Source organism: Paraburkholderia sp. GAS199 (genome assembly GCF_050436585.1).
Classification (GTDB): domain Bacteria; phylum Pseudomonadota; class Gammaproteobacteria; order Burkholderiales; family Burkholderiaceae; genus Paraburkholderia.
This window is the reverse complement of record NZ_JBNDMM010000008.1, coordinates 115344-171944: the sequence shown is the minus strand read 5'-3', so window position 1 is coordinate 171944 and position 56601 is coordinate 115344. Positions and strand designations below refer to the sequence as shown.

Sequence of the window (56601 nt, the reverse complement as noted above, 5' to 3'; positions counted from 1 at the left end):
TACCGACGCACCGCGCGGCGGTCAACCGACGCGCAGCGGCCAGCGCGGCCGCTAGCCACCACGCCGGCTAACCGCCGATCCCGGAGGTTAGCTTTAGCGATCGGCCGCAGCCGCGGCCCGCTTCAGGTGCTCGATCTGCCGTTCCCATCGATCGAGCACCGCCTTCCCCCCGTTTTCCCCGTCGCCCGCTCCCAGCTCGAATGTGATCCCGCTCGTCAAACGCGCGTAACGCACGCTTTGCAACTCCCCGGTATCGATCGAACAGATCAGATAGACGAGCCCACTGTCGTCGCCTGCGGAAGGCGGCAGCGGCTTCGCCTGCAACTGCACCTGATAGAACGTTTCATCGCAGACAAACGTCAGCGCGGCCCGTCCGCTGCGTTCGATCGCGCGCGCCGCCCTCGCCTGCGGCCACAGCGCAATACACAACGCGCGCGAATCGGGCGCATACAGCTCGCCGACGCCGAGCAAGGAAGTCCGCACATGCGCGTTCGCATCGACGCTCAGCAGCGATGCCGTAAAGCCCATCTTGTCCGCCAGCGATGAACCGTCGAACAACGCGCGCACGGCATCGGGCCATTCGTCGAACACGTTCTGATCGAGCAGACGCGTGGAAGTGTTGGAATCGTTCATGAGATCGGGTCGTTAGAGGCTGACGGGAAGCAGATAGTCGTAGACGTCCATCATGCCTTGAAATGCAAATGGCCCGCACGAGCGGGCCATTTACTTTGCACTTGCCGTGCTACCGCTTCAACGGAAAAACACGTGCTGCGTGATCTTCGCGAGCGGATAGTGAACGCCCGGCTGGATTCGGGCGGGCAGATCGAGCGGCTTGAGCAGCATCTTCACGCACATATCCGCAGACAGATTGCGCCGCACCAACGCATTGATGCGTGCCGCGCGCTCACGGTTATACGCCGAATCGTGCACACGTTCCGGATAGCGGATCGCAAACACATGGCGCAGTGCGATCTCCGAATCTTCGTTCTTGATCTCCATCACGCGACGCATCAACGCGCCGAGCACGGCAAGACGTCCGTTGCCTTCGATCTTGTTGTACTTCTTGAAGAACTTGAAAAAGTGCTTGTAGTGACGGACTTCGTCGGTGCGGATGTTGTCGGTGATCTCTTTGAGCACGGGTTCGTCCGAGCATTCGCCGATCGCGCGATACAGCGTGGCCGTGCCCGTTTCCACCACGCAGCGTGCCACCATTTCCAGCGCGCGCGTTTTCTCGAAGTCTTCGACCGAACAGGTCAGCGAGTACTCTTCCATGAAATTGCGGAACGCCGTGTCCCAGTCGAATTCAGGCCAGACGTACGCAATGTAGGTTTTCAGGGCGCGGCCGTGCTGCATCTCTTCCGGCTCCCACTCCTGGTTGAGCCAGGCCGAGACTTCCGGGTCGCCGTCGAAGAAGGTGCTCAGATTGCTCGTATAAAGATCGGTGCCGCTCTCGATGAACGAAGCCGCGCACAGCAGCAGCAGCAGGTCTTCGTTACAGACGGCCTTCTGCCGGTCTATGCGCGTGAGGTCGATATCCTCGATCCGCCAGGGCATCACATGGTTCAGCTCAGTGTGCATCGTGTCTATGCTCCGAAAGCTGTATCGACTCGTGGAGCGCACTCGAAACCGCCCGCTTCGCCGGGACGATTCACCGCGTCAGATACAGCGCCTTGAATTAGAGTTAACCCCGTGTACTTGCATCTTAGCGGGTGTTTTATAACTTTGCAGACAGCCTCAGCACAGACCATGCCGACAGGCCGCAGTTCCGGCCCCTCGCTAGTCGGATCATTCAGTCGGAAGAATTGGAAAGTTTGCGGACGAAAAAAAGCCAGCTCGTCGAGCTGGCTTTCGGTGTCCGGCATGGACCGGTTTCAGGTATGCCGAGGTTGGCGGCGTGGCGCTGCGGGGCCGCGCACGCGGTACGTCATGCGGGTTGCGCTCCGCCGATCTGCTGCACGCCGCGCCTGCGCCACGCCACGACGGCAAGCGAGAGCCCCGACAACACGGCAGCGATCAGCACGTAGTAGCTCGGCGCGAGTTTGTCGCCGGTTAGATGAATGAACGTCTCGACGATGGTCGGCGCAAAACCGCCGAAAATCGTCACGCCGATGCTGTAACCGATCGAAAGACCCGTCGAGCGCATCTGCGTCGGAAAGATCTCGGACATCAGCGCGGGCATCGGACCGGAGTACGCGGCCTTGAAAATTCCGGCCGTGCCTTGCAATAACAACAGCCAGCCGATGGTCGGATGCGTCTGCAACAAGGCGAACATCGGATAGATCAGCACGCCCATCAGGATCGACGTGGTTAGCATGATGCGAATCCGCCCGATGCGGTCCGACAGCGCACCCATCACCGGCGACAACAGAAACTGCAAGCCGCCGTTGAGCACCACCACACCGAACGAAGCCGCCGCCGGCATGTGCAACTGCTTGACGGCGTACATCGGCATGTAGAGCTGCAAGACGTAGACGCCCACCGTCGATTGCGCCACGATGCCCACCGCCAGCAGCAGATTGACCCACTGGTTGCCGAACGACGCAGCCGTGTCCTTCTCCACGCTCGGCGCCGCGGCCGCGCGCGCTTCGCGCAGCGCGAGAAACTCGGGCGTCTCGTCGAGGTGCGAGCGGATGTAATAGCCGACCGGTCCCACCAGCAAGCCGAACACGAACGGAATACGCCAGCCCCAGCTGTTGAGCTGCTCGGCCGGCACCCAGGCGGTCAGCAGCGAACCGAATGCCGCTGCCGTGATCGCCGCGAGGCCCTGACTGGCGAACTGCCAGCTCGCGTAATAGCCGCGGCGCGATGCACTGTGCTCGACCATGAAGGCCGTCGCACTGCCGAACTCGCCGCCCACGGCAAAGCCCTGCACCAGACGCGCAAGCAGAATCAGCACGGGCGCCGCCAGACCGATCGACGCATACGGCGGCATCACGGCCATCGTGAACGTGCCCACCATCATCAGCGCGATGGCGAGCGTGAGCGCCGCCTTGCGGCCTTTGCGGTCGCCGTAGATGCCGAGCACGACAGCGCCGAGCGGACGCATGAGGAACGAGATGCCGAAGGTGGCGATGGCGAGCAGCGTGGAAAGCCACTCGTCCTGCATCGGGAAAAACTGTTTCGCGATGATCGTCGCGAAGTAACCGTAGACGAGAAAGTCGAACCACTCGAGCGCGTTACCGACCGACGACGAAAACACGATCCGCCGCACCATCGCTTTGGAAAGCGGCGCGGTGGTGGAATGAGGGGATGCTGTCGCGGATTGCGACGTCCGGGTGTTCATGAAGTCTCCTGCCCTGCCTGAATGCCGCCGCTGTTTGCCATGCCTCGTGCATGGCAAACAGCGGCGGTGAGGCGCGTACGCCGCCCGAGCGGCGTCGCGCGTTTCGTTTGAATAGAATCGTGACGCCTAGAAGCCGGCGGCCAGGCCGTCGCGGCGGCTGTCGCTGGCGGCCACGTAGCCGCGCTCCGGATCGTTGCGGTCGAGCTTCCAGATGTACTGGCCGGAGCCGAAGTCCATGTACGGATCGTCGACGGACTTGATCGTGTGACCGAGCTTCTGCAACGCTTCGGCGGTCTTCGGATCGAGCGTCGATTCGATGTCGATGGTGAAGTCGCGATTGACCTTCCAGCGCGGCGCGTCGCAGGCGGCCTGCGGCTGCTGACCGTAATCGAGCATGCGCACGATGGACTGCAGATGGCCTTGCGGCTGCATGTCGCCGCCCATCACGCCAAAGCTCATCACCGCTTCCTGCTGGCCGTTCACCTGCTGCGTGAGGAACGACGGGATGATCGTATGGAACGGCCGTTTGCCGCCTTCCACCACGTTCGGCGACTTCGGGTCCATCGAGAAACCGCAGCCACGGTTCTGCATGGCGATACCGCTGTCCGGCACCACGATGCCCGAGCCGAAGCCCATGTAGTTCGACTGGATGAAGCTCACCATCATGCCGCGCTCGTCCGCTACCGACATATAGATCGTGCCGCCGGCCTTCGGCATGCCGAAGTCGAACTGCGTAGCGCGCTTGTGATCGATGAGTTTGGCGCGCGACGTGAGGTACGCGTCGTCGAGCATCTGCTCGGGCGTGACGTCCATCGAGCGCGGGTCGGCCACGTAGCGATAGACGTCGGCGAAGGCCAGCTTCATCGCCTCGATCTGCAAATGCTGCGACTCCACGTTGTCGACCGTCAGTTCCTTCACGTCGAACTTTTCGAGGATGCCGAGCGCGATCAGCGCCGCGATGCCTTGTCCGTTCGGCGGAATTTCGTGCACCGTATGACCGCGATATTCCTTGCCGATCGGCTCGACCCAGTCCGCGCGGTAGTTGCGCAGGTCGTCGAGAGTCAGCGCGCCGCCGCCTTCACGCGAGAACGCCGCAATCTGCTCGGCGATTTCGCCTTCGTAGTACGCACGCGGACCTTGTTCGGCGAGCTTGCGCAAAGTCTTGGCGTGACCGGGGAAACGCACCAGTTCGCTGACTTCCGGCGCGCGGCCGCGCGGCATGAAGGTTTGCGCGAAGCCCGGCAGGTCCTTGAGTTCGGGCACGGCCGCCGCCCATTTATAGGCGACGATGCTCGCCACCGCATGACCGCGCTCGGCGATTTCGATGGCGGGTTCCATCAGATCGGCGAACGGCAACGAACCGAACTTCTGGTGCAAGGCTTCCCAGCCCGCGATCACGCCGGGCACGGTGACGGCGTCCCAGCCGCGCTTGGGCTGTTTGGCCAGACCATTTTCCTCGCCGTACTTGCGCTTGAAGTAGTCGACGTTCCACGCAGCCGGCGAGACGCCCGACGCGTTCAGGCCGTGCAACTTCTTGCCGTCCCACACCAGCGCGAAGGCGTCGCCGCCCAGTCCGCACGAAACCGGTTCGACCACGGTGATGGCGGCGGCAGCGGCGATCGCCGCGTCGACGGCATTGCCGCCCTTCCACAGCATGCGCAGGCCGGCTTGCGCGGCGAGCGGGTGCGAAGTCGAAACGATGTTGCGCGCGAACACAGGCAGCCGCGGCGTGGGATAGGGGTTTTGCCAGTTGAAACCAGTCATGTCGAACACTCTCGAAAGCGCGGCCCGGCGCCGATGCAACGCCGTGAGCCATGAGGTAACGGTGAAACGGAGAACCCAGGATTGCAGCGCGATCCGGCACAAAAAACAAATTCATTTATCAAATGAATAAATGCGCCGGTCATCTGAATGAGTCGGCACTCATCCAATGCAAGTCGCATGTGCTGGCGGATTAGCCGGGCGATGGTCTTACAATAGCTCACTCCCGCTCATTGGCGCCCAAGCCGGCGCCGACAAAAACACACGACCCCGAGACTCATGACCCGAGACCCCCGCCTGACTCTCAACGCCCGGCAACAGGAATTGCTGGAATGGGTGCAACGCGACGGCTTCGTGACCGTGGACGATCTGGCCGCTCACTTCGACGTGACGCCGCAGACGATCCGCCGCGACGTCAACTGGCTCGCCGACATGAACCTGCTGCGCCGCTACCATGGCGGCGCGAGTCTGCCCACCAGCTCCGAAAACGTCTCGTACACCGCGCGTCAGCGTATGTTCCATGACGAGAAGCGGCGCATCGCGGCGCTAGTGGCCACTCACATTCCCGATCAGGCGTCGCTCTTCATCAATCTCGGCACCACTACGGAAGAAGTGGCGCGCGCGCTCAACCGGCATCGCGGTCTACGCGTGATCACCAACAATCTGAATGTCGCAAGCATGATGAGCGGCTATCCGGATTGCGAGGTGCTGGTGACGGGCGGCATCGTGCGTCCGTGGGACAAGGGGATCGTCGGCGAACTGGCGATCGATTTCATTCGCCAGTTCAAGGTGGACTTCGCGATCATCGGCACCTCGGCCATCGAAACCGACGGCACGCTGCGCGATTTCGACACGCGCGAGGTACGCGTGGCCGAGGCGATCATCGAGCACGCTCGCACGGTGTTTCTCGCCGCCGACAACTCCAAGTTCGGCCGCCCGGCGCTGGTTCGCCAGGGTCATCTCGACCAGATCGACGCACTGTTCACCGACGCCGCGCCACCCGCCGACATGATCGACACGCTCGCCGCCGCCAACTGCCAGGTGTACGTCGCGGAATAACGAAAAGCGGACGGCGACACGGCTCGCCGTCGCTCCCGCTTCATGCTGCAGCGCACGCAAATCTTCAAGTGAATTCGCGGATTTGTCCGCCGCTTCCAACCGCTTCTCCGCCACCGGCTTGTCAAAGGGAAAATTTGCGGGGGCGGCTTTGGTGTTTTGCGTGCGGTTGACTACACTCCAGTTCCCCGGCGTCCGTTCCGCGTTACGCGTAGCGCCGGTGTTGTGAATCTGTCGTGATAGCCGCACCTCCCGCCTGATCCTCTAGCGGACTCACTGGCCTCTGCCAGTCGCCGTCAAGGCCGTCCGCGTTTGCTTGACATGGAGAGAACGATGCTGAGTCCGCATGAATTCGCCACGTTGTTGCTCGTGAAGGACGCTCCCAATCAAGTCGACATGGAGCGAGAAGAACTCGACGCCTTGCTGGAACGCCAGCTCGTGCAACTCGAACGGCTCGCGTCGGGCAACGAACAATGGAGCGTGACGGAATCAGGCGACAGCGCACTTCGGGCCATCAAACGCTTTTCCTGATCAGCCGTTTCGAATTCACTTCAGCCGGGACTACGCCGGGCCTTGCGCCCGCAGTCCGGCCGCATCCATCCAGTCGATCGTGAGCGCGCCGCGCCGCCGCAGCGGACGCGCGCTCATCGCTTCCCAAGCCGTCAACCGTTGCGCAAGGTCGGATCGACCGCTGCGCGCCAGCTGATGGCGCGCGCGCGTTGTTCGGTGAGGAACTGCACCCACTGATTGCGGCTCTGCACGTCGCCGCTCGTGCCGGCGCTCGTGTAGCGCTGCGCGAGACCGGTCTGGAACGCACAGAAATCGTCCTTCGACAAACGACCCCGGCGGTTCGCCACGTACGCGTCGAACAACGCGGCGTAGACGCCCTGCGCGTCGTTGCCGTAATCCACCGTTTGCGCACTGCACATCTGCTGCAGCGAGACGAACGACGGCGCACCCGCCGTGCCGCTCAGGCTCGGCGAGCTGACGCATCCTGAAAGCACCGCTGCGAGAGACGCCGCGGCGCCGATCACCCTAAGTCCACGCATGAATCACCTCGTTATGGCTGGTGCCGAGAGTATCGTCCGTGGCCGCGCGTTGCGCTACCACCCTGGCCAACTGTTAGAGGTCCGTCCCGAGGATGCGAACTTTACTTTTTCGAATATGTTCATTAAAGTTCGAAAACGAACACTATCGGTTCGATAGGTTTTCAATCGGTATAAAGAACAGCACGTAAGGGACACAGCAGGTGACGCAAGGCTCCAGATACGATTTGCTCGTCGTGGGCGGCGGGATCAACGGTGCAGGCATTGCGCGCGACGCCGCGGGCCGCGGCCTGTCCGTGCTGCTGTGCGAACAGGACGACCTGGCCGCGCACACCTCGTCGGCCAGCACCAAGCTGATTCACGGCGGGCTGCGCTACCTCGAGTACCGCGAATTCGGCCTCGTGCGCAAAGCCCTGCAGGAACGCGAAACGCTGCTGCGCGCCGCGCCGCACATCATGTGGCCGCTGCGCTTCGTGATGCCGCATATGCCCGATCTGCGGCCCGCGTGGCTGATCCGCGCCGGCCTGTTCCTTTACGACCATCTGGCGAAACGCGAATTGCTGCCCGGTTCGCGCGGCATCGTCATGCGCGACCATCCGGCCGGCGCGCCGCTGGTCGATTCGATCAAGCGCGGCTTCGTCTATTCCGACGGCTGGGTGAACGACGCCCGTCTGGTCGTGCTGAACGCGCTCGACGCGCAGGAACGCGGCGCGAAGATTCTCACGCGCACGAAGCTGGTGAGCGCGGTGCGCGCCGGCGGCGAATGGCGCGCGCAACTCAGGCGCGACGACGGCACGATTCTCGACGTGCGCGCCGCTTCGATTGCGAACGCGGCCGGTCCGTGGGTCGGCGAACTGCTGCGCGGTGCGCTCGGTCGCGCGTCGACGCACAGCGTGCGGCTCGTGAAAGGCAGCCATATCGTGACGCGCCGGCTGTTCGAACACGACCACGCCTACATCTTCCAGAACCCGGACAAGCGGATCATCTTCGCGATTCCGTACGAGCACGATTACACGCTGATCGGCACGACCGACATCGAATATCGCGGCGACCCGTCGCAAGTCGCGATCACCGCGGACGAAACGCAGTATCTGTGCGACTCGATCAACCGCTACTTCAAACAGAAAATTTCGCCGCAGGACGTGCGCTGGACCTACTCGGGCGTGCGTCCGCTGCTCGAAGAAGAAGGCGCGGACAATCCGTCGGCGGTCACGCGCGATTACTCGCTCGAACTCGACGCGCCGTCCGGCGAAGCGCCGCTGCTGTCCGTGTTCGGCGGCAAGATCACCACCTTCCGCAAACTCGCGGAAGAAGCCGTCGACCGGCTCGTCGGCGCCCTGCATTCCGACGCACCGACATGGACGGCATCGGCCTCGGCCGCGTTGCCCGGCGGCGATATCCCGCAAGCGAACTTCGCGCGCTTTCTCACCGGCATCGAACAGACGTACCCATGGTTGCCGGCCGATCTCGCGCATCGCCTCGCTCGCGCCTACGGCACGCGCATCGGCAACGTGATCGGCCACGCGCGCTCGCTGGCCGAGCTCGGCCGCGCCTTCGCGCCCGGCCTTTACGAAGCAGAACTCGTCTATCTGCGCGACGTCGAATGGGCACGCAGCGCGCAGGACGTATTGTGGCGGCGCTCGAAACTCGGGCTGCATGTCGAGCCGGGCACGCTCGATCAGGTCACGCACGACATCGACGCGTGGTTCGCCCACGAGCCGGCGCGGCAGAGCGCGTAGCCGGTTTTCGCGGCCACGCGGCCGGGTCGTCCGATCTATCCGGCCGCGCAAAATAACAAGCCGCTTCCCTCGCCGGCCGCAGTCCGGCGATTCATAAAACGCATGGAGAAGAGACAATGCAGGATCAGTACATCCTCGCGCTTGACCAAGGCACCACCAGTTCCCGCGCGATGCTGTTCGACCGCCTCGGCAACATCGTGTCGACCGCGCAGAAGGAATTCCAGCAGATCTACCCGCGTCCGGGCTGGGTCGAGCACGACCCGCAGGAAATCTGGTCGACGCAGGCCGGCGTCGCCGCCGAGGCCGTGACGCGCGCCGGCATGAACGGCACGTCGATCGCCGCCATCGGCATTACCAACCAGCGCGAAACCACCGTGGTGTGGGACCGTGAAACCGGGCATCCCATCTACAACGCGATCGTCTGGCAGGATCGTCGTACCGCGGACTTCTGCGACCAGCTCAAGGAGCAGGGTCTCGAAGAAAAAGTGCGTGGGAAAACCGGCCTGCCGATCGACTCGTATTTCTCGGCCACGAAAATCCGCTGGATTCTCGACAACGTCGACGGCGCACGCGAAAAAGCGAAGCAGGGACGTCTGGCGTTCGGCACCGTGGATAGCTGGCTGGTGTGGAATTTCACCAAGGGCGGCCTGCACGTCACGGACGTGACGAACGCGTCGCGCACCATGCTGTTCAACATCCACACGCTCAAGTGGGACGACGAACTGCTGGAAGCGCTCGACATTCCGCGCAACATGCTGCCGGAAGTGCGCGCTTCGTCGGAAGTGTATGGCCCGACCAAGACCACGGTGTTCGCCTCGAAAATTCCGCTCGCGGGCATCGCCGGCGATCAGCACGCCGCGCTCTTCGGGCAGATGTGCACCGAGTCGGGCATGGTGAAAAACACCTACGGCACGGGCTGCTTCCTCGTGATGAATACCGGCAGCAAGCCGATCGAATCGAAGAACAACCTCGTCACCACGATCGCCTGGCAGATCGGCGACCAGATCAACTATGCGCTCGAAGGCAGCATTTTCATCGGCGGCGCTGTGGTGCAATGGCTGCGCGACGGACTCGGCATCATCAAGAACGCGGCCGAGATCGAAACGCTCGCACGCAGCGTCTCGCATAGCGACGGCGTGTATCTGGTGCCGGCGTTCGCGGGACTCGGCGCGCCGCACTGGAATGCCCGCGCGCGTGGCACGCTGTTCGGCGTGACACGCGGCACGAGTTCGGCGCACATTGCGCGCGCCGCGCTCGATTCGATCGCCTACCAGTCGCTCGACGTGCTGAAGGCGATGGAAGCCGACTCCGGCATTCGCATCGGCGAATTGCGCGTGGACGGCGGCGCCTGTGCGAACAATCTGCTCATGCAATTTCAGGCCGACATTCTCGGCGTCGACGCGGTGCGCCCGAAGGTGTCGGAAACCACCGCACTCGGCGCAGCGTATCTGGCGGGTCTCGCAGTCGGCTACTGGAAAGACGTCGACGAACTGCAAAGCCAGTGGAAGCTCGACCGCCGCTTCACGCCTGCGCTGCCGCACGCCGACGTCAAGGAATGCCTCGACGGCTGGAAGCGCGCCATTCGCGCCGCCAAGGCCTGGGCCGATACGCCCTGACCGGTTCTGATTCGCTGATCCCCTTTTTGCCGCGCATGCATTGCGCGGCACGACTCGACAATCCGGAAGCCGCTCACGGCGGCTTCCCTCATCGCAATACTTCGGATACCAAAACGATGTCCCCTTATATCGCGGAATTCATCGGCACAGCACTCGTCGTTCTGCTAGGCGATGGCGCGGTCGCCAACGTACTGCTCGCGCGCACCAAAGGCAAAGGCGCCGACCTGATCGTCATCGTGATGGGCTGGGCCATGGCCGTTTTCATCGCTGTCTACGTCACCGCGTCGTTCAGCGGCGCGCATCTGAATCCGGTCGTGACCATCAGTCTCGCGCTGGCCGGCAAGTTCGCCTGGTCGAAAGTGCCCGGCTATATCGCGGCGCAGATGCTCGGCGGCATGGCCGGCGCGCTGCTCGTGTGGGTCGCGTATCGCCAGCACTTCGCCAAAGAAGGCGACGCGGACGTGAAGCTCGGCGTGTTCTGCACGGCGCCCGCTATCCGCAGCGTGCCGCACAACCTGCTCACCGAAATGATCGCGACGTTCGTGCTGATCCTCGGCGTGCTCTATCTGGCTTCGCCGCAGGTCGGACTGGGCGCGCTCGACGCCTTGCCGGTCGGTCTGCTGGTGCTCGGCATCGGCATCTCGCTCGGCGGCCCGACGGGTTACGCCATGAGCCCGGCGCGCGATCTGTCGCCGCGTCTGATGCACGCGCTGTTGCCGATTCCCGGCAAGCGCGACAGCGACTGGCGCTACGCATGGATTCCGGTTTTCGGTCCCCTGCTCGGCGGCGCGGTTGCATCCGGCCTGTTCCTCTCCCTGCATGCACATTGAGCCAGTGCCAGCGCGGTAAGAAAGCGCGAGGCAGGAAACCGGCGACGCCACGCACGCCAGGCCAAAGCACGTATCATGTTGCTTTCAATCTCCGTGCGCGAGCTTGCAGGTTTCCTGCTCGCGCGTTTTCCGCCTCCCGCATTCCGCTTCCTGCTGCTTAATTCCAGGCATGATCGACCACCTCATCTGTGACTGCGACGGCGTGCTCGTCGACAGCGAAATCATCGCCGACCGCGTGATGTTCCAGACGCTGAGCGCCACGTTTCCGGGCCTCGACTTCGAGCCCGTCGTCAAAACGGCGTTCGGCCAGCAGACCTCGCGCTTTCTCGAAGGCATCGAAAAATCCTTCGACATCACCCTGCCCGCCAATTTTCTCGACACCATCGAACACAACGTCGAGATCGAACTCGCGGCCTCGCTGAGTCCGATCAATGGCGTGCGTGAAGCGTTGCAGCGCGTGTCGTTGCCGGCCGCGGTGGTCTCGAACAGCCGCATGACGCGCGTGAACGCATCGGTGCGGCGCGCGGGTCTGCAGGACATTTTCGGCACGCGCGTTTTCAGCGCGGAACAGGTCGCGCGTCCCAAGCCCTACCCGGATGTTTATCTGTTCGCCGCGCAAACGCTGGGCGTGGAGCCGTCGCGTTGCGTGGTGGTGGAAGACAGCGTGGCCGGCTTGAACGCGGCGCGCGCGGCCGGCATGAAGACAATCGCCTTCGTGGGCGCGAGCCACATTCCGGACGGTTACGCCGACGCGCTGCGCAAGATGGGCATGACGCGCATCATGAAACACATGGACGAGTTGCCCGCGCTGGTCGAAGCCGGTGTGCGCGGCGAGTTCGGCGACGTGCAGTCGTAACGCACGCGCTTCACGGCAAATAAGGCGCAAATAAAAAACGGCTGACGTCGCGAGACGCAGCCGTTTTTTTTCGAGCCGCCGCGCGTCGGCGCGGCGTCAGAAACTCACGCCTCGTCGGCCACGCATTCGCGCGCCGTTGCCAGCGCCTGACGGAACTCCACCAGTTCGGCGATCGTCAGGATCGGCAGATCGTGTTGCTGCGCGAAGCGTTCGACGTCCGCGCCGCGCGTCATCGTGCCGTCGGCGTTCATCAGTTCGCACAACACGCCGGCCGGCTTCAGACCGGCCAGAATCGCGAGGTCGACCGTACCTTCGGTGTGGCCGCGACGCGCGAGCACGCCGCCCGGCTGCGCACGCAGCGGGAACACGTGACCGGGGCGCACGATGTCGGCCGGTTTGGCGGTATCGGAAATCGCGGCGCGAATCGTCGTCACGCGATCGAGCGCCGACACGCCGGTCGTCACGCCGTCGCGCGCTTCGATCGAAACCGTGAACGCGGTGCCGTGGCGGCTTTCGTTGTTCACCGACATCGGCGGCAATTCGAGCGCGCGAATCTTTTCGTCGGGCAGACACAGACACACGATGCCGCTACATTCGCGGATCAGCAAGGCCATAGTTTCGACGGAGAGACGTTCGGCGGAAACGATCAGATCGGCTTCGTTCTCGCGGTCATGATCGTCTTGCAGAACGACGGCGCGGCCATCGCGCATGGCTTGCAGGGCGGCGGCGATACGCGGCGGAACGGGCTCGGTGGCGAGCAGGGGAAGGTCGAGCGTGGCGGAATCCGCAATCACCGACGGAGCAGGAAAAGTAGCAAAGGACATAGTTGAAACGCTCATCGCAAAAGTTGGGCGAGAAACGTTTCAGGGCATTGCAAACAGACAAAGACGCGCCGCCGACCGCCATATAAAACGGCGCTCGCTCACTGCCCGATACGCAGGCAGTGCAACGGAAACGAACATGACTATCTGCACATCTTCTTCCATCCGGACTCTGACCGTCGGCTCTGGCTTCTCACCAGATCTGCTGACCCCGCTGCGGTTTTCGTGACGCTGAAAACCGAAAGACACGGGCGCTCGCGGGCTCACCGGCTCACGCTTTCGCGTTGCCGGCATACCGCCGGTGGGGAATTTCACCCCGCCCTGAAGACGCACTGATTGCCGGACTGACCGGCCGACAAAGGATACAACAGTCGCGCAATAACTGCAGCGCGACCCCTACGCTTTAGACGGACTCGCCCACTCGGGCGCTCGGGCGAGCCATCCACTAGAATACGGCGTCGGCTCAGACCGGCGCCGCCGTGCGCGTGGCGTCGTGCGGCGCGGGTACGTCCCAGCGCGGCGGCGTCTCGGCTTTCAAGGTGACGCGAAAAGCCCGCGCCTCGGTGTCGCCGGGATTGCGCAGCGTGTGCGGCTGATCGGCGTCGAACACGATCGCGTCGCCGGTTGCGAGCAGTTGACGCTGATCGTGCACGCTCACTTCCAGCGTGCCTTCGCTCACCACCAGATTGATCGTGGTGCCCGGCGCGCGACGCGTGCCGGTTTCGGTGTGCAAAGCCGCGATACGCAATTCATGGAATTCGGCGACGGTCGGCTCGGCATCGGGATAAAGCGGCCGCGCGGAATAGCGTCCATTGGCACTGACGAGGCGTGCCGAGCGCTCGGCCGGCAGATGCTCGAAGCCGTTGGTCGCGTGACGGCGCAGGAACGCGGCCACCGACACCTTCAACGCCGCCGCGACCTTGCACAACACCTTGATGGACGGCACGCTGCGCGCCGACTCGATCTGCGCCAGCATGGCGCGCGACACGCCCGACGCACGCGCCAGCGCATCGAGCGACAACTGCCGTTCGGCGCGCAAGCGGGCGAGATTCACGCCGACCAGATGTTCGAGCGCGTCGAAGGGTTCCGCGGCGCGCGACGCGCCGTCGTTGTCAGCCGCGGGATCGCGGACCAGCGCAAGCGGGGAATGCATGATTGCCTCCAGGAGCGCCGCCGGAAGGCGGGGCAAACGGTTAGTGGAAGCAAGATAGCATCGCGTCCCGCCGCGCCCAACGAAGTTATCTTCACACTGTTATCAGCATTGCGGAGGACGATTCTGGCAATGCTTGTGCGAAAACTTCATAAGGACGCGAGCGGTAATTTCGGCGTCGATTGCCGGCGCCGGACATCGGCGCCAGCAATTCGAACGGAATCAGGCGCGCTGCACCGCGGCCGACGCCGGCGCATCCATCCGCGCGGCGATCCACGTGAGCAGCAGCGCCGCCACGCTGACCGCCGCCGCGACCCACGGCAGCGTGTCGAGCGCGTGTCCGTGATTGATCACCAGACCGCCGAGCCACGCGCCGCCCGCATTGCCCACGTTGAACGCGCCGATGTTCAGCGTCGACGCCAGATTCGGCGCCTTGGCCGCCTTCTCGACCACGCGCATCTGCAACGGCGGCACCGTCGCGAAAGCCGCGATGCCCCACACGAAAATCGTGATGGCCGCCGCTACCTGCGAGTGGCTGGTCCGCGCGAAGATCGCCATCACCACGGCGAGCGCCACCAGAATGCCCATCAGCGAAGGCATCAACGCGCGGTCCGCGAGTTTGCCGCCGACCGTGTTGCCGATCGTCAGGCCGACGCCGAACAGCACCAGAATCAGCGTGACGCCGCGCGGCGAAAAACCACTCACCTGTTCGAGGATCGGCGCGATATAGGTGAACACGACGAACACGCCGCCGAAGCCGAGCACCGTCATGCCGAGCGCGGTCCAGACCTGCGGGTCTTTCAGCACGCGCACTTCGTGGCCGAGCCCGACCGGTCCGGAATCGTGACGATTCGGCACGAGCGCGGTCACGCCGAGCAAGGACACGACGCCGAACGCGCTGACGATCCAGAACGCCGCGCGCCAGCCGAATTCCTGACCGATGAACGTACCGAACGGCACGCCCAGCACGTTGGCGAGCGTCAGCCCGGTGAACATCAGCGCGATGGCGCTCGCGCGCTTTTCGGCCGGCACGAGCGACGCCGCCACCACGGCGCCGATGCCGAAGAACGAACCATGGGCGAACGACGTCACCACGCGCGCCACCATCAGCACGGAATAGCTGGACGCCACCGCGCACAACGTATTGCCGACGATGAAAACGCCCATCAGCAACTGCAGCGCGAGCTTGCGCGGCATCTTGCTGGTCAGCACCGCGAGCAGCGGCGCGCCGACGGCCACGCCGAGCGCGTAGCCGCTCACCAGCAGACCGGCCGACGGAATCGACACGGCCAGATCGTGCGCGACCTCGGGCAGCAAGCCCATGATCACGAACTCGGTCGTGCCGATCGCGAACGCGCTGATCGCCAGCGCAAGAAGGGGAAGAGGCATGGTGATTCTCCGGGGTGCCAAGGTTGAACGTATCGGTTGAATTGGATGGTTCAGACGCGCGCGGCGCGCTGCACAGCCGTCACGAATTCGACGACGACGCCGGGCGCGAGCGCCACGAACACCTGCATCTGCGCCTCCTGCGGCCCCATCTGCGGCACTTCGGCCTGCTGATAGGGCGTCTGCGTGGCGCGCAGGCGTTGCAGCAGCGCCTGCCACTCGGCGGCGCTTTCCAGCCGGAACGCGATGTGGTCGATGCGCGGCGCCGTGCGTCCCACGTGGGCCGGCACGGTCGCGTCGATCAGATGAATCACCGCGCGGCCGTTCGCATAGAGCCAGTAGCCGTCGACTGAAAACGGCGGCCGCGCGCCGTCTTCCAGACCCGCCACGTCGACGAAAAAACGTCGGGCGGTGTCGAGGTCGGCGGTAACGATGGTCGCGTGGTCGAGTTGCATGGTGCGCTCGCAGTAAAAAGGCCGAGTGACCGCACGGTCTCAGCCAGAACAAGGTGTCGAGGCACGCATTGTCCGGCTACAGCGTCAATTTGATAATTGGCGTAGCATTTGAAGCATTATCAAATCGCCTTTGAAAGTCAGACCAGACGCCATGGACAACCTCGGTGACATCCGCCTGTTCGTCGAAGCCGCGCAACAGGGCAGCCTGTCGGCGGCGGGACGCAAGATGGGCTTGACGCCGGCCGCCGCCAGCGCGCGCCTCGCCAAGCTCGAAGCCGGCCTGAAGGCGCGCCTGTTCGAGCGCACCACGCGGCAGCTTCGGCTCACGGACGAAGGCCGCCTCTACCTGAACTGCTGCCGCCAGGCCCTGCAATCGCTCGACGACGCCGAAGCCGCGCTGCAGGCGGGCCAAGGCGTGGTGCGCGGCAAGGTGCGCGTGTCCGCGACCTCGGATTTCGGCCGCAATCTGCTGATGCACTGGCTCGACGAGTTCAACGCGCTCTATCCGGAAGTGACTTTCGCGCTGACGCTCTCCGACTCGCTGTCGAATCTCGTGCAGGAAGACATCGACCTCGCGATCCGCTTCGGCGTGCCGCAGGACAGTTCGCTGGTGGCGCGCAAGCTGGCGCCGAACCGGCGCGTGCTGTGCGCGTCGCCGGAATACATCGCCCGCAAGGGCGAGCCCAAAGATCCGCACGATCTGGCCAATTTCGACTGCATCGTGCTCGGCACGGCGTCCGGCCTCGCCAACGAATGGCGCTTCACGCGCGGCGACGAAGTGCAGCACTACACGGTGCCGTTCGAAACCGCCCGCGAGACCAACGACGGCGCCGTCGCCCGCGAATGGGCGCTGCGCGGCTACGGCATCGTCATCAAGTCGATGTGGGACGTGGAAGCCGATTTGCGCAGCGACGGCCTGAAAATCCTGCTGCCGGAGTGGCGTTATCCGGACGCGCCGCTGCACGCCCTTTATCACCGCAACCGCTTCATGGCGCCCCGCGTGCGCGTGCTGCTGGACTTCCTCAGCGAGCGTTTCGCGCAGGTGGCGGGCGAACTGGAAGGCCTGCTGGGACTGCCGCCGCACGCACGGGAGCACGGCGGTGCGGCAGAAACCGCTTTTAATGAAGGGCTATAATATTGAGCTACGCTGAAAGCGTGCAGGCCGGTGCCGCCAACGCACGTCGGCAAGGCCGCGAGCCCGCGGCGCCTGAAAGCGCCGCCCGCGTTTTCACCCCACTTCACCTTTTATACGACGCCCCCAGGTTAACCACTGCGACCGGCGAAAAACGATGATCAAGAAAGTTTATGTAAAGACCTTTGGCTGCCAGATGAACGAGTACGACTCCGACAAGATGGTCGACGTACTCGGCGCGGCCGACGGACTCGTGAAAACCGACACGCCGGAAGACGCCGACGTCATTCTGTTCAACACGTGCTCGGTGCGCGAAAAAGCCCAGGAAAAAGTGTTCTCCGACCTCGGCCGCGTGCGCGAGCTGAAAGAAGCGAAACCCGATCTGATTATCGGCGTGGGCGGTTGCGTGGCCAGCCAGGAAGGCGCGTCGATCGTTGCGCGCGCACCGTACGTCGATCTGGTATTCGGTCCGCAAACGCTGCACCGTCTGCCGCAAATGATCGACAAGCGCCGCGAAAGCGGTCGCGCGCAGGTCGACATCACGTTCCCGGAAATCGAAAAGTTCGACCATCTGCCGCCGGCGCGCGTCGACGGTCCGAGCGCGTTCGTTTCCATCATGGAAGGCTGCAGCAAGTATTGCAGCTACTGCGTCGTGCCTTATACGCGCGGTGAAGAAGTGTCGCGTCCGCTCGACGACGTGCTGACCGAAATCGCCGGTCTCGCCGACCAGGGCGTGCGCGAAGTCACGCTGCTCGGCCAGAACGTGAACGCCTATCGCGCCGGTCTCACGCTCGGCTCGAACGAGATCGCCGACTTCGCCACCCTGATCGAATACGTTGCCGAGATTCCGGGCATCGAGCGGATTCGCTACACCACGTCGCATCCGAAGGAATTCACGCAACGCCTGATCGATACCTACGCGAAGGTGCCCAAGCTGGTCAGCCACCTGCACCTGCCCGTGCAGCACGGCTCCGACCGCATCCTGATGGCCATGAAGCGCGGTTATACCGTGCTCGAATACAAATCGTTGATTCGCAAGCTGCGCGCGATCCGCCCGGACCTGTCGCTGTCCACGGACATGATCGTCGGCTTCCCGGGCGAAACGGAAGAAGACTTCGACAAGATGATGGCGCTCGTGCACGAGATGAAGTACGACACCAGCTTCTCGTTCATCTACAGCCCGCGTCCCGGCACGCCGGCGGCTAATCTGCACGACGACACGCCGCGCGAGGTCAAGCTCAAGCGCCTGCAACATCTTCAGGCTACGATCGAAGAAAACGTGCAGCGCATCAGCGATTCGATGGTCGGCAAGATCGAGCGTATTCTGGTCGAACGTCCGGCACGTAAAGACCCGAACGAACTCGCGGGCCGCACCGAGAACAACCGCGTGGTGAATTTCCCGGTGCCGCTCGCCTCGCACGCGCGGCTGATCGGTCAAATGGTCGACGTGAAAATCGTCCATGCGTACCCACATTCGCTACGCGGCGAACTCGTGCTCGTGCACGACGACGCCAGCGCGACCGCGCATTAACCCATTCAGCAGCATCGAAACCGACAGGATCGATCCACCGCCTTGAAGACCACTCAGCAGCATCTGGAATTCACCGCTCCGCGCGAAGACAACGCGCGGCTCGCCAACCTCTGCGGCCCGCTCGACGAAAACCTGCGGCAGATCGAGCAGGCGCTCGACGTCACACTGCAACGCCGGGGCCACCGCATCACGATCCGCGGGCGCGGCGCGAAACTCGCGCTCACCGCGCTCGAAAACTTCTACAACAACGCGCTCAAGCCGCTGTCGGTCGACGACATTCAGCTCGCGCTGGTCGAAGTGCGGCATCCGGCGCGGCATCGCGCGAACGGCAGCAGCAACGGCACGGAAGCGGTCGATCCGCGCTTTCCCGGCAATCCCGACCATCCGTTCGACCAGCCTGCCGACAATGGCGAAGACGATCTCGAAGAACTCGGTCCGAAGCTGTACACGCGCCGCGCCGACCTGCGCGGCCGCACGCCGGCACAGCGCGACTACCTGAAGCAGATCATTTCGCACGACGTCACTTTCGGCATCGGACCGGCGGGTACGGGTAAGACGTATCTGGCCGTGGCCTGCGCCGTCGACGCGCTGGAACGCGATCAGGTGAAACGCATCGTGCTGACGCGGCCGGCTGTCGAAGCAGGCGAGCGTCTCGGCTTCCTGCCGGGCGATCTCGCGCAGAAGGTCGATCCATATCTGCGTCCGCTGTACGACGCGCTGTACGACCTGCTCGGCTTCGATAAAACCGCCAAGATGTTCGAGCGGCAAATGATCGAAATCGCGCCGCTCGCGTACATGCGCGGCCGCACGCTGAACCACGCGTTCATCATCCTCGACGAGGCGCAGAACACCACGCCCGAGCAGATGAAGATGTTCCTCACGCGTATCGGCTTCGGCTCGAAGGCCGTGGTGACGGGCGACACCACCCAGGTCGACCTGCCGCGCGGACACAAGAGCGGCCTGATCGAAGCGCAGCAGGTGCTCTCAGACGTGCGCGGCATCGCGATTACGCGCTTCACCAGCGCCGACGTGGTGCGGCATCCGCTGGTCGCGCGAATTGTGGAGGCGTACGATGCGCATTCGCAGAAAAACGCCGGTCCGACGGATTCGCGCTGATGGCCGGCAGGCCACAGCCGTTCCCACACCTTTGAAGCATTCGACCGAACTGAAGCACCCAATCGATCACGCATGAGCCGCACACCGAAACTGACGTTGAATCTGCAATTCCCCGCCGCCAAAGCCTGGCCGGAACACAAGGCGCTGCTGCCGCGCGCCACCGTGGCCGGCTGGATCAAGGCGGCGCTCTTCGCAGACGGCGAACTGACCGTGCGTTTCGTCGATGCCGAGGAAGGCCGAACGCTGAACCGCACCTACCGCGGCAAGGACTACTCCACCAACGTGCTGACCTTCGCCTACGCCGAGTCGGAAGACGACCCGGTCACGGGCGACCTGATCCTGTGCTGTCCGGTGGTGGAAAAAGAAGCCGCCGAACAGGGCAAACCGCTTCTCGCGCACTACGCGCATCTGCTGGTGCACGGCACGCTTCACGCGCAGGGTTACGATCACGAGGTCGAGGAAGAAGCCGAGGAAATGGAAGCGATCGAAACGGAAATTCTCGGCAAGCTCGGATTTCCCGATCCCTATCAATAGCCGCTCAATCTTCCGAAAACTGCCGTGAGCACCTCGCCTCCTGACGTCGATACCCGAACGCCCTGCCCGGACTACCCGCCGGCGCTCGGCGAATCGCGGCTGCTGACCGACGAGGAGTTGCGTGCGTCGCTCGAATGCACGTTGCGCGACTGGAATCGCGAAACCGATCTGTGGCTCTTCGGCTATGGCTCGCTGATCTGGAACCCCGGCCTGCCGACAGTCGAAGCCACGCGCTCCAAAGTGCACGGCTACCATCGCGGCCTGTATCTTTGGTCGCGGGTGAATCGCGGTACGCCCGACCAACCCGGCCTCGTGCTCGCGCTCGATCGCGGCGGCTCGTGCACGGGCATCGCGTTCCGGCTCGCCGCGGAAGGCGCGATGCCTCATCTGGAAGCGCTCTGGCGCCGCGAAATGGCGATGGGTTCGTACCGGCCGGCGTGGCTGCCCTGCGTGCTCGCCGACGGCCGGCGCGTCGACGCCCTCGCCTTCGTCATGCGTCGCGACGTGCCGAGCTATACCGGCAAGCTGCGCGATGACGTCGTCAAGACCGTGTTCGGCTGCGCGAGCGGCCGCTACGGCACCACGCTCGATTACGTCAGCCGCACCGTGCACGCTCTGCGTGAGAGCGGCATGCCCGACCGCGCACTGGAAGCCCTGCTCGAACGCTGCCGCGCGCAAAGCCGCGACGCCGGGCAGTCCTGACCCGCCTGCCGCGCGTCATACCGGCGCGACGCCCGCCGCAAACGTGCATTTTTGTGCTGCAACACTTTTCCCGGCGTAATCAGTTAGGATTGACCCACGTCCCGCCCATCCGGCGGAACGGTCCGCACCAGCTTCACCCATCGGCCAGCGCAGCGGGACACGGTCCTGCCATGTGCCTGGTGTATCCTTAACGCTCTGCAACAGCGCGCCCAGTCTCGCCGGGCGCACTAACATGAACGACACGTATCCCAGTCGACGCCAAACCGACAAACCGCAAGAAAAGCGCTCACTCCTCGAGCGTCTGACCGACTTCATCTCGCCCGAGCCCGACTCGCGCGCGGAACTTCTGGAAATCCTGCAGGACGCGCACGAGCGCAACCTGATCGACGCCGATTCGCTCTCCATGATCGAAGGCGTGTTCCAGGTGTCCGAACTCAGCGCCCGCGACATCATGGTGCCGCGCGCACAAATGGACGCGATCAACATCGCGGACAATCCCGCCGAATTCATTCCGTACGTGCTGGAAAAAGCGCACTCGCGCTATCCGGTGTTCGAAGGCAATCGCGACAACATCATCGGCGTGCTGCTGGCGAAAGACCTGCTGCGCTATTACGCCGAAGAAGAGTTCGACGTGCGCGGCATGCTGCGCCCCGCCGTGTTTATCCCCGAATCGAAGCGCCTGAACGTGCTGCTGCACGACTTCCGCGTCAATCGCAATCACCTCGCTGTGGTGGTCGACGAGTACGGCGGCGTAGCCGGCCTCATCACGATCGAAGACGTGCTGGAACAGATCGTCGGCGATATCGAAGACGAATACGATTTCGACGAGGAAAGCGGCAACATCATCGCCTCGCCGGACGGTCGCTTCCGCGTGCGTGCGCTCACCGAAATCGAACAGTTCAACGAAGCCTTCGGCACGCATTATTCCGACGACGAAGTCGACACGATCGGCGGTCTGGTCACGCATCATTTCGGACGCGTGCCGCATCGTGGCGAAAAAGTCCGCATCGACGACCTGATCTTCGAGATTCTGCGCGGCGACGCCCGCCAGATTCACATGCTGCTGGTGCGCCGCGATCCGCTTGCCGGTCAGCGCGAACGCGAAGCGCAGCACGTGCAGACCTGAGCGAGCGGTTTTACGCCGCGCTTTCACCGCTCTTTCGCTTCATCTCCGCTTCTCAACATCTCACGCCGACCGCGCAACAATGGCCGACCCGATTACTTCCCGTTCGCGCCGCGGCGTGAGTTCCCCTGACGCTCCGGCCACGCTCGACGCGCGCCGCCGCACCTTGCCGCGCTGGCATTACCTCGTCGCGCTGCTGGCCGGCGCTGCAAATACGCTTTCGTTCGCGCCCACGCCGCACGGCGGCTGGCTCGAACTCGTCATCTTCGCGTTCTTCTTCGCGTGGCTCACGCGCACTACCAGCTGGAAAAGCGCCGCGCTCACCGGCGGTGCGTTCGGCTTCGGCAACTACGTCACCGGCGTCTGGTGGCTGTACGTGAGCATGCACGACTACGGCGGCATGGCCGCGCCGCTCGCCGGCGCCGCGGTCGTGCTGTTCTCGCTCTATCTGGCGATCTACCCGGCCCTGGCGGCGGGCGTCTGGTCGTTCTGCGCCGGCCATGCACGTAACGGCGCGCGCGACGCCGACCCACCGTTCTCGCCCACCTGGCACGGGGCGCTGGCCTTCGCCAGCGCGTGGGCCATTGGCGAATGGCTGCGCGGTTACGTGTTCACCGGCTTTCCCTGGCTCGCGAGCGGCTACGCGCAAGTGGACGGTCCGCTGGCCGGCTTCGCGCCGGTAGCCGGCGTGTACGGCGTCGGCTGGATGCTGGCGCTGGTCGCGGCGCTGATCGTGCAGGCGCTGGTTCGCGCACGCGAGCCGCGCGGCGTCGACAGTGCCAGGCGCGGCACGCGCGTCGCCACGCCGGCGCTGACGGCGCTCGCACTGATCGCAGCGGGTCTGCTGCTGCCGCTCGCGCAATGGACCACGCCGGCCAACGCGCCGCTCACGGTGCGTCTGCTGCAAGGCAACGTCAAACAGGAAATGAAGTTCGAGGAAGCCGGCATGCGGGCGGCGATCGATCAGTTCCAGCAAATGATCACCTCGAAGCCGGCCGATCTGATCGTCACGCCGGAAACCGCCATTCCCGTGCTGGCGCAGCAGTTGCCGCCGCAGTTCGCTTCGGCCGTGCGCAACTTTTCGGACTCGACGGGCAGCGCGGTCGTGTTCGGCGCGATCGGCGGCACGATTACGCCGGACGGCCGCGTGGTCGACTACACCAACAGCCTGTTCGGCGTGACGCCCGGCACGCGCGACGTGTATCGCTACGACAAACACCATCTCGTGCCGTTCGGTGAATTCGTGCCTTGGGGTTTCCGCTGGTTCGTGAATCTGATGAGCATTCCGCTCGGCGATTTCGCGCGCGGCGCGCCAGTGCAAAAACCGTTCATCGTCCACAACCAGCCGGTCTCGCTGGACATCTGCTACGAGGACATCTTCGGCGAGGAGATCGCGCGCAACATCCGCGAGAGCGCGACGCCGGCCGGCGTGCTGGTCAACTCCACCAACCTCGCCTGGTTCGGCAATACCATCGCGCTGGATCAGCATTTGCAGATTGCCCGGATGCGCTCGCTCGAAACCGGCCGTCCCATGCTGCGCGCCACCAACACCGGCATGACCGCCGCGATCGACGCGAACGGCAAGGTGATCGGACGGCTGGCGCCGTTCACGGTCGGCTCGCTCGACGTCACGGTGCAAGGCACCACCGGCAACACGCCTTACGTGACGAGCGGCAACAACACCGTGCTCGCGGTATCGCTGCTGCTGTTGGCGTTCGGCTTCGCGTTCGGTCCGGGACTCGCGCGCCGCCGCAATGGCAACGGCAAACCCTAAGCAGTCGGCGAGTTTCGATCGCCTCGCGGTTGCATAAAAAAACGCACGCTCCGGAATCCGGAGCGTGCGTTTTTTACTTCCGAGCGCCGCGCGTTCAGTTCGCCGGCACGGTGTCGATGAACGACTGACGCAGCGAGAGTTTCTGGAAATGCTTGTCCAGATTCGGATACAACTCGCGCCAGTCGAGTTCGGGCATGCGGAAATCCAGATAGCCCAAGGCGCAGCCCACGGCGATGTCCGCCAGCGTGTAATGATTGCCGGCGCACCACGTCTTGCTGCCGATACCCTGCGACATGGCGATCAGCGCTTCGTCGATCTTGCGCTGCTGACGCGCCACCCACGCGTCGACGCGTTGCTCGGGCGCGCGCTGCGTGCTTTCCAGGCGAATCAGCACCGCCGCATCCAGAATGCCGTCGGCGAGCGCTTCCCAGCAGCGCACTTCCACACGTTCGCGGCCCGACTGCGGAATCAGTTTGCCGACCGGCGACAGCGTGTCCACGTATTCGCAGATCACGCGCGAATCGAACACCGCTTCGCCGTCTTCCATCACAAGGCACGGCACCTTGCCGAGCGGATTGAAGGCGTGAATGTTGGTATCCGATGCCCAGACGTTCTCGGGCACCAGTTCGTAGTCGATTTTCTTGTCGGCCAGCACGATCCGCGCCTTGCGGACGTACGGGCTGCCGAGTGAACCGATGAGTTTCATCATTCCATCTGCCTCTTCTTGAATTCGGCGAAAGTATAAGTGCTCGGCGCATTCCGGGGTGCGGCCGCGCCGCTTCGCGAGCCGCACGGAGGCTCGCTGTGGATGGATTGCAACATTGCCTCGGCGTCGCGCCGCAGTCTACCCGGCCGGATGGCCAACCGGGCCTGGCCGGTTCGTGCGGCTCGCCCGCGCGCGCCCGGTTTTCGCTCCCGGCGTCGCTCATGCCGTCAGTATCGGCGCAAAATAACTCTCTGCATTGGGCGCTACAATCGCACGATGAACCAGCCGACCGAACCCACCATCGCCATCGACGTTTACCGCAAGCGCCGCGAGCGCGTGCTCGCCGCGCTGCGTGCGGCAGGCGGCGGCGTCGCCATCGTCCCCACCGCGCCGGAAAAGTTGCGCAACCGCGACGCCGACTACCCCTACCGGCACGACAGCTACTTCTACTATCTGACCGGCTTCACCGAACCGGAAGCGCTGCTGGTGCTCGATGCCAGCGCCGCCACGGGCGATCCGGCCGCGCTGCTGTTCTGCCGCGAGAAAAACGTCGAGCGTGAGACGTGGGAAGGCTTCCGCTTCGGCCCCGACGCGGCGCGCGAGGCGTTTGGCTTCGATGCCGCGTTCGCCATCGGCGAACTCGACACGCACATGCCGCGCGTGCTGGCCGACAAGCCGGCGCTGCACTATGCGCTCGGCACCTCGGCGCAACTCGACGGTCAGGTGCGCGGCTGGCTCGACGCCGTACGCGCGCAAAGCCGCGGCGGTGTGGTCGCGCCCTCGGCTGCGCACGACCTGATCCCGCTGCTCGACGACATGCGTCTTTTCAAGGACGACCACGAACTCGCGATCATGCGCCGCGCCGGCAAAATCTCCGCCGAGGCGCATCTGCGCGCGATGGCCGCCTGCCATCCGGGCGTGCGCGAATACGAACTCGAGGCCGAGCTGCTTTACACGTTCCGCAAGTCCGGTGCGCAGGCGCCGGCCTATACGTCGATCGTGGCGGCGGGCGCGAATGCGTGCGTGCTGCACTATCCGGCGGGCAACGCGATCGCCCAGGACGGCGACCTGATCCTGATCGACGCCGCGTGCGAACTCGACGGCTATGCGTCCGACATCACCCGCACGTTCCCGGCCAGCGGCCGTTTCACGCCGGCGCAGCGCGAGATTTACGACATCGTGCTGGCCGCGCAGCAGGCCGCCGTCGACGCGACCCGCGCAGGCGCCACCTTCGACGATCCGCATCAAGCCGCCGTGCGCGTGCTGTCGCAAGGCTTGCTGGACACCGGCATTCTGGATCGCGCGAAATTCGGTTCGGTGGACGACGTGATTGCCGGCCGCGCCTACGCGCCGTTCTACATGCACCGCACCGGCCACTGGCTCGGCATGGACGTGCACGACGTGGGCGACTATCGCGAACGCGGCGCCGCGCGCGACGAAGCCGGCGCCCTGCCGTGGCGCACGCTGCAGCCGGGCATGACGCTGACCATCGAGCCAGGCCTGTATATCCGCCCGACCGAAGGCGTACCCGAGCGCTACTGGAACATTGGCATCCGCATCGAAGACGACGCCATCGTCACGGCGAACGGTTGCGAGCTCATCACGCGCGACGTGCCCGTGGCCGCCGACGAGATCGAGGCGCTGATGCAGGAAGCCCGCGTCGCACATGGAACAAGGACGTAATCCGCAATGAACGAAGTTTCTCCGTCGACGGTGATTCTGAAGCCCGCCGCCCACCAGCACTTCGACTTCGACGTGACGATCGTCGGCGCGGGTCCGGTCGGGCTGGCGCTGGCCGGCTGGCTGGCGCGCCGCAGCGCGACGCAGGCGCTGAAGATCGCCCTCGTCGACGCACGCGAGCCGGAGGATTCGATTGCCGATCCGCGCGCGATCGCGGTCTCGCACGGCAGCCGGATGATCCTGGAACCGTTGCGCTGGCCCGCCGACGCCACCGCTATCGAACGCATCCACGTCTCGCAGCGCGGACACTTCGGCCGCACGCTGATCGATCACCGCGAGCATGGTTTGCCGGCGCTCGGCTACGTGCTGCGCTACGGCTCGATCGTGCACGGACTCGCCGAAGCGGTCCACGCGAGTCCGGTGCACTGGTTCCGCTCCACGTCGGCGTCCGCGCCGGTTCAGGAGCAGGACGGCGTCACGCTGCCCATCGAAACCGCGGGCGTCACGCGCAGTCTGCGCACGCGAATTCTGGTGAACGCCGAGGGCGGCCTGTTCGGCGACCAGAGCAAAACCGGCGAAGACGATGCGCGCGATTCACGCGGCTCGCGTGATTACGGACAGACCGCGCTGGTCGGCACCGTGACCGTGTCGGCGCCGCAACCGCACGTGGCGTGGGAACGCTTCACGTCACAGGGACCGATTGCGCTGTTGCCAACAGGCGGCGTGCGCGGCGCGAACTACGCGCTGGTCTGGTGTTGCGCGCCGGAGGAAGCGGAACGCCGCGCGCAACTTCCGGACGAAGCGTTCCTCGCCGAACTCGGCGCCGCCTTCGGCGACCGCATGGGACAGTTCACGCAGATCAAGGGGCGCGCGTCGTTTCCGCTGGGTCTTAACACCGTCGATACGCTGGTGAAGGGTCGCGTCGTCGCCATCGGCAATGCGGCGCAGACGCTGCATCCTGTGGCGGGACAAGGGTTGAATCTCGGTCTGCGGGATGCGCACGCGCTCGCCGACGCCCTCTCGACCGAAGGTCCGACGCCGCTCGCGCTCGCCAGCTTCGCGCAACGCCGCGCGCTGGACCGGCGGCTGACGATCGGCGCCACCGACACGCTCGCGCGCCTTTTTACCGTCGACTTCCCGCCGCTCGCCATCGTGCGCGGCCTCGCGCTCACCGCGCTCGAATTCCTGCCGCCGGTGAAAACCGCCCTCGCGCGCCAGATGATGTTCGGCCAGCGGCGCTGAACGGTGGCGGCCGCGATGCCGGGTCTATGAAATCGGCCACTTTCATAGAAGATTTAATGAGTTACGACAGGGTGAAGGCGGATGCCGACCGGCTGTTAACGTTAAAATAGCGGTTTTCCCTCGCATTTCGCGAATGCTCCGATTGACAGAATTTCGAACAATCGGCTGAGCGCGCGACCACGTCATGCCCACTCTCGGCTCCCACAATCTGCGTAATAACCTGTTCGTCGCCCCCATGGCTGGCGTCACCGACCGTCCTTTCCGCCAGTTATGCAAGCGGCTGGGCGCGGGCTACGCGGTGTCGGAGATGGTCGCCTCGAACGCGCAATTGTGGAAAAGCGAAAAGACCATGCGCCGCGCCAATCACACCGGCGAGGTCGAGCCGATCTCCGTGCAGATCGCGGGCGCCGATCCGGCCATGATGGCCGAGGCCGCCCGCTACAACGTGGCCAACGGCGCGCAGATCATCGACATCAACATGGGTTGTCCGGCCAAGAAGGTCTGCAACGTGGCGGCCGGTTCGGCGTTGCTGCAGAACGAACCGCTCGTGCAGCGCATCGTCGAGGCCGTGGTGGGCGCAGTGGGCGTCGGACCCGACGCGGTGCCCGTCACGCTGAAAATCCGCACCGGCTGGAATCGCGAGAATAAAAATGCGCTGAACGTCGCGCGCCTGGCGGAAGCGGCGGGCATTTCCATGCTCACGGTTCACGGCCGCACCCGCGCCGACCTTTATCACGGCGACGCCGAATACGAGACCATCGCCGCCGTCAAGGCAGCGGTGCGCATTCCGGTGGTGGCCAACGGCGACATTACGTCGCCGCAGAAAGCCCGCGAGGTTCTCGCCGCCACCGGCGCCGACGCCATCATGATCGGCCGCGCGGCGCAAGGTCGCCCGTGGCTGTTCCGCGAGATCGAGTATTTCCTGCAAACGGGCGAATTGCTGCCGCCGCCGCGCATCGACGAAATCCAGCAGGTGATGAACGAGCATCTCGAAGATCACTACGAGTTCTACGGGGAATTTACCGGGGTCCGCACTGCGCGTAAGCACATCGGCTGGTACACTCGCGGCCTTTCTGGCGCCAACGTGTTCCGGCACCGCATGAATACGCTGGACACCACGCGCGAACAACTCCTCGCCGTCAACGAGTTCTTCGACGCCCAAAAGGCGATCTCAGACCGCCTCGTCTATGTCGACGAAACGCTCAACAAGAACGACGGTGAGCCGGACCATACCGACCGACTAGCAGCATGAGCAAGAACAATATCGAACAATCTGTCCGCGACAGCCTGGGCATGTATTTCCAGGATCTCGACGGCTCCAATCCGCATGACGTCTACGACATGGTCATTTCATGCGTAGAAAAACCCCTGCTCGAAGTGGTGCTCGAGCAGGCCGGCGGCAATCAGTCGCTGGCCGCCGAGTATCTCGGCATCAACCGCAATACGCTGCGCAAGAAACTGCAACAGCACGGTTTGTTGTAGTCCGTTGTAGTTTTTCGCGCCCTGCCACGTTTCCCTTCGGCTTTTCGTCTTCATCATGATCAAGCAAGCGCTCATCTCCGTTTCCGACAAGTCCGGCATCGTCGACTTCGCCAGGTCGCTGTCCGACCTAGGCGTCAAGATCCTGTCGACCGGCGGCACCGCGAAACTTCTCGCGGACGCAGGTCTGTCCGTCACCGAAGTTGCCGATTACACGGGCTTCCCGGAAATGCTGGACGGGCGCGTGAAAACGCTGCATCCGAAGGTGCACGGCGGCATTCTCGCGCGCCGCGACCTGCCGGAACACATGGCAGCGCTTGAAAAGCACGACATTCCGACGATCGACCTGCTGGTCGTGAATCTGTATCCGTTCGTGCAAACGGTGTCGAAAGAAGAGTGCTCGCTGGAAGACGCGATCGAGAACATCGATATCGGCGGCCCGACCATGCTGCGTTCCGCCGCGAAGAATCACCGCGACGTCACCGTGGTGGTCGATCCGGCGGACTACGCTGTCGTGCTCGACGAAATGCGCGCGAACAGCAACGCCGTGTCGTACAAGACCAACTTCCGTCTGGCTACCAAGGTGTTCGCCCACACCGCGCAGTACGACGGCGCGATCACGAACTATCTGACGAGTCTGACCGACGAACTGCAACATTCGTCGCGCAACACGTTCCCGGCCACCTTCAATCTGGCCTTCGACAAGGTGCAGGACCTGCGTTACGGCGAGAACCCGCATCAGAGCGCGGCGTTCTATCGCGACCTCGTCGTGCCGGCCGGCGCTCTGGCGAACTACAACCAGTTGCAGGGCAAGGAACTGTCGTACAACAACATCGCCGATTCCGATGCAGCGTGGGAATGCGTGAAGACCTTCGACGTGCCGGCCTGCGTGATCGTCAAGCACGCCAATCCGTGCGGCGTGGCGGTCGGCGCGAACGCCAACGAAGCGTATGCGAAGGCGTTCCAGACCGACCCGACGTCCGCGTTCGGCGGCATCATCGCGTTCAACCGCGAAGTGGACGAAGCGGCGGCTCAAGCGGTTGCCAAGCAATTCGTCGAAGTGCTGATCGCGCCGTCGTTCAGCGCGGCAGCTCGCCAGGTATTCGCGGCCAAGCAGAACGTGCGTCTGCTCGAAATCGCGCTGGGCGAAGGCCACAACGCGTTCGACCTGAAGCGCGTCGGCGGCGGTCTGCTGGTGCAATCGCTCGATTCGAAGAACGTGCAGCCGCACGAATTGCGCGTGGTCACGAAGCGTCACCCCACGCCGAAGGAAATGGACGACCTGCTGTTTGCCTGGCGCGTCGCGAAGTACGTGAAGTCGAACGCAATCGTGTTCTGCGCGAACGGCATGACGCTCGGCGTCGGCGCGGGCCAGATGAGCCGCGTGGACTCGGCGCGTATTGCGAGCATCAAGGCGCAGAACGCCGGTTTGACGCTGACCGGTTCGGCGGTGGCGTCGGATGCCTTCTTCCCGTTCCGCGACGGTCTCGACGTGGTGGTAGCTGCGGGCGCAACCTGCGTGATCCAGCCGGGCGGCTCGATGCGCGACGACGAAGTGGTGAGCGCAGCAGACGAGCACAACATCGCGATGGTATTGACCGGCGTGCGTCACTTCCGGCACTGATTCACCTCTCTCGCCTCCTTGTGAGCGGCGCGCTCATAGTGCGCTGCTCGCTGGCCGAATCCGAAAAAACGGCCCGATGGCATTCGCATCGGGCCGTTTTTCTTTGATGACGTCTGGGTTCGGGTTTGCGTTCTGAACTCAGTCTTGCGGCTCCTTGCGCGAGTAGCCGGCCTTCACGTCCGCATGCTGACTGATATAGGTGCCGAGGCCCTGCCCTCGTTGCCCGAGCCGTGCGAGCATGCCGACGTGTTTCGCGCCCACGCCCGCTTCCGTGTACCAGTAGGTCACACCCGGCTTGAAGCGAACCGCGACGAAGTCCGCGCCGACCTCGTAGGCCAACACGCCCGAATCGCCACTGAGATTGGCGTAGCGTTTCATGTGCGACTCCCTGCGTCATGCACTCTGCCCATCCGGTGCATTCCGTACCTTCAGCAGCAGTTTTTATTCCACTGGGAATAAGGACTGTTGCCCGCCACGCGGCGCGTTCGTTGTAGTATCGCAAGCACCTGGTTTTCACGGCATAGACGGCAGCACATGAGAATTCTCGGCATCGACCCCGGACTACGCGTAACGGGCTTCGGCGTGATCGATCAGCATGGTCATACGCTCAGCTACGTCGCGAGCGGCGTCATCAAGACTGCCGACGCCGATCTGCCGTCGCGCCTCGGCACTATTTTCGAAGGCATCTCCACGCTGATCCGCCAGCATTCGCCCGATCAGTCGGCGATCGAAAAAGTGTTCGTCAACGTCAACCCGCAATCGACCTTGCTGCTCGGCCAGGCGCGCGGCGCCGCCATCTGCGGACTCGTAGCCGGCGGCGTACCGGTCGCCGAGTACACCGCCCTGCAATTGAAGCAGGCCGTGGTGGGCTACGGACGCGCCACCAAGGAGCAGATGCAGCAGATGGTGGTGCGCCTGCTCAACCTCTCCGGCGTGCCCAGCACCGACGCCGCCGACGCCCTCGGCATGGCGATCTGTCACGCCCACGGCGGCAGCACCCTCAGTACGCTCGGCGGCATCGCGCCTTCGCTGGCGAAGAAAGGTTTGCGTGTCAGACGCGGCCGTCTGGTGGGCTGACGCCTTGCTTCGTTGTCCGGTATCGGCCGCTCATCCGCTGCGCTACACTCGCCCTTTCTCTCACCATTGAACTCGCCATGATCGGTCGCATTGCCGGCGTTCTGCTGGAAAAAAACCCGCCGCATCTGCTCGTGGACTGCAACGGCGTCGGTTACGAAGTCGATGTGCCGATGAGCACGTTCTACAACCTGCCCTCGACCGGCGAACGCGTCGTGCTGCTGACGCAAATGATCGTGCGCGAAGACGCGCATCTGCTCTACGGTTTCGCCACTGCCGACGAACGCTCGACCTTCCGCGAGTTGCTGAAGATCAGCGGCATTGGCGCACGCATGGCGCTCGCCGTGCTCTCCGGCATGAGCGTGGGCGAACTGGCGCAGACGGTCACGATGCAGGACGCGGCGCGGCTCACGCGCGTACCCGGCATCGGCAAGAAAACGGCTGAACGGCTGCTTCTGGAACTGAAGGGCAAGATCGGCGCCGATCTGGGCGCGCTGGCCGGCGCGGCATCGGCGTCCGACCATGCATCCGACATCCTGAACGCTTTGCTTGCATTGGGTTACTCCGAAAAAGAAGCGCTGGCAGCCGTCAAGAACGTGCCGGCCGGCACGGGCGTATCCGAAGGCATCAAGCTCGCACTGAAGGCGCTCTCCAAGGCCTGATGCCTCGGGCTGTCATGCCTTGGCAGCGCGGCGGGTTCAACGCCGTATGAAGCTTCGCACGGCGCCGCCTCCTGCGCACCCTGGCCGTTCGGCCGGGTTTCGCAACGGAGCGCGCGCGGTACAATGAAGCCATGATCGAAACCGACAAACTCGCCGCCGAGCGCATCATCGCGGCCACGCCCGTCTCGCCGAACGAAGAAGCGTTCGAGCGCGCCTTGCGTCCGCGCCAGCTCGAAGAATATGTCGGGCAGGAAAAAGTGCGCGGCCAGCTGGAAATCTTTATCGAGGCCGCCAAGCGCCGCTCCGAATCGCTCGACCATGTCTTGCTGTTCGGGCCGCCGGGCCTCGGCAAAACCACGCTCGCGCACATCATTGCGCGGGAAATGGGCGTCAATCTGCGGCAAACCTCCGGTCCGGTGCTCGAACGCGCCGGCGACCTCGCCGCGCTGCTCACCAATCTCGAAGCCAACGACGTTCTCTTCATCGACGAAATTCACCGGCTCTCGCCGGTGGTCGAAGAAATTCTGTATCCGGCGCTCGAGGACTACCAGATCGACATCATGATCGGCGAAGGGCCGGCTGCGCGCAGCGTCAAGCTGGACCTGCAGCCGTTCACGCTGGTCGGCGCCACCACGCGCGCGGGCATGCTGACCAATCCGCTGCGCGATCGCTTCGGCATCGTCGCGCGCCTCGAGTTTTACAACGCCGAAGAACTCGCGCGCATCGTCACCCGTTCGGCCTCGCTGCTGAACGCGCAGATTCATCCGGACGGCGCTTTCGAAATCGCCAAACGCGCGCGCGGTACGCCGCGGATCGCGAACCGGCTGTTGCGCCGCGTACGCGATTTTGCCGAGGTCAAGGCCGACGGCAACATCACCGCACAGGTGGCCGACGCCGCGCTCAGAATGCTCGACGTTGACGCAGTGGGCTTCGATCTGATGGACCGCAAACTGCTCGAAGCGATTCTGCACAAATTCGACGGCGGCCCGGTCGGCGTGGACAACCTCGCGGCCGCTATCGGCGAAGAACGCGACACCATCGAAGACGTGCTCGAACCTTATCTGATCCAGCAAGGCTTTCTGCAGCGCACGCCGCGCGGCCGCGTCGCCACGCTGCTGACTTACCGGCACTTCGGCCTCGCCGCGCCCGATTCATCGAGCGGCCTGCCCGGTCTGTGGGATTCGGCCGCGACCTGAGCGCATCAATCTCACGCGAGGCCGATCAGCCGATGTCCGACCAAGCCGACCGCGCCAACGCGTCCGTATCCCGCTCCGGCCTCGCCCACCTGCTCACTCACAAGATCCGCTCGAAGCTCGCGGCCGGCGTCACGCATCTGACGAGCGGCAGCGGACCGACGCTCGACTATTCGTCGCCGCCGGGCGACCCCGGCCTTTTCGGACCCGATTCGGTCTGCTGGAAAGTCCACGCGGATTTCACCTCCATGATGACCGGCGGCATCAGCGCCCTGCTTTTGCAGGCGCTGCATCCGCTGGCGCTGGCCGGCGTTTGGGATCACTCGTCGTTTCGCACCGATATTCTCGGACGCCTGCGTCGCACGGCGACTTTCATTGCCGGTACGACTTACGGCAGCCGCCACGACGCGCTGGCCTTGATCGACCGCGTGAAGCGTATTCATCTTGCCGTGAGCGGTGTGGCGCCGGACGGCCGTCCGTATCGCGCAAGCGATCCTGCGTTGCTGACGTGGGTGCATGTGGCCGAGGTGTCGAGTTTCATGACGGCGCATCTGCGCTACGTGAATCCCGATTTGCCGGTGGCCGCGCAAAATCAGTATTTTGCGGAGACCGCGCGAATCGCCGAAATGCTCGGCGCTAGCGACGTTCCACGCTCACGTGCCGAGATCGATGCGTATCTGCTCGCCATGCAGCCCGAACTCGGTGCCAGCGAGCGCACGGCTGAAGTCGTGCGCATCCTGATGAACGCGCCCGCACCGAGCGCGGCGATGCGGCCGGCGGGCACGTTGATGTTGAATGCGGGTGTCGATCTGTTGCCCGACTGGGCGCAAGCCATGCTCGGCTTCGACCGCTTCGCCGGTCTTCGGCGCGCGGTTGCGAGACCCGGCGTGCGCCTCGTCGCGCCGGTGATCCGCTGGGCGCTGGTGAACGGCGTGTCGAAACGTGCGCGACGACGCGTGGCGATGCCGGCGCGCGAGTCGGGGTGATTTAGGGGTGAGTTATAAGCGAGCCGCCCGGATCGCGCGCGGTTCAGCGGCCTGGTTCCGGCGCTCGCTTGAAGTTATCGTCGGCGGCGGGTGCGTCGAGATGCGACACGTCGGCCCATGAGACGATCGTCGCGCTGCTGGCGTCGTCGGCGTAGTCCACGATGTTGATGCTCGTATTCAGCAACGCATAATCGCGCGGCATATCGAGCGCCAATTTAGCCGCGAAACGACGCACGCAATCCAGTACGCCGCCATGCGCGACGACAGCGATCCGTCCGCCAGGATGCGCGGCGACCAGCGGTTCGATCGCATGAACCACGCGGTGATAGAGCGCGCGTTGCGATTCGCCCTCGGGTGGAGCGAAGCCCGGATCGCGCGTTTGCCAATGCGCAAATTCGTCGGGGAAGCGCACGGCGATCTCGTCGCTGTCGTGGCCTTGGAACGCGCCATACGAGCGTTCGCGCAAATTCTCGCGCAGTCGCAGCGGCAAGCCGAGCGCCGTCGCAACGGGCTGCGCCGTCTGCTGCGCGCGTTGCAGATCGCTCGAATAAATCGCGTCGAGCCGCGCGCCTTCCTTCACTTCCCGCGCGATTCGGCTCGCCAGCTTTTGAGCCTGTTCGAGGCCCGTGGTCGCGAGCGGAATATCGATGTGACCTTGAATTCGCTTGATGCGATTCCAGTCGGTTTCACCGTGACGAATGAACAGAATCTGCGTGGTCATGAGAGAAATGGGCGCCGTTCGCCGGTTGTGCCGAACCGTTATTGTCGCAAAAACGGTTGGAGGAAGTACGCGTTGGCGGGCGCACCGAGATGCCCGCCATGTTCAGGCGTTGGTTTGCAGCCAGAAGGTGACCGGCCCGTCGTTGACGAGCGACACCTGCATGTCGGCGCCGAATTCGCCGGTCTCGACGATCGGATGCCTGGTCCGCGCAGCCGCGACGAAGTAATCGAACAGACGCTTGCCTTCGTCGGGCGGCGCCGCCGGCGTGAAACTCGGACGCAGACCACTGTTGGTATCGGCCGCCAGCGTGAACTGCGACACCAGCAACAAGCCACCCGCGCGCCCGGCACCGTCCAGATTTTGCACCGACAGATTCATCTTGCCGGCCGCGTCGCTAAACACGCGATAGCCGAGCACCTTGGCAAGCAGACGATCGGCCGCGCCTTCCGTGTCGCCACGTTCAGCGCAAACCAGCGCGAGCAGTCCCGCCTCGATCGCGCCGGTGACGCGCTCGCCCACGCGCACCTCGGCGCGCCGCACCCGCTGGATCAGCGCGATCATCGGCTTCGCTCCGCGAGGTGCACCGGCATGCGCATCAGGCTGTTAGCGTGACGCGTGCAAAACGGCGCTTGCCGACCTGCACCACGTATTCGCCGGCTTCGATTTTCAGGGCTTTGTCCGAGACCGTCGCGCCGTCGATTTTCACGCCGCCCTGCTCGATGTTGCGCGACGCTTCGCTCGTCGACGGCACGAGGTTCGCCTGCTTGAGCAACTGGCCGATCGCGAGCGGTGCGCCTGTGAGCGTGACCGACGGAATGTCGTCCGGCACGCCGCCCTTCGCGCGATGGTTGAAATCTTCGAGCGCGCGTTCGGCATCGGCTTGCGAGTGAAAACGCGCAACGATTTCCTGGCCGAGCATCACCTTGAAATCGCGCGGATTGCGGCCCGCTTCGATTTCCTTCTTGAAGCCCTCGATCTCCGCCATCGGACGGAACGACAGCAACTCGAAGTAACGCCACATCAGTACGTCGGAGATGCTCATCAGCTTGCCGAACATGTCGGTCGGCTTTTCGCTGATGCCGATGTAGTTGTTCTTCGACTTCGACATTTTTTCGACGCCGTCGAGCCCTTCGAGCAACGGCATCGTCAGGATGCACTGCTGTTCCTGGCCGTACTGCTTCTGCAACTCGCGACCCACCAGCAGATTGAACTTCTGATCCGTGCCGCCGAGCTCAAGGTCCGAGTTCAGCGCGACCGAGTCGTAGCCCTGCATGAGCGGATACAGGAACTCGTGGATCGAGATCGGCTGGCCGTTCTGATAACGCTTGGTGAAGTCTTCGCGTTCGAGAATTCGCGCCACCGTGTAACGCGACGCCAGCTTGATCATGCCGTCGGCGCCAAGCGGCATCGACCATTCGCTGTTGTAGCGGATTTCGGTCTTCTCGCGGTCGAGCACCAGAGCGGCCTGCTCGAAATACGTCTTCGCGTTCGATTCGATCTGTTCGCGCGTGAGCGGCGGGCGCGTGGCGTTGCGGCCCGACGGATCGCCGATCAGCGAGGTGAAGTCGCCGATCAGGAAAATGACGTTGTGGCCAAGATCCTGCAACTGACGCATCTTGTTCAGAACGACCGTGTGGCCGATGTGGATGTCCGGCGCGGTCGGATCGAGCCCGAGCTTGATGCGCAAGGGCGTGCCGGTTGCCTGGCTCTTCGCGAGCTTTTGCGCAAATTCGTCTTCGATCAGCAGTTCGTCGACACCGCGTTTGGTGACCGCGAGCGCGTGACGGACTTCGTCGGTGATCGGAAAGGCGGGAGTGGGCTTGGTGGACTCGGTGCTCATGCTGGAAACTTGAAGTCGCGAAAAAAAGAGATTGTCCCATAGATGCGCGCCGCCGAGCCCACTGTCGCGGGTTTGGGCGCGCTCATGCGGTGCGTTGGCGCCGCGGCGCTTTATATTCGGGCGCGCTTGCGTCGATAATCTGCTAAAACGGATCGCATCGAACTATCGACAGGAGCAGCAACGTGGCGCAAGACCCCGCAGACGGCGTCTACTTCGGACTGATGTCCGGCACCAGCATGGACGGCGTGGACGGCGTGGCCGTCAGATTTGCCGAAGGCAAGCCGCCGGTGGTGCTGGCCGAGGCATTCGTCGGGTTCGCAGCCGGCCTGCGCGACGCGTTGTTCGCGCTACAGCAGCCGGGCGACAACGAAATCGAACGCGAAGCGCTCGCCGCCAACGCGCTGGCCACACGCTACACCGTCTGTTGTCACGAACTGCTGCGCAGCAGCCGCGTGCCCGCTACGGAAGTTCGCGCGATCGGCGTGCACGGGCAGACTGTGCGGCACCGGCCGGAGAAAGGCTACACGCGGCAGATCAACAATCCGGCACTGCTCGCCGAGATGATGCACATCGACGTGATCGCCGATTTTCGCAGCCGCGATGTCGCGGCCGGCGGCCAGGGCGCACCGCTCGTGCCGGCGTTTCACGCCACGGTATTCGGCGCGAAGGACGAGACGCGCGTCGTCTGCAACCTTGGCGGCATCAGCAACATCACGATCCTGAATGCCACGGGCAGTGTGCGCGGCTTCGATTGCGGGCCCGCTAACGCCCTGCTCGATCTGTGGGCACAACGGCACCTGGGCAAGCCGTTCGACGAAAACGGTCACTTCGCGGCGGGCGGTCAGGTGGATCGCACGCTGCTCAATGCGCTGCTCGACGAACCTTTCTTTGCGCAACAGCCGCCCAAAAGCACGGGCCGCGACCTCTTCAATGCCGAATGGCTCGACGCAAAGCTACAACCGTTTGCCGCGCTCGATCCCGCAGACGTGCAGGCCACGCTGGTCGCGCTGACGGCCGTTACGGTCGCGCGCGAAATCGAGCGGCATGCGTCGGACGTCAAAGCGGTGTACGTGTGTGGTGGCGGTGCGCGCAATCCGGAGATCATGCGTGCGTTGCAGGAGTCGCTCGAGGAAAGCGGAGTGAGTGGCGTCCCGGTCATGACCACGGACGCTCTTGGCGTGCCGCCGAGTCAGGTCGAGCCGCTCGCATTCGCGTGGCTGGCGATGCGTTGCGTGGCTCGTCAACCGGGGAATTTGCCGGCCGTCACGGGTGCGTCGGCGGAACGCGTGCTGGGCGCGATCTATCCGCGCTGAATGAGGTGCAAATAGAAACGGGGCCGAAGCCCCGTTTCTGTCAAACCTGGTCTACAGCTAAAACCGTTCGTTAAACCGAGAACGACGAGCCGCAACCGCAAGTGGTCGTGGCGTTCGGGTTCTTGATGACGAACTGCGCGCCGTTGATGTCGTCCTTGTAATCGATCTCCGCGCCGACCAGATACTGGTAGCTCATCGAATCGATCAGCAGCTGGACGCCGCTCTTGTTCATCACGGTGTCGTCTTCGTTGACGGCTTCGTCAAACGTAAAACCGTACTGAAAGCCCGAGCAGCCGCCGCCCTGCACGAAAACGCGCAGTTTGAGGTCCGCATTGCCTTCTTCTTCGATCAGTTGCTTGACCTTGTCAGCCGCTGCGTCGGTAAACACGAAGGGGGCGGGCATCTCGGTCACGGGTGTATCGGTGACTGCGTTCATTCGAACTCTCCAAAAAGCTTCTAACCGCTATTGTAGGGCTGATCTCAATATCGTGCTGAAGCCCACAAAATCAATAGGTTCTTCCAGATATCCGATCGACCGCTGTTTTGACCGGCCGCTGCCGCTCCCAGTCGGCTATTCAACGTTGGGCACACAAGCCGGTTGCGCGACACCAACGCCGATTCCAACACGCGCGACCATAAAAAAAGCCGCCTTCGCGAAAGCGTTGGCGGCTTTTGCAGCGCTCCAGCCCGAAGGCCGGATCGCACCCGAAGCGATTAACGCTTCGAGAATTGCTTCCGGCGACGTGCCTTGTGGAAGCCGACCTTCTTACGTTCGACTTCACGTGCATCACGCGTAACGAAGCCAGCCTTCGACAGTTCCGGCTTCAGCGTTGCGTCGTAGTCCATCAGCGCGCGGGTGATGCCGTGGCGAACCGCACCAGCTTGACCCGTTTCACCGCCGCCGTTCACGTTGACTTTGATGTCGAACGTGACGCCGTGGTTCGTGAGTTCCAGCGGTTGACGCACGATCATCAGCGAGGTTTCGCGCGAGAAGTAATCGGCGATAGGCTTGCCGTTCACAATGATCTCGCCCTTGCCTGCCTTGATGAACACGCGTGCGACGGCGCTCTTGCGGCGGCCCGTGCCGTAATTCCAGTTACCGATCATGTGGGCTCCCCTTAGATCTCGAGCGCTTTCGGCTGTTGTGCCGAATGCGGATGCGTTGCTTCAGCGTAGACCTTCAGCTTCTTGATCATCGCGTAGCCGAGCGGGCCCTTCGGCAGCATGCCCTTGACCGCTTTCTCGAGCGCGCGGCCCGGGAAGCGTTCTTGCATCTTGCCGAACGTCGTTTCATAGATACCGCCCGGGTAACCCGAGTGACGGTAGTACTTCTTGTCAGTAGCCTTGTTGCCCGTGACTTTCAGCTTGCCGGCGTTGATAACGATGATGAAATCACCGGTGTCGACGTGCGGAGTGAATTCAGGCTTGTGCTTGCCGCGAAGACGGTGTGCCACTTCGCTGGCGACACGCCCGAGAACCTTATCCGTCGCGTCAATCACGTACCATTCACGCGTAACCTCATGGGCTTTTGCGGAAAACGTCTTCATGATCGATCCAAAAAAATTGCTGCGCCCAATGTATTTTTTCCTGCTTGTAGTGTGCGCATCGAGGCGCGTGCAGGCTCTCCCTGGTTCTTCCTCCGCGGGCGCGGATGCGGAAAAGCCCTGAATTATAAAGGAATTTGCTACGTCGAGTCAAAACTTGCGACGTATGGGGTGACGACGTGGCTAAGTCGCTGTCCCGATATGCCATTCCGGCCGCTACGGCGAGCTTCGAAAATGGCGTCGGCGACGGCCAAAACCGATGTCGCAGGCGTAAATCGCGGGCGAAAAAAAACCCGAACGAGCGGTTCGGGTTTAATCCACCAAAGGAGGAGGTGGAGGAGACAGCGGAGGTTGCACACTGCTGCAACCGATGGACCGATTATATGACCCACCCTTGTGCGACGCAAGAACATTTGCATTACGAAATTCAACACCATAATGTGGAATACGCAAAATGCGGGTTAAAATCGAAAAATAGCTATACAAATCAAAGACAACGACGAAATCCAAGGCATTTCACCCGCATGAAGCTCTAGAGTAAAACCCCTAAACTCGTCCGGATATCCCCGAATCCGCCGAACATGCCGCACCGCAACACGCAAGCCGCTATTTCGCATAAAACGTGGCGAAAGTACCCCAGGGCGGACACGCAAACGCCGGGCTACAATGCCGTTTCGACATAAGCGCAGCGCGGTGGAGCACAGCATGGAATGCAAAGTTAGCTGGATGGGGCAAGACGGGATGGCGTTCGCAGCCGAGACAGGCAGCGGCCATCTGGTTGCAATGGATGGCGCGCCGGAAGGCGGCGGCCGCAACCTCGCGCCGCGTCCGATGGAAATGGTTCTGCTCGGCACGGGCGGCTGCACCGCCTACGACGTCGTGATGATCCTGAAGAAAAGTCGCCAGGAAATCGCCGGTTGCTCGGTAACACTGAAAGCCGAGCGCGCCAGCGAAGATCCCAAGGTATTCACGAAGATCCACTTCCATTTCACCGTGACCGGCAAGAATCTGAACCCGGCTACCGTGGAACGCGCCATCAATCTGTCGCACGACAAATATTGCTCGGCGTCGATCATGATCGCCAAGACCGCCGAACTCACGCATTCGTTCGAGATCGTCGCGGGTTAAGCGCGTCGCCGCGAGAAGGACGGAGTACAAAAAGAAAATGCCGGCGTCCAGATGGACGCCGGCATTTTTTTTGTCAGGTGGCAAAGCGAGGCCGATAAGCCGGATTCTGTGCACACGCCGCATTCGAAAACGCGGCGCGCGTAGCAGTCATTCCTCTAGGCGCGCCATTACTGACGCGCTCAAGCTTCCTACCCGCTGACGTGACGGGGGCCCCGTCCTGCATCTCGAAGATGCTAGCCAGCCTACTTGGAATTGCTCCGGGTGGAGGTTACCGTGCCGGTCTGCCTTGCAGCAGCCGCGGTGCGCTCTTACCGCACCGTTTCACCCTTACCTGATCCCGGCTTGCGCCGGGCCATCGGCGGTTTGCTTTCTGTTGCCCTGTTCCGCGTGTCGCCACGGATGGCCGTTAGCCATCACCCTGCCCTGTGGAGTCCGGACTTTCCTCGCCCTCCTTGGCCGAAACCTCGGAGGCCGCGACTGCCTGGCCTGCTTTGCTGCGGCGAATTTTAACATTGAAGGGATCGGGCGACCGGACCAGCGGAACAAATAGCCGAACTCGCGCGCTAACGCGTGCGACGCCCCGTCCGGAACACCGATACGTCGTCGTAAAAACCGGGCCGCCCGTTTTCCGGCCACCAGCCGGGAATGCCCAGCACCGGCAACGGCGCAAACATGCGGCTCGTGAGCGCGGGCGTGTCGAGCAAGGTTGCGCTGACAACCTCATCCAGCAAGGCATCGCGCGAGACTGCGTCCCAATCGAAATAATGCGGCGGCACGTCGACGATCCACGCATGCCCCGTGCAGGCCTTGAACGGCACGATCAGCTTTTCCAGCAACGCATGACCGAAACAGCGCACTTCGCAGCGTGTGCCCCACGCCTCACGCCCGGCGACCAGCAAGGTTTGCCAGTCGAAGCCGCGCAACGCGACGCTCAAGGCCGGATCGGCGCAAGCAAACAGCAACGCGTTTTCGTCGAACAGGGTGAGCGTGTCGCGCACGCCGCCGCGGGTTGGTCCGACGCCGAGCGCGTCGATCGCCGCCGACTGCCGCGCGTTCAGCGCCGCCTTGATGCGCGGAAACGCAAACCACATCGACCCGTTGAAGAAGTCGTGCAAGTTGTGGCGCGTCGGCACGCAGCCGGTGGCCGCGATATGCGCCTCATAAGCCGCACCCGGCGGCAGGTCGTCTTGTGCGATGAACGCGAGACGCTCGCCGCGGCCGGTTCGCTGACCCATTTCGCCGGCGTCGGCATTCATTTGCGCGAGCAAAGCGGCATAGCTGGTGAGCGCTGCCTGCTGCCAGCGCTCACCACGCGCGGCGAATTGCGCAAACCATGGCCTCGTCCAGTCGATCTCGGCGAAACCCGGGGTTGAATCCGCACGCCCCGCCGCTTCGTGCACCGGCATGGACGGCAAGCTCAGACTAGGCGCCAGCCGATCGACTCGCCGCCGCGCAAAGGTACGACCGGCGTGTCGCCGACCGGCAGCTCTGCCGGCAACGTCCACTCTTCGCGACGCAGCGTCACCTTTTCGGCATTGCGCGGCAGACCGTAGAAATCCGCGCCGAAGAAGCTCGCGAAGCCTTCGAGCTTGTCGAGCGCGCCGGCCTTGTCGAAGGCTTCCGTATAGAGTTCCAGCGCATGCAATGCCGTGTAGCAACCGGCGCAGCCGCAGGCGTGCTCCTTCAGCCCCTTCGGATGCGGCGCGCTATCCGTGCCGAGGAAGAAGCGCGGATTGCCCGACGTTGCCGCCTCGACCAGCGCCACACGATGCGTCTCGCGCTTCAACACCGGCAGACAGTAATAGTGCGGGCGAATGCCGCCCTGGAAAATTGCGTTGCGGTTGTACAGCAAATGATGCGCGGTCAGCGTAGCGCCCAGCAGCCCCGGCGCGACGCCGGCTTCGCGGATGTAGTCGACCGCGTCTTTAGTGGTGATGTGTTCGAACACCACCTTGAGCGCCGGAAACGCAGCGCGCAGCGGCGTCATCACGCGGTCGATGAATACCTTCTCGCGGTCGAACAGGTCGATCGAAGAGTCCGTCACTTCGCCGTGCACCAGCAGCGGCATGCCGACTTCCTGCATGACTTCGAGCGTTTTCGCGCACTTCATGATGTCGGTGACGCCCGCATCCGAGTTGGTCGTGGCGCCCGCCGGATACAGCTTCACGCCATGCACGAAACCGCTTTCGCGCGCGCGGCGGATTTCGTCGGGCGGCGTGTTGTCGGTCAGATAGAGGGTCATCAGCGGCTCGAACTTCGCGCCGGCCGGAATGGCGGCCACGATCCGCTCGCGGTACGCCTGCGCCATCGCGGTCGTGGTGACCGGCGGCTTCAGGTTCGGCATGATGATCGCGCGAGCAAACTGGCGCGCGGTGTCGGGCAGCACGGCGGCGAGCATTTCGCCGTCGCGAACGTGCAGATGCCAGTCGTCCGGGCGGGCGAGCGTGATGGAGTCGATGGAAGCGAGGGCGGCGTTGGAGGCGGTCATGTCGAGAGGGGGACGAACCTCGGCGACAAACACGCGATTGACCTGCGCGCACCACGGCAATTCGTGCCGTTGCGGGCTAAACACACGTCAATTTTGCTATTTGGCGCTTCTGGCTCGGTGATATGCTTGGAAAATCATCATTGTAACGGCTCGCCCCGTTCACAGGCTTACCCGCAACATGTGCCAACTTCTCGGAATGAACTGCGCCGAGCCCACGGACGTCACGTTTTCGTTCACCGGCTTTGCAGCGCGCGGCGGCGTCACCGATCACCATGCCGACGGCTGGGGAATCGCCTTCTTCGAAGACAAGGCCTGCCGCCTGTTCATCGACCATCAATCGTCGGCCACGTCGCCGATCGCCGAGATGGTGAAGCGTTATCCGATCAAGTCGAAAAATACGATCGCGCATATCCGCAAGGCGACGCAAGGGCACATCCTGCTGGAAAACTGCCATCCGTTCATGCGTGAATTGTGGGGACGCCACTGGATCTTCGCGCACAACGGCGACCTGAAAGACTTTTCGCCGGCCTTGAACGGCGTGTATCAGCCAGTCGGCACGACCGATAGCGAACTCGCGTTCTGTGCGCTGTTGCAGGGTTTGCGCAAGGCTTTTCCGGGTTGTCAGCCGCCGCTCGACGAACTGTTCGCCGCGCTCGAAACGCTCACGCGCGAAATCACGCAGTTCGGCGTGTTCAACTTCCTGATGTCGAACGGTCAGGCGCAGTTCGCGCACTGCTCCACGCATCTGCATTACATCGTGCGGCGCTGGCCGTTCTCGACCGCGCATCTGGTCGACGCCGACGTGTCGATCGATTTCGCCAAATACACGACGCCCGAAGATCGCGTCGCGGTGATCGCCACCAAGCCGCTCACGGACAACGAAGTGTGGACCGCCTTCAATCCCGGCGATCTGCTGATGTTCCAGCATGGCGAAGTGATCGGCCGGGTCAACGTGCCGGTGCCGGCTTCGGTGCTGGAAAAGCTGCGCAATCCCGCGCTCGACGCCTCGGCTTCCGCCACCACGATTGCCGCGACGTTCGCCCCGACCGCCATCGCGAACCCCGCGGCCGACGCCGCCGTCGATCTCGAAGCGGCCGACGACACGGCTGCGTTCGAGTCCTGAGTACGTCGGCCACTCACACGCCGGGCTTCCGGAAATAAAAAAACCGCTTCTTTCGAAGCGGTTTTTTTTCGCGTCAGCGGCTGCGAAACGCAGCCTGCCACACGCGGTTCAGTGCAGGATCTTGGCGAGAAAATCTTTCGCGCGATCCGACTTCGGATTGGCGAAGAAGTCTTCCTTGCGGTCGTCTTCGACGATCAAGCCCTTGTCCATGAAGATCACGCGATGCGCGACCTTCTTAGCGAAGCCCATTTCGTGCGTCACGCACATCATGGTCATGCCTTCCTGCGCGAGTTCGACCATCACGTCGAGCACTTCGTTGATCATTTCCGGATCGAGCGCGGACGTCGGCTCGTCGAACAGCATGGCGATCGGGTCCATCGATAACGCGCGTGCAATCGCCACACGTTGCTGCTGACCGCCCGACAACTGCCCCGGGAACTTGTCAGCGTGAGCGCGCAGACCGACGCGATCCAGCAGCTTCAGGCCCTTGGCCGTGGCTTCGTCCTGCGAACGGCCGAGCACCTTGATCTGCGCGAGCGTCAGGTTCTGCACGATCGACAGATGCGGAAACAGTTCGAAGTGCTGGAACACCATGCCGACCTTCGCGCGCAGCTTCGACAGATTGGTTTTCTTGTCGGTCAGCGACTGGCCGTTGATGACGATCTCACCCTTCTGGAACGGTTCGAGGCCGTTCACGGTTTTAATGAGCGTGGACTTGCCCGAACCCGACGGTCCGCACACCACCACCACTTCACCCTTTTTCACTTCTGTCGTGCAGTCGGTCAGTACCTGAAACTGGCCGTACCACTTCGAAACATTCTTGATAGAGATCATCTTGCGACCTTTTTCTGAAGACCTTTGACGAGGCTCGACGCGATCACGCAGATCACGAAATAACACGCGCCCGCGAACAGTACCATTTCGACGTTCGTACCGTCACGGTCGCCAATATTCGTGGCGGTGCGGAAGAAGTCGGCGAGGCTGATCACGTAGACGAGCGACGTATCCTGGAACAACACGATGCCTTGCGTGAGCAGCAGCGGCACCATTGCACGGAACGCCTGCGGCAACACCACGAGACGCATGGACTGCGCGTACGTCATGCCGAGCGCGAACGACGCGCTCACCTGCCCGCGCGGCACGGCCTGAATCCCGGCGCGGATGATTTCGGAGTAGTACGCCGCCTCGAACAGCGAGAAAGCGACCATGGCCGAAGCGAGGCGAATGTCGATATCCGGCGACAGGCCCAGCACGTTCTGCAACACCTGCGGCACGATCAGGAAGAACCACAGCAGCACCATCACCAGCGGGATCGAACGGAAGATCGTGACGTACGCCTTCGCGAACCACTCGAACGGCTTGAACGACGACAACCGCAACATGGCCAACACCGTACCCCAGATGATGCCGAACACGATGGCGATCACCGTGATCTTGAAGGTGACGATGGCGCCGGTCCACAGCGTAGGCAGTGCGCCCGGAATACCGCTCCAGTCGAAATGATGCATCACTTACCTCCGATATAGCCGGGCAACCGGGTTTTGGCTTCGACCCAGCGCATCAGTTGCATCACGACCAGATTGATCAGCATGTACGCCAGCGTGACCGCGATGAACGACTCGTACGTCTGCGACGTGTAGTCGACCAGCTGGCGCGCCTGTGCGGACAGATCCAGCAGACCGATGGTCGAGGCGACCGCCGAGTTCTTGAAGATGTTCAGAAACTCGGACGTGAGCGGCGGCACGATGATGCGGTACGCGACCGGCAGCAGCACGTAGCGATACGTCTGCCATTGCGTGAAACCCATCGCCAGACCCGCGGCGCGCTGACCGCGCGGCAATGCGTTGATGCCCGAGCGCACCTGCTCGCACACGCGCGCGGCAGTGAACAACCCGAGACAGATGATCGACGACGAAAAGAACTGCGCGCCCGGCGGCAGTTGCTTGAACCAGTTACCGATCGACGAAGGCAGCAATTCCGGTATCACCAGATACCAGATGAAGAACTGCACGATCAGCGGAATGTTGCGGAAAATCGCGACGTAGAGCGTACCGATGCCCGACGCCCACTTGTTCGGCACCGTGCGCAGCACGCCGAACAACGACCCGACGATCAGCGCGATCACCCATGCCGACAGCGACACGGTAATCGTCACCCAGAAGCCGGACAGCAACCAGCCCAGGTAGGTGGTCGGCTCGCCGGTGGAGACCGGACTTAGCAGAATGCCCCAGTTCCAGTGATATGACATGAGCAAGACTCCAGCAAAAAGAAACGGAAGAAGCGCATGGCCCCTTCCGTTTCGTTCAGCGTTTCAAAAAACAGCTAAGGTTTAGTCGATTGCCTTGTCATTCGGGTTCTTGTAGAGCGCCTTGATGTCGTCGCTCTCCGGGAAGGCCAGGTTCAGGCCCTTCGGCGGAATCGGGGATTCGAACCACTTCTTGTAGATCTGATCGGCTTCGCCCGAGGTTTCGACCTTCGCGATTGCGTCGTCGACGACCTTCTTGAACTCCGGATCGTTCTTGCGGATCATGCAGCCGTACGCTTCGTGCGATTGCGGCGTGCCGACGATCACGAAGTCGCCCGGGTTGTTCGACTTGGCGCGTTCACCCGCCAGCAGTGCGTCGTCCATCATGAACGCGGCAGCACGGCCGGTGGAGAGCGTCAGGAACGACTCGCCGTGGTCTTTCGCGCTGATGATGTTCATGCCCATGCTCTTGTCCTGATTCATCTTGCGAAGCAGGCGCTCGGACGTGGTGCCGGCGGTCGTCACGACCGTCTTGCCCTTCAGGTCGGCCCAGTCTTTGATGCCCGAGTCTTTCTTGGTCATCAAACGCGTGCCGATCACGAAGATCGTGTTCGAAAACGCAGCCTGTTGCTGACGTTCGGCGTTATTGGTGGTGGAGCCGCATTCCATGTCGACCGTGCCGTTCTGCACCAGCGGAATACGGTTTTGCGACGTAACCGGCGTCAGCTTGACCTTCAGGTTGGGCATGTTCAGCTTCTGCTTCACTGCCTCGACGACCTTCAGTGCGAATTCCTGCGAATAGCCGATGACGTTCTGCTTGTCGTCGTAATACGAAAACGGAATCGACGATTCGCGATGCCCCAGCGAGATGACGCCCGTGTCCTTGATCTTTTTCAGCGTACCTGCGTCTTGCGCGTGCGCGCCAACCGTAAACAGTCCGAGAGTCGCGAGCAGCAGCGCAGCTTTTTTAACCTTCATTTGGTGATCTCCTTGGCAAGAACCGGCGCCAGTTTAGCAAAGTAATTATTCTGAAAGTATGGCTATAAACCATGTTTGTTGCGTGTACGCCGCTACCGTTTTCGCGGGTTGCGACAGCACTTCGGGTCGGTCGGTCAACCTTTCCGCATATGCAAAGGCGGGCGGCATCGATCCGATGCCGCCCGCCGGGTCCAGCACGCGGTCTCGTGAACCGCGCTCAAGCAAACTTCGGGCAAACCCGCGAGTGGGCGGGTTGCCGTTTCAAACAGCCGATTTCGATCTGACGATCAGGGATACAGGCCGCGCAGTTCGCGCGCTTCGAGAATCCGCTTACAGGCGACGATAAACGCCGCGGTACGCACGGACACCTTCTGCTCGCTCGACACCTGCCACACCGCCGCGAAGGCTTCGCGCATGACGCGCTCGAGACGCTGGTTGATCTCGTCTTCGGTCCAGAAGAAGCTGGAGAAGTCCTGCACCCATTCGAAGTACGACACCGTCACGCCGCCCGCATTGGCCACCACGTCCGGAATCACGAGGATGCCGCGGTCGTGGAGGATGTCGTCCGCTGCCGTGGTGGTCGGGCCGTTGGCGCCTTCCACGACGATCTTCGTCTTGATCTTGCCGGCGTTCTTCTCGGTAATCTGGTTTTCCAGCGCAGCCGGGATCAGGATGTCCGACTCGACGTTCCAGAACTCTTCGCTCGTGACCGCATCGGCTTCGGCAAAACCGCCCACGCCGCCCGTCTTCGCCACGTGATCGAGCAACGCAACCGCGTCGATACCCGTGCTCTTGTAAAGCGAGCCGGTGTGATCCTGCACGGCGACCAGCTTTGCGCCCGCTTCCTGGAACAGGCGCGCCGCGATGCCGCCCACGTTGCCGAAGCCCTGCACGGCGATGCGTGCGCCTTCGATATCCACGCCGATACGGCGTGCCGCTTCCGACGCCACCACGAAAACGCCGCGGCCCGTCGCTTCACGGCGACCCAGCGAACCGCCCAGCGTGATCGGCTTGCCCGTCACGACGCCCGTGGCCGTTTGGCCCTGGTTCATCGAGTACGTGTCCATCATCCACGCCATGATCTGCTCGTTCGTGTTCACGTCCGGCGCGGGAATGTCGGTGTTCGGTCCGATGATGATGCCGATTTCGCTGGTATAGCGACGCGTGACGCGTTCGAGTTCACCACGCGAAAGCGTACGCGGATCGACGCGGATACCGCCCTTCGCGCCGCCGTACGGCACGTTCACGGCTGCGTTCTTCACCGACATCCACGCCGACAGCGCCATCACTTCCGACAAGGTCACGTCCTGGTGATACCGCACGCCGCCCTTGCCCGGACCACGCGACACGTTGTGCTGCACGCGATAACCCTCGAAGTGCGCGACAGTGCCGTTATCGAGTTCGATAGGCACGTCCACCACCAGAATGCGCTTGGGGCGCTTCAGCGTTTCGAGCCAGCGGGACAGCGAGCCGAGGTACGGTGCGACGCGGTCGACCTGGCGCAAATAGTTGCCCCAGGGGCCGAGGTCGTCACGATTGAGGTAGGAGGGAACGGACTGCAACGATGATGCGGATTGTGCGACTTGCTGCTGGGAAGACATGAACGCTCCGGCGTTGATCGAATAGCAGCATTGTCGAAAAAGGCCGATTTGAAATCCAATGCCGTTTCATTATCCGATTATGTTTTTTTTGCATAACCCTTCAGAAGCCGCAAATTCGCGTCGCCCGGCAGCATCACGTTCAAGCCGCGTCCGTGCCCTGCGCAAGTTCCTCCGACACCACGTCCCACAGTTGCCGCACGAGGATCTGCCGGGCGTCGTCGCTCTTCGCGGCGAGCTTGTCGCGGTAGAGTCGAATCTCCATGGTCAGCGTGAGCTGGCCTTCGGGCGTGCCCCGCGTGGCGCGGTCGAGGCGGATCAGCTTGCCGTCGGCCACGGCGTCTTCCACGGCGCTATGCGGCAGGAAGGCGACGCCGTGACCGGCCAGCGCCATCGCCTTGAGCCCTTCGGCCATGTCGGTTTCGTAGAGACGGTCGAGGTAGAGACGCTCGGGCGCGTTCGCGAGGATCACCTCGGTCATGCGGCCGAGATAGGCGTTGGGCGTGTACGAGAGATACGGCGTCGGCACGTCCGCCGTGCCCGGCAACGTATGACGCGGACGTCCGGCACGAGCGGGCGCCGAGAACGGGCTGATCGGTTCGTTGCCGAGCGTGAGCATGTCGTAGCGCGCCGGATCGAGCGCGACCGGGTGGCTCGGATGGTGATAGCCCATCATGAGATCGCAGCCGCCCTCCACCAGCGACAAGGCCGCGTCGTGCACGTTCAGCGCACGCAGGCGGGTGTGGATCGGCCCCATCTGCGCTTCGATCCGCTGCAGCCAGCGCGGGAAATAGGTCAGCGACAACGTGTGCGGCACGGCGAATTCGATCGTCGCTTGCGGCGTGGCCGTGTGGCCGCGCAGCAGCGCACGCGCCTCGTGGAACTGCGAGAGCATGGCCAGCGCCTGCTCGTTGAACACCTGACCGGCCGCCGTGAGCCGCGTCGGGTAGACGGAACGGTCGATCAGCTCCGTGCCGAGCCACGCTTCGAGCGCCTGGATGCGGCGCGAAAACGCCGGCTGCGTGACGTGGCGCAACTCGGCCGAGCGGCTGAAACTACGCGTTTCCGCGAGTGAAACGAAGTCTTCGAGCCATTTCAGTTCCATGCGAAGCCTGCTGCCGGCGGGAGGGAAGAAGTCAGCATTCTAGCGGCGCGGATTTCCCGGCGTGGTTCGGACGGTCGTATTCCGGCCTGAACGTGGAGCGCGGCCTGCGGTGCCCGGCCGGGCGTCTCGAAGCCCGAGCGCAGGCTATCTGTCGCACAGTGGTAAAATTCGCGGTTCCCTCCGTTCCCGAACCGGTCACTGCGCGCTCCCGAGCGTTCATCGGCCCAATCCGCCTCCATCATGTCCGACACCCGCCCCGACACCCTGTTCGCGCTGAACGCGCTCTCCCCGCTCGACGGCCGCTACGCGTCGAAAACCGAAGCCCTGCGCGACTGGCTCTCGGAATCCGCCTTCATGCGCAATCGCGTGACCGTCGAAATCCATTGGCTGATCGCGCTCTCGCGCGCCGGTTTCGCCGAAGTGCCGCGTTTTTCCGACGCGTCCGAGCAATTCCTGCTGCAACTGGCCGAGCGCTTCACCGCGCACGACGCCGCCCGCATCAAGGAAATCGAACGTGTGACGAATCACGACGTGAAAGCGGTCGAGTACTGGCTGAAGGAATCGGTCAAGGGTCAGGAAGAACTGGAACGCGCGAGCGAGTTCATCCATTTCGCCTGCACGTCGGAAGACATCAACAACACCTCGCACGGCCTGATGCTCGCGGGCGCACGTGAACACGTGATCCTGCCGGCGCTGCGTTCGGTGCATCAGCGCCTCGTCGCGCTGGCGCATGCGCAGGCCGAACAGCCGATGCTGTCGCGCACGCACGGCCAGCCGGCCAGCCCGACCACGCTCGGCAAGGAAATCGCCAACGTCGCGGCACGCCTGGAACGCGCCATCGACCGCGTTGCGAAGGTCGAACTGCTCGGCAAGATGAACGGCGCGGTGGGCAACTTCAACGCGCATCTGTCGGCGTATCCGGACTTCGACTGGGAAGCGTTCTCGCGTGAAGTGGTCGAGCAGCGTCTCAAGCTCACGTTCAATCCGTACACGATCCAGATCGAGCCGCACGACTACATGGCCGAACTGTTCGACGCGGTGTCGCGCGCGAACACGATCCTGCTGGACCTCGACCGCGACGTGTGGGGCTACATCTCGCTCGGTTACTTCAAGCAGCGCCTGAAGGCCGGCGAAATCGGTTCGTCGACCATGCCGCACAAGGTCAACCCGATCGACTTCGAAAACTCGGAAGGCAATCTGGGCCTGGCCAACGCCACGCTGCGCCATCTCGCCGACAAGCTGCCGGTCTCGCGCTGGCAGCGCGACCTGACCGACTCGACCGTGCTGCGCAACATGGGCGTCGCGTTCGGTTACTCGCTGCTCGCGTACGACTCGCTGATCCGCGGTCTCGACAAACTCGAAGTGAACGCAGCCCGTCTGAACGAAGACCTCGACAACTGCTGGGAAGTGCTGGCGGAGCCGGTGCAAACGGTCATGCGCCGCTACGGCATCGAGAACCCGTACGAACAATTGAAAGAACTGACGCGCGGCAAGGGCATCACGCGTGAAGCGCTGCAAACGTTCGTCAGCGGTCTCGCGATTCCGCAAGACGCCAAAGACCGTCTGCTGGCCATGACGCCGGCTTCGTATATCGGCAAGGCCGTGGAACTGGCCAAGCGTATCGCTTAAGGCGACGCTCGGTGCTGCATCGCCTCGCGACCGGCAGATTCGCGAGGCACAAAAAAACCGCTCCGAGGAGCGGTTTTTTTTCATCTACCGCAACGAAGCGGTGAATCGCGGCGAGCTTATTTACGCGCTTCGACTTGCACCAGCACGCTGTCGACGATCTCTTCCGGCGACAACTCGATGCTCACGGTAATCGCTTCGTCCGCGCCAGGCTCTTCGAGCGTATCGAGCTGGCTCTGCAACAGCGACGGATCGAAGAAGTGTCCGGTGCGCGTGGTCAGACGCTCTTCCAGCACTTCGCGCGAGCCCTTCAGGTAGACGAACACCACGTCGCTGTCACCGGCGCGCAGAACGTCGCGATACGAGCGCTTGAGCGACGAGCACGTGAAGACCGCTTCTTCGCCCGCCTTCTGCTTTTCCTCGATCGCCGCACGGATCGTTTTCAGCCACGGCCAACGGTCTTCGTCGGTGAGCGGAATGCCGTGGTGCATCTTCTCCTTGTTCGCGGCGCTGTGAAACGCGTCGCCGTCGGTGAAGGCGCAGTGCAGGCGCTCAGCCAGCATTTCGCCAATCCTCGTTTTGCCGGCGCCGGACACGCCCATTGCGATCAAAATCATCAAAAACTCCTTACACGACCGCCGCTAGCGCGAAGGTCAAACCCAAACCCATCAGCGAAATGATGGTTTCGAGGAGCGACCATGTCTTGAAGGTCTGCCCCACCGTCATACCGAAGTATTCCTTGATCAGCCAGAAACCGCCGTCGTTCACGTGCGAGAAGATCAGCGAGCCCGAGCCGGTGGCGAGCACCAGCAATTCCGGCGACACCTGCACGCCGCTCGCGGCCGCGATCGGCGCGACGATGCCGCAAGCCGTGGTCATGGCGACCGTGGCCGAACCCGTCGCGAGACGGATCAGCGCGGCGACCAGCCAGCCGAACAGCAGCGGCGACAGATGCGCCGAGGTGGCCGCATTGACGATTTCCTTGGAGATGCCGCTGTCCATCAGCACGCGACCGAAGCCGCCGCCCGCGCCCACGATCAGCGTGATGCCGGCGATCGGCGCCAGACATTCGCCGCAGAACTTCTGGATCTGCTCGCGGTTGAAGCCACGGCTCGCACCGAACGTCCAGAAGCTGACGAGCACGGCGATGAGCAACGCGACGTCGGAGTTGCCGACGAAATGCAGCAGGTCGTTCGCGAGCGTCTTCGGTGCGAACACGAGATCGGCCCAGCTGCCGACCAGCATCAGAATCACCGGCAGCAGAATCGTGAACAACGTGATGCCGAAGCTCGGCAGTTCGCGCTTCGGCGCAGCGCTCCTGCCGTCCTGCGCGCCGTCTTTTGCGTTATCGCCCGAGCCGAGAAATTGCGAAGCGAGCGCGTTGTCTTTCGGCAGTTTGATGTAGCGGCTGATCAGCAGCGCGAACAGCGGACCGGCGACGATCGCGGTCGGCACACCCACGATCAGACCGTACGCAATCGTCTTGCCGATATCGGCGTGATACGCCTGCACGGCGAGCATCGCAGCCGGATGCGGCGGAATCAGGCCGTGCACGACGGACAGGCCCGCGACCATCGGCAAGCCGATCAGCAGCAGCGATTTGCCCGTGCGTTTCGCGACGTTGAACGCGATCGGAATCAGCAGCACGAAGCCGACTTCGAAGAACACCGGCAAGCCGACGATGATCGCGACGACCATCATCGCCCAGTGAATGTTCTTCTCGCCGAACTTGTCGATGAGCGTGGTGGCGATGCGCTCGGCGCCGCCCGATTCGGCCATCATCTTGCCGAGCATGGTGCCGAGACCGACCACGATCGCGATGTGTCCCAGCGTATTGCCGTTGCCCGTTTCGAACGATTTGACGATCGTGCCGATCGGCATGCCGGAGACGAGCCCGAGCAGCAGCGACACGATGATGAGAACGAGAAACGGATAAACCTTGTAACGGGTGATCAGCAGAATCAGCAGTGCGATGGCGATCACCGCGTAGACCAGCAGCATGCTGCCGTGGACAGCTTCCATGAAGCTCCTCCTTTGCGTTATTGATTGTGGGTGCCCCCAACCTGGCGCTTCGCGCCGGCCTCTTCAACGAGGTTGCGTGCAGAGCACGTCTGGCATCTGTCTCACGGCGACCTTGAGCGGTGCCTGAAAAGCCGGCGAGCCGCGCGGACGCTGAATTTTACTGTTTGTCGCTTCAAAACGCCCGCGGAGTGCGCGACGGCGCGAATAAAAAAGCCTCGTCGCGACAACCCGACCGGCTGCTACGACGAGGCTCCTGAAGATGAAATGCTGCTAGCGGACCAGCGTCGGCCCGCTTCGACTCAATGGGCGGGTGCGGCCAACTGGCTGGCTGCACGCGCGAGACGCGTGACTTCGTCCCAGTTCTGCGCGGCCAGCGCGGCTTTCGGCGTGAGCCACGAACCGCCCACGCACACCACGTTCGGCAGCGACAGGAAGTGCGTCGCGGTTTCCGCGGTGATGCCGCCCGTCGGACAGAATTTCAGCGTCGGGAACGGCCCGTGGAACGCTTGCAGCATCGGCACGCCGCCGGCTTGCTGTGCCGGGAAAAACTTGACGATTTCGTAGCCGAGTTCGAGCGCCGTGATGATGTCGGACGGCGTCATGACGCCCGGCAACAGCGGCAGACCGGCATCCTGTGCGGCCTTGTGCATATCTTTGGTCAGGCCCGGCGAGACGCCGAACTGCGCGCCCGCTTTTTTCGCCTGCGCGCAGTGCTCGGGCTTCGTGATGGTGCCGACGCCCACCACGATGTCATCGGCGAGATGGCTGGCGCGTTCGATCGCTTCCAGGCCCGCCGCCGTGCGCAGCGTGATTTCCAGCACTTTCACGCCACCCGCGTGCAGTGCGCGCGACACGTGTTCGCCTTGCTCGGCCGAGTCGAATGCGAGCACCGGAATCACCGGGCCGAGGCGCACGATATCGCTTACTGTTTTCGACGTCATAGTCAGACTCCTTGTTGCGTTTAGCTGGCTTGAGTGGTGCTTGTGTGTTCTTCGACGCGTGCTCTTGCCGGTTCGGCATGGGTCGCCGCGCGTTCGCCCACCATCGGGCCGAATACCGACGCGCCCTGCTCCGCCGGCGCCGCTGCCGCGCGAAATACGCCGAACAGTTCGCGGCCGAAACCGACTTCGTTTTCCGCCTGATGCAGCGGCGTCGCACCTGCGCGCGCGGCCCACTCGGCCGCGTCGATTTCGATGTCGAGCACGCCGGCATCTGCGTCGATCACCAGCATGTCGCCCGTGCGAACCTTGCCGATCGGGCCTTGCAGCAGCGCTTCCGGCGACAGATGGATCACCGCCGGCACCTTGCCCGACGCGCCCGACATGCGGCCGTCCGTGACGAGCGCGACATGGAAACCCTGATCCTGCAGCACACCGAGCAGCGGCGTCAAACGGTGCAGTTCGGGCATGCCGTTTGCGCGGGCGCCCTGGAAGCGCACCACGGCGATGAAGTCGCGCTTCAGTTCGCCGTTGTCGAAAGCGGCCTGCACCGCTTCCTGCGAATCGAACACGATAGCCGGCGCCTTCACCTTGCGATGCTGCGCCGCCACCGCTGAAATCTTGATCACGCCACGGCCGAGCTTGCCTTGCATCAGACGCAAACCGCCGTCGGGCTGGAACGGCTCCTTGATGCCGCGCAGCACAGTCGTGTCTTCGCTTTGAGCCGTGCCCGGCACCCATTCCAGCTTGCCGTCCAGCAGCTTCGGTTCCTGCGTGTAGTGATGCAGACCGCGACCCGCCACCGTATTGACGTCTTCATGCAGCAAGCCGCCTTCCAGCAGATTGCGTACGAGGAAGGCCACGCCGCCCGCAGCGTGGAAGTGGTTCACGTCGGCCTTGCCGTTCGGATAGATTTTCGCGAGCAGCGGCACGGCTTGCGACAGCGTGTCGAAGTCGTCCCAGTCGATCACGATGCCCGCCGCGCGCGCAATCGCCACGAGGTGCAACGTGTGATTGGTCGAGCCGCCCGTTGCCAGCAACGCGACGATCCCGTTGACGATCGCCTTTTCGTCGACCACGTGCCCGATCGGCATGTAATTGCCGCGCTCCACCGTCAGATCGAGCACGCGGCGCGCGGCCTGCGCGGTCAGCGCGTCACGCAGCGGCGTATGCGGGTGCACGAAGGCCGAACTCGGCAGATGCAGGCCCATCACTTCCATCAGCATCTGGTTGCTGTTGGCGGTGCCGTAGAAGGTGCAGGTGCCGTGGCTGTGATACGCGGCGGCCTCGGCTTCGAGCAGCGCGTCGCGGCCGCACTGGCCGGTGGCGAACAGTTGGCGCGTCTTGGCTTTGTCGTCGTTCGAGAGGCCGCTGC

The 56601-nt window shown here is 63.4% G+C and carries 56 protein-coding genes, 1 other RNA gene and 1 riboswitch (2 of these 58 running past the window's edge); of the genes, 27 read left to right on the top strand and 30 right to left on the bottom strand.

From position 1 onward, the window contains the following. A protein-coding gene (locus P3T18_RS27660; protein WP_429303144.1) for a DEAD/DEAH box helicase crosses the window boundary here: on the top strand, positions 1–55 show its 3' end. 1529 nt of this gene lie to the left of the window's left edge; only the last 55 of its 1584 coding nucleotides appear in the window; its start codon lies beyond the left edge, outside the window; it ends in the stop codon at positions 53–55. A gap of 38 nt (positions 56–93) precedes the next feature. On the opposite strand, the gene P3T18_RS27655 is transcribed toward P3T18_RS27660, so the two are convergent. The 4 genes from P3T18_RS27655 to P3T18_RS27640 form a co-directional block, all read right to left on the bottom strand. Further along, a complete protein-coding gene (locus P3T18_RS27655) occupies positions 94–633 on the bottom strand; it encodes a hypothetical protein (RefSeq protein WP_429303143.1) in 540 nt (179 codons plus the stop codon). Between the two features lie 117 nt (positions 634–750). After that, complete coding sequence (locus P3T18_RS27650) at positions 751–1578, bottom strand: ferritin-like domain-containing protein (protein WP_429303142.1); 828 nt, start codon at positions 1576–1578, stop codon at positions 751–753. A gap of 346 nt (positions 1579–1924) precedes the next feature. Beyond that, complete coding sequence (locus P3T18_RS27645) at positions 1925–3283, bottom strand: MFS transporter (RefSeq protein ID WP_429303141.1); 1359 nt, start codon at positions 3281–3283, stop codon at positions 1925–1927. A 126-nt stretch (positions 3284–3409) separates the two neighbouring features. Further along, positions 3410–5047, bottom strand: coding sequence for a gamma-glutamyltransferase family protein (locus P3T18_RS27640; RefSeq protein WP_429303140.1), 1638 nt, complete (start codon positions 5045–5047; stop codon positions 3410–3412). A 276-nt stretch (positions 5048–5323) separates the two neighbouring features. On the opposite strand from P3T18_RS27640, the gene P3T18_RS27635 reads away from it, so the two are divergent. After that, a complete protein-coding gene (locus P3T18_RS27635) occupies positions 5324–6103 on the top strand; it encodes a DeoR/GlpR family DNA-binding transcription regulator (RefSeq protein ID WP_429303139.1) in 780 nt (259 codons plus the stop codon). A 330-nt stretch (positions 6104–6433) separates the two neighbouring features. Beyond that, positions 6434–6631 carry a hypothetical protein gene (locus P3T18_RS27630; protein WP_429303138.1) on the top strand — a complete coding sequence of 66 codons (198 nt, stop codon included), beginning with the start codon at positions 6434–6436 and terminating at the stop codon, positions 6629–6631. A 131-nt stretch (positions 6632–6762) separates the two neighbouring features. Here the strand turns inward: P3T18_RS27630 and P3T18_RS27625 are convergent, their stop codons facing one another. Continuing rightward, positions 6763–7149: a hypothetical protein gene (locus P3T18_RS27625; RefSeq protein ID WP_429303137.1), complete on the bottom strand. Its 387-nt coding sequence runs from the start codon at positions 7147–7149 to the stop codon at positions 6763–6765. Positions 7150–7349: 200 nt separating this feature from the next. On the opposite strand from P3T18_RS27625, the gene glpD reads away from it, so the two are divergent. The 4 genes from glpD to P3T18_RS27605 all read left to right on the top strand — a co-directional run bounded on the left by glpD (position 7350) and on the right by P3T18_RS27605 (position 12187). Next, positions 7350–8885: a glycerol-3-phosphate dehydrogenase gene (gene glpD, locus P3T18_RS27620; RefSeq protein ID WP_429303136.1), complete on the top strand. Its 1536-nt coding sequence runs from the start codon at positions 7350–7352 to the stop codon at positions 8883–8885. A gap of 116 nt (positions 8886–9001) precedes the next feature. Next, positions 9002–10501, top strand: a complete 1500-nt coding sequence (gene glpK, locus P3T18_RS27615) for a glycerol kinase GlpK (RefSeq protein ID WP_429303135.1) — start codon at positions 9002–9004, stop codon at positions 10499–10501. Positions 10502–10617: 116 nt separating this feature from the next. Beyond that, entirely contained in the window at positions 10618–11331 is a 714-nt protein-coding gene (locus tag P3T18_RS27610; RefSeq protein ID WP_429303134.1) for an MIP/aquaporin family protein, read from the top strand. Between the two features lie 169 nt (positions 11332–11500). Then, the gene (locus P3T18_RS27605; RefSeq protein WP_429303133.1) at positions 11501–12187 is read left to right on the top strand and encodes an HAD family hydrolase; all 687 of its coding nucleotides are present in this window, start codon (positions 11501–11503) and stop codon (positions 12185–12187) included. A gap of 104 nt (positions 12188–12291) precedes the next feature. Here P3T18_RS27605 and ribB read toward each other — a convergent pair whose 3' ends face one another. From ribB to P3T18_RS27585, 4 genes are all read right to left on the bottom strand, one after another. Further along, on the bottom strand, positions 12292–13011 hold the full coding sequence (gene ribB, locus P3T18_RS27600) for a 3,4-dihydroxy-2-butanone-4-phosphate synthase (protein ID WP_429303132.1): 720 nt from the start codon (positions 13009–13011) through the stop codon (positions 12292–12294). 146 nt (positions 13012–13157) lie between these two features. Beyond that, positions 13158–13341, bottom strand: a riboswitch (FMN riboswitch). 130 nt (positions 13342–13471) lie between these two features. Beyond that, positions 13472–14161, bottom strand: coding sequence for a helix-turn-helix domain-containing protein (locus P3T18_RS27595; RefSeq protein WP_429303131.1), 690 nt, complete (start codon positions 14159–14161; stop codon positions 13472–13474). A gap of 219 nt (positions 14162–14380) precedes the next feature. Next, the gene (locus P3T18_RS27590; protein ID WP_429303130.1) at positions 14381–15547 is read right to left on the bottom strand and encodes an MFS transporter; all 1167 of its coding nucleotides are present in this window, start codon (positions 15545–15547) and stop codon (positions 14381–14383) included. A 50-nt stretch (positions 15548–15597) separates the two neighbouring features. Further along, on the bottom strand, positions 15598–15999 hold the full coding sequence (locus P3T18_RS27585) for a VOC family protein (protein ID WP_429303129.1): 402 nt from the start codon (positions 15997–15999) through the stop codon (positions 15598–15600). Positions 16000–16150: 151 nt separating this feature from the next. On the opposite strand from P3T18_RS27585, the gene P3T18_RS27580 reads away from it, so the two are divergent. From P3T18_RS27580 to lnt, 7 genes are all read left to right on the top strand, one after another. Further along, the gene (locus P3T18_RS27580; protein ID WP_429303128.1) at positions 16151–17134 is read left to right on the top strand and encodes a LysR family transcriptional regulator; all 984 of its coding nucleotides are present in this window, start codon (positions 16151–16153) and stop codon (positions 17132–17134) included. Between the two features lie 154 nt (positions 17135–17288). Next, the gene (miaB, locus tag P3T18_RS27575) at positions 17289–18662 is read left to right on the top strand and encodes a tRNA (N6-isopentenyl adenosine(37)-C2)-methylthiotransferase MiaB (RefSeq protein ID WP_429303127.1); all 1374 of its coding nucleotides are present in this window, start codon (positions 17289–17291) and stop codon (positions 18660–18662) included. Positions 18663–18704: 42 nt separating this feature from the next. Further along, positions 18705–19778 carry a PhoH family protein gene (locus tag P3T18_RS27570; RefSeq protein ID WP_429303126.1) on the top strand — a complete coding sequence of 358 codons (1074 nt, stop codon included), beginning with the start codon at positions 18705–18707 and terminating at the stop codon, positions 19776–19778. Positions 19779–19850: 72 nt separating this feature from the next. After that, positions 19851–20312: an rRNA maturation RNase YbeY gene (ybeY, locus tag P3T18_RS27565; RefSeq protein ID WP_408424095.1), complete on the top strand. Its 462-nt coding sequence runs from the start codon at positions 19851–19853 to the stop codon at positions 20310–20312. A gap of 24 nt (positions 20313–20336) precedes the next feature. Beyond that, positions 20337–21014 carry a gamma-glutamylcyclotransferase gene (locus P3T18_RS27560; RefSeq protein WP_429303125.1) on the top strand — a complete coding sequence of 226 codons (678 nt, stop codon included), beginning with the start codon at positions 20337–20339 and terminating at the stop codon, positions 21012–21014. 232 nt (positions 21015–21246) lie between these two features. Then, positions 21247–22140: an HlyC/CorC family transporter gene (locus tag P3T18_RS27555; protein ID WP_429303124.1), complete on the top strand. Its 894-nt coding sequence runs from the start codon at positions 21247–21249 to the stop codon at positions 22138–22140. A gap of 79 nt (positions 22141–22219) precedes the next feature. After that, the gene (gene lnt / locus P3T18_RS27550; RefSeq protein WP_429303123.1) at positions 22220–23911 is read left to right on the top strand and encodes an apolipoprotein N-acyltransferase; all 1692 of its coding nucleotides are present in this window, start codon (positions 22220–22222) and stop codon (positions 23909–23911) included. 94 nt (positions 23912–24005) lie between these two features. On the opposite strand, the gene P3T18_RS27545 is transcribed toward lnt, so the two are convergent. Further along, on the bottom strand, positions 24006–24620 hold the full coding sequence (locus P3T18_RS27545) for a glutathione S-transferase N-terminal domain-containing protein (protein ID WP_429303122.1): 615 nt from the start codon (positions 24618–24620) through the stop codon (positions 24006–24008). A gap of 273 nt (positions 24621–24893) precedes the next feature. Here P3T18_RS27545 and P3T18_RS27540 point away from each other — a divergent pair, with 273 nt between their 5' ends. From P3T18_RS27540 to purH, 5 genes are all read left to right on the top strand, one after another. After that, on the top strand, positions 24894–26300 hold the full coding sequence (locus P3T18_RS27540) for an aminopeptidase P N-terminal domain-containing protein (RefSeq protein WP_429303121.1): 1407 nt from the start codon (positions 24894–24896) through the stop codon (positions 26298–26300). 6 nt (positions 26301–26306) lie between these two features. Then, positions 26307–27539 (top strand): UbiH/UbiF/VisC/COQ6 family ubiquinone biosynthesis hydroxylase, encoded by a 1233-nt coding sequence (locus P3T18_RS27535; RefSeq protein WP_429303120.1) that lies wholly within the window; start codon positions 26307–26309, stop codon positions 27537–27539. 184 nt (positions 27540–27723) lie between these two features. After that, positions 27724–28791 (top strand): tRNA dihydrouridine synthase DusB, encoded by a 1068-nt coding sequence (gene dusB, locus P3T18_RS27530; RefSeq protein WP_429303119.1) that lies wholly within the window; start codon positions 27724–27726, stop codon positions 28789–28791. Continuing rightward, a complete protein-coding gene (locus P3T18_RS27525) occupies positions 28788–29021 on the top strand; it encodes a Fis family transcriptional regulator (RefSeq protein WP_007180440.1) in 234 nt (77 codons plus the stop codon). Before dusB ends, P3T18_RS27525 begins: the two co-directional genes overlap by 4 nt. A 55-nt stretch (positions 29022–29076) precedes the next feature. Further along, the gene (purH, locus tag P3T18_RS27520; RefSeq protein ID WP_429303118.1) at positions 29077–30642 is read left to right on the top strand and encodes a bifunctional phosphoribosylaminoimidazolecarboxamide formyltransferase/IMP cyclohydrolase; all 1566 of its coding nucleotides are present in this window, start codon (positions 29077–29079) and stop codon (positions 30640–30642) included. Positions 30643–30780: 138 nt separating this feature from the next. On the opposite strand, the gene P3T18_RS27515 is transcribed toward purH, so the two are convergent. Continuing rightward, positions 30781–31020: a hypothetical protein gene (locus P3T18_RS27515; RefSeq protein ID WP_429303117.1), complete on the bottom strand. Its 240-nt coding sequence runs from the start codon at positions 31018–31020 to the stop codon at positions 30781–30783. Positions 31021–31176: 156 nt separating this feature from the next. Between P3T18_RS27515 and ruvC the strand changes: the two genes are divergently transcribed. From ruvC to P3T18_RS27495, 4 genes are all read left to right on the top strand, one after another. Continuing rightward, complete coding sequence (gene ruvC, locus P3T18_RS27510; RefSeq protein ID WP_429303116.1) at positions 31177–31719, top strand: crossover junction endodeoxyribonuclease RuvC; 543 nt, start codon at positions 31177–31179, stop codon at positions 31717–31719. Positions 31720–31796: 77 nt separating this feature from the next. Continuing rightward, positions 31797–32378 carry a Holliday junction branch migration protein RuvA gene (ruvA, locus tag P3T18_RS27505; protein WP_429303115.1) on the top strand — a complete coding sequence of 194 codons (582 nt, stop codon included), beginning with the start codon at positions 31797–31799 and terminating at the stop codon, positions 32376–32378. Positions 32379–32509: 131 nt separating this feature from the next. Next, positions 32510–33574, top strand: coding sequence for a Holliday junction branch migration DNA helicase RuvB (gene ruvB, locus P3T18_RS27500; RefSeq protein WP_429303114.1), 1065 nt, complete (start codon positions 32510–32512; stop codon positions 33572–33574). Between the two features lie 32 nt (positions 33575–33606). After that, positions 33607–34557, top strand: a complete 951-nt coding sequence (locus P3T18_RS27495) for an oxygenase MpaB family protein (RefSeq protein ID WP_429303113.1) — start codon at positions 33607–33609, stop codon at positions 34555–34557. Between the two features lie 43 nt (positions 34558–34600). Here the strand turns inward: P3T18_RS27495 and P3T18_RS27490 are convergent, their stop codons facing one another. From P3T18_RS27490 to tyrS, 3 genes are all read right to left on the bottom strand, one after another. Continuing rightward, positions 34601–35278, bottom strand: coding sequence for a histidine phosphatase family protein (locus tag P3T18_RS27490; RefSeq protein WP_429303112.1), 678 nt, complete (start codon positions 35276–35278; stop codon positions 34601–34603). A gap of 102 nt (positions 35279–35380) precedes the next feature. Next, positions 35381–35839 (bottom strand): D-aminoacyl-tRNA deacylase, encoded by a 459-nt coding sequence (gene dtd, locus P3T18_RS27485; protein ID WP_429303111.1) that lies wholly within the window; start codon positions 35837–35839, stop codon positions 35381–35383. 34 nt (positions 35840–35873) lie between these two features. Then, on the bottom strand, positions 35874–37118 hold the full coding sequence (tyrS, locus tag P3T18_RS27480) for a tyrosine--tRNA ligase (RefSeq protein ID WP_429303110.1): 1245 nt from the start codon (positions 37116–37118) through the stop codon (positions 35874–35876). Between the two features lie 182 nt (positions 37119–37300). On the opposite strand from tyrS, the gene P3T18_RS27475 reads away from it, so the two are divergent. Beyond that, the gene (locus P3T18_RS27475; RefSeq protein ID WP_429303109.1) at positions 37301–38431 is read left to right on the top strand and encodes an anhydro-N-acetylmuramic acid kinase; all 1131 of its coding nucleotides are present in this window, start codon (positions 37301–37303) and stop codon (positions 38429–38431) included. Positions 38432–38501: 70 nt separating this feature from the next. Here the strand turns inward: P3T18_RS27475 and erpA are convergent, their stop codons facing one another. The 3 genes from erpA to rplM form a co-directional block, all read right to left on the bottom strand. Further along, a complete protein-coding gene (gene erpA, locus P3T18_RS27470; RefSeq protein ID WP_007180424.1) occupies positions 38502–38867 on the bottom strand; it encodes an iron-sulfur cluster insertion protein ErpA in 366 nt (121 codons plus the stop codon). Between the two features lie 278 nt (positions 38868–39145). Further along, on the bottom strand, positions 39146–39538 hold the full coding sequence (rpsI, locus tag P3T18_RS27465; RefSeq protein ID WP_007180423.1) for a 30S ribosomal protein S9: 393 nt from the start codon (positions 39536–39538) through the stop codon (positions 39146–39148). Positions 39539–39549: 11 nt separating this feature from the next. Then, the gene (gene rplM, locus P3T18_RS27460; protein ID WP_020069304.1) at positions 39550–39978 is read right to left on the bottom strand and encodes a 50S ribosomal protein L13; all 429 of its coding nucleotides are present in this window, start codon (positions 39976–39978) and stop codon (positions 39550–39552) included. 702 nt (positions 39979–40680) lie between these two features. Between rplM and P3T18_RS27455 the strand changes: the two genes are divergently transcribed. Then, positions 40681–41103, top strand: a complete 423-nt coding sequence (locus P3T18_RS27455; protein WP_429303108.1) for an OsmC family protein — start codon at positions 40681–40683, stop codon at positions 41101–41103. Between the two features lie 78 nt (positions 41104–41181). On the opposite strand, the gene rnpB is transcribed toward P3T18_RS27455, so the two are convergent. The 3 genes from rnpB to pyrC form a co-directional block, all read right to left on the bottom strand. Next, positions 41182–41596, bottom strand: an RNA gene (gene rnpB / locus P3T18_RS27450) — RNase P RNA component class A. Between the two features lie 70 nt (positions 41597–41666). Then, positions 41667–42608, bottom strand: coding sequence for a DUF3025 domain-containing protein (locus P3T18_RS27445; RefSeq protein ID WP_429303107.1), 942 nt, complete (start codon positions 42606–42608; stop codon positions 41667–41669). Next, positions 42521–43591 (bottom strand): dihydroorotase, encoded by a 1071-nt coding sequence (gene pyrC / locus P3T18_RS27440; RefSeq protein WP_429303413.1) that lies wholly within the window; start codon positions 43589–43591, stop codon positions 42521–42523. Before pyrC ends, P3T18_RS27445 begins: the two co-directional genes overlap by 88 nt. A gap of 178 nt (positions 43592–43769) precedes the next feature. Here pyrC and P3T18_RS27435 point away from each other — a divergent pair, with 178 nt between their 5' ends. Beyond that, positions 43770–44714 (top strand): class II glutamine amidotransferase, encoded by a 945-nt coding sequence (locus tag P3T18_RS27435; protein WP_429303106.1) that lies wholly within the window; start codon positions 43770–43772, stop codon positions 44712–44714. Positions 44715–44822: 108 nt separating this feature from the next. On the opposite strand, the gene P3T18_RS27430 is transcribed toward P3T18_RS27435, so the two are convergent. The 6 genes from P3T18_RS27430 to P3T18_RS27405 all read right to left on the bottom strand — a co-directional run bounded on the left by P3T18_RS27430 (position 44823) and on the right by P3T18_RS27405 (position 50640). Then, the gene (locus P3T18_RS27430) at positions 44823–45548 is read right to left on the bottom strand and encodes an amino acid ABC transporter ATP-binding protein (RefSeq protein WP_429303105.1); all 726 of its coding nucleotides are present in this window, start codon (positions 45546–45548) and stop codon (positions 44823–44825) included. Continuing rightward, a complete protein-coding gene (gene gltK / locus P3T18_RS27425) occupies positions 45545–46222 on the bottom strand; it encodes a glutamate/aspartate ABC transporter permease GltK (protein ID WP_429303104.1) in 678 nt (225 codons plus the stop codon). Before gltK ends, P3T18_RS27430 begins: the two co-directional genes overlap by 4 nt. Continuing rightward, positions 46222–46962, bottom strand: coding sequence for an amino acid ABC transporter permease (locus tag P3T18_RS27420; RefSeq protein ID WP_429303103.1), 741 nt, complete (start codon positions 46960–46962; stop codon positions 46222–46224). Before P3T18_RS27420 ends, gltK begins: the two co-directional genes overlap by 1 nt. A gap of 81 nt (positions 46963–47043) precedes the next feature. Beyond that, positions 47044–47937, bottom strand: a complete 894-nt coding sequence (locus P3T18_RS27415; RefSeq protein ID WP_429303102.1) for a glutamate/aspartate ABC transporter substrate-binding protein — start codon at positions 47935–47937, stop codon at positions 47044–47046. Between the two features lie 287 nt (positions 47938–48224). Then, entirely contained in the window at positions 48225–49538 is a 1314-nt protein-coding gene (locus tag P3T18_RS27410) for a Glu/Leu/Phe/Val family dehydrogenase (RefSeq protein WP_429303101.1), read from the bottom strand. Between the two features lie 139 nt (positions 49539–49677). Next, entirely contained in the window at positions 49678–50640 is a 963-nt protein-coding gene (locus tag P3T18_RS27405; protein WP_429303100.1) for a LysR family transcriptional regulator, read from the bottom strand. A 240-nt stretch (positions 50641–50880) separates the two neighbouring features. On the opposite strand from P3T18_RS27405, the gene purB reads away from it, so the two are divergent. Further along, the gene (gene purB, locus P3T18_RS27400; protein WP_429303099.1) at positions 50881–52269 is read left to right on the top strand and encodes an adenylosuccinate lyase; all 1389 of its coding nucleotides are present in this window, start codon (positions 50881–50883) and stop codon (positions 52267–52269) included. Positions 52270–52385: 116 nt separating this feature from the next. Here purB and P3T18_RS27395 read toward each other — a convergent pair whose 3' ends face one another. The 4 genes from P3T18_RS27395 to edd all read right to left on the bottom strand — a co-directional run. Then, on the bottom strand, positions 52386–52883 hold the full coding sequence (locus tag P3T18_RS27395; RefSeq protein WP_429303098.1) for a gluconokinase: 498 nt from the start codon (positions 52881–52883) through the stop codon (positions 52386–52388). A 10-nt stretch (positions 52884–52893) separates the two neighbouring features. After that, on the bottom strand, positions 52894–54288 hold the full coding sequence (locus P3T18_RS27390; protein WP_429303097.1) for a GntP family permease: 1395 nt from the start codon (positions 54286–54288) through the stop codon (positions 52894–52896). Between the two features lie 299 nt (positions 54289–54587). Next, complete coding sequence (gene eda, locus P3T18_RS27385) at positions 54588–55229, bottom strand: bifunctional 4-hydroxy-2-oxoglutarate aldolase/2-dehydro-3-deoxy-phosphogluconate aldolase (protein WP_429303096.1); 642 nt, start codon at positions 55227–55229, stop codon at positions 54588–54590. Between the two features lie 20 nt (positions 55230–55249). Further along, positions 55250–56601 carry the 3' portion of a phosphogluconate dehydratase gene (edd, locus tag P3T18_RS27380; protein WP_429303095.1) on the bottom strand. The gene runs 553 nt beyond the window's last position, so only the last 1352 of its 1905 coding nucleotides appear in the window; its start codon lies beyond the right edge, outside the window; it ends in the stop codon at positions 55250–55252.

Coding starts and splice junctions, on each gene's coding strand:
- ribB (WP_429303132.1), bottom strand. CDS start 13,011: ATGTCCTTTGCTACTTTTCCTGCTCCGTCGGTGATTGCGGATTCCGCC.
- P3T18_RS27490 (WP_429303112.1), bottom strand. CDS start 35,278: ATGACCACGCAGATTCTGTTCATTCGTCACGGTGAAACCGACTGGAAT.
- dtd (WP_429303111.1), bottom strand. CDS start 35,839: ATGATCGCGCTGATCCAGCGGGTGCGGCGCGCCGAGGTGCGCGTGGGC.
- rplM (WP_020069304.1), bottom strand. CDS start 39,978: ATGAAGACGTTTTCCGCAAAAGCCCATGAGGTTACGCGTGAATGGTAC.
- tyrS (WP_429303110.1), bottom strand. CDS start 37,118: ATGAGCACCGAGTCCACCAAGCCCACTCCCGCCTTTCCGATCACCGAC.
- P3T18_RS27540 (WP_429303121.1), top strand. CDS start 24,894: ATGAACCAGCCGACCGAACCCACCATCGCCATCGACGTTTACCGCAAG.
- P3T18_RS27630 (WP_429303138.1), top strand. CDS start 6,434: ATGCTGAGTCCGCATGAATTCGCCACGTTGTTGCTCGTGAAGGACGCT.
- purB (WP_429303099.1), top strand. CDS start 50,881: ATGTCCGACACCCGCCCCGACACCCTGTTCGCGCTGAACGCGCTCTCC.
- ruvA (WP_429303115.1), top strand. CDS start 31,797: ATGATCGGTCGCATTGCCGGCGTTCTGCTGGAAAAAAACCCGCCGCAT.
- P3T18_RS27610 (WP_429303134.1), top strand. CDS start 10,618: ATGTCCCCTTATATCGCGGAATTCATCGGCACAGCACTCGTCGTTCTG.
- ruvC (WP_429303116.1), top strand. CDS start 31,177: ATGAGAATTCTCGGCATCGACCCCGGACTACGCGTAACGGGCTTCGGC.
- erpA (WP_007180424.1), bottom strand. CDS start 38,867: ATGAACGCAGTCACCGATACACCCGTGACCGAGATGCCCGCCCCCTTC.
- miaB (WP_429303127.1), top strand. CDS start 17,289: ATGATCAAGAAAGTTTATGTAAAGACCTTTGGCTGCCAGATGAACGAG.
- P3T18_RS27595 (WP_429303131.1), bottom strand. CDS start 14,161: ATGCATTCCCCGCTTGCGCTGGTCCGCGATCCCGCGGCTGACAACGAC.
- P3T18_RS27405 (WP_429303100.1), bottom strand. CDS start 50,640: ATGGAACTGAAATGGCTCGAAGACTTCGTTTCACTCGCGGAAACGCGT.
- P3T18_RS27415 (WP_429303102.1), bottom strand. CDS start 47,937: ATGAAGGTTAAAAAAGCTGCGCTGCTGCTCGCGACTCTCGGACTGTTT.
- P3T18_RS27395 (WP_429303098.1), bottom strand. CDS start 52,883: ATGATTTTGATCGCAATGGGCGTGTCCGGCGCCGGCAAAACGAGGATT.
- lnt (WP_429303123.1), top strand. CDS start 22,220: ATGGCCGACCCGATTACTTCCCGTTCGCGCCGCGGCGTGAGTTCCCCT.
- P3T18_RS27535 (WP_429303120.1), top strand. CDS start 26,307: ATGAACGAAGTTTCTCCGTCGACGGTGATTCTGAAGCCCGCCGCCCAC.
- dusB (WP_429303119.1), top strand. CDS start 27,724: ATGCCCACTCTCGGCTCCCACAATCTGCGTAATAACCTGTTCGTCGCC.
- P3T18_RS27640 (WP_429303140.1), bottom strand. CDS start 5,047: ATGACTGGTTTCAACTGGCAAAACCCCTATCCCACGCCGCGGCTGCCT.
- P3T18_RS27515 (WP_429303117.1), bottom strand. CDS start 31,020: ATGAAACGCTACGCCAATCTCAGTGGCGATTCGGGCGTGTTGGCCTAC.
- ybeY (WP_408424095.1), top strand. CDS start 19,851: ATGAGCCGCACACCGAAACTGACGTTGAATCTGCAATTCCCCGCCGCC.
- eda (WP_429303096.1), bottom strand. CDS start 55,229: ATGACGTCGAAAACAGTAAGCGATATCGTGCGCCTCGGCCCGGTGATT.
- P3T18_RS27420 (WP_429303103.1), bottom strand. CDS start 46,962: ATGTCATATCACTGGAACTGGGGCATTCTGCTAAGTCCGGTCTCCACC.
- P3T18_RS27635 (WP_429303139.1), top strand. CDS start 5,324: ATGACCCGAGACCCCCGCCTGACTCTCAACGCCCGGCAACAGGAATTG.
- P3T18_RS27545 (WP_429303122.1), bottom strand. CDS start 24,620: ATGATGAAACTCATCGGTTCACTCGGCAGCCCGTACGTCCGCAAGGCG.
- P3T18_RS27495 (WP_429303113.1), top strand. CDS start 33,607: ATGTCCGACCAAGCCGACCGCGCCAACGCGTCCGTATCCCGCTCCGGC.
- P3T18_RS27655 (WP_429303143.1), bottom strand. CDS start 633: ATGAACGATTCCAACACTTCCACGCGTCTGCTCGATCAGAACGTGTTC.
- P3T18_RS27455 (WP_429303108.1), top strand. CDS start 40,681: ATGGAATGCAAAGTTAGCTGGATGGGGCAAGACGGGATGGCGTTCGCA.
- P3T18_RS27430 (WP_429303105.1), bottom strand. CDS start 45,548: ATGATCTCTATCAAGAATGTTTCGAAGTGGTACGGCCAGTTTCAGGTA.
- ruvB (WP_429303114.1), top strand. CDS start 32,510: ATGATCGAAACCGACAAACTCGCCGCCGAGCGCATCATCGCGGCCACG.
- P3T18_RS27625 (WP_429303137.1), bottom strand. CDS start 7,149: ATGCGTGGACTTAGGGTGATCGGCGCCGCGGCGTCTCTCGCAGCGGTG.
- P3T18_RS27585 (WP_429303129.1), bottom strand. CDS start 15,999: ATGCAACTCGACCACGCGACCATCGTTACCGCCGACCTCGACACCGCC.
- P3T18_RS27605 (WP_429303133.1), top strand. CDS start 11,501: ATGATCGACCACCTCATCTGTGACTGCGACGGCGTGCTCGTCGACAGC.
- P3T18_RS27390 (WP_429303097.1), bottom strand. CDS start 54,288: ATGGAAGCTGTCCACGGCAGCATGCTGCTGGTCTACGCGGTGATCGCC.
- P3T18_RS27435 (WP_429303106.1), top strand. CDS start 43,770: ATGTGCCAACTTCTCGGAATGAACTGCGCCGAGCCCACGGACGTCACG.
- glpK (WP_429303135.1), top strand. CDS start 9,002: ATGCAGGATCAGTACATCCTCGCGCTTGACCAAGGCACCACCAGTTCC.
- pyrC (WP_429303413.1), bottom strand. CDS start 43,591: ATGACCGCCTCCAACGCCGCCCTCGCTTCCATCGACTCCATCACGCTC.
- P3T18_RS27590 (WP_429303130.1), bottom strand. CDS start 15,547: ATGCCTCTTCCCCTTCTTGCGCTGGCGATCAGCGCGTTCGCGATCGGC.
- P3T18_RS27580 (WP_429303128.1), top strand. CDS start 16,151: ATGGACAACCTCGGTGACATCCGCCTGTTCGTCGAAGCCGCGCAACAG.
- purH (WP_429303118.1), top strand. CDS start 29,077: ATGATCAAGCAAGCGCTCATCTCCGTTTCCGACAAGTCCGGCATCGTC.
- P3T18_RS27645 (WP_429303141.1), bottom strand. CDS start 3,283: ATGAACACCCGGACGTCGCAATCCGCGACAGCATCCCCTCATTCCACC.
- gltK (WP_429303104.1), bottom strand. CDS start 46,222: ATGCATCATTTCGACTGGAGCGGTATTCCGGGCGCACTGCCTACGCTG.
- P3T18_RS27650 (WP_429303142.1), bottom strand. CDS start 1,578: ATGCACACTGAGCTGAACCATGTGATGCCCTGGCGGATCGAGGATATC.
- P3T18_RS27525 (WP_007180440.1), top strand. CDS start 28,788: ATGAGCAAGAACAATATCGAACAATCTGTCCGCGACAGCCTGGGCATG.
- P3T18_RS27410 (WP_429303101.1), bottom strand. CDS start 49,538: ATGTCTTCCCAGCAGCAAGTCGCACAATCCGCATCATCGTTGCAGTCC.
- rpsI (WP_007180423.1), bottom strand. CDS start 39,538: ATGATCGGTAACTGGAATTACGGCACGGGCCGCCGCAAGAGCGCCGTC.
- P3T18_RS27555 (WP_429303124.1), top strand. CDS start 21,247: ATGAACGACACGTATCCCAGTCGACGCCAAACCGACAAACCGCAAGAA.